Origin of the sequence: Microbacterium sp. NPDC090003 (assembly GCF_044748385.1) — a bacterium.
GTDB lineage: Bacteria > Actinomycetota > Actinomycetes > Actinomycetales > Microbacteriaceae > Microbacterium.
On record NZ_JBIVFW010000001.1, the window covers coordinates 452,207 to 508,087 of the forward strand.

Annotated in this window: 55 protein-coding genes and 2 tRNA genes (2 of these 57 only partly in view); 31 read left to right on the forward strand and 26 right to left on the reverse strand. The window is 68.2% G+C overall.

Going from position 1 to position 55,881, the window contains the following annotated elements:
- The 12 genes from hisF to ACIPVN_RS02290 all read left to right on the forward strand — a co-directional run.
- Positions 1-650 carry the 3' portion of an imidazole glycerol phosphate synthase subunit HisF gene (gene hisF / locus ACIPVN_RS02235; protein ID WP_400438880.1) on the forward strand. It extends 112 nt beyond the left edge of the window, so 650 of the gene's 762 nt are visible here — the last part of the coding sequence; the start codon falls outside the window, past its left edge; its stop codon occupies positions 648-650.
- On the forward strand, positions 647-1,006 hold the full coding sequence (hisI, locus tag ACIPVN_RS02240; protein WP_400438883.1) for a phosphoribosyl-AMP cyclohydrolase: 360 nt from the start codon (positions 647-649) through the stop codon (positions 1,004-1,006). Before hisF ends, hisI begins: the two co-directional genes overlap by 4 nt.
- Positions 1,003-1,593 (forward strand): Trp biosynthesis-associated membrane protein, encoded by a 591-nt coding sequence (locus ACIPVN_RS02245; RefSeq protein WP_400438886.1) that lies wholly within the window; start codon positions 1,003-1,005, stop codon positions 1,591-1,593. Before hisI ends, ACIPVN_RS02245 begins: the two co-directional genes overlap by 4 nt.
- Before the next feature lie 47 nt (positions 1,594-1,640).
- Entirely contained in the window at positions 1,641-1,871 is a 231-nt protein-coding gene (locus ACIPVN_RS02250; protein WP_247622464.1) for an HGxxPAAW family protein, read from the forward strand.
- Positions 1,871-2,650 carry an indole-3-glycerol phosphate synthase TrpC gene (gene trpC / locus ACIPVN_RS02255; protein ID WP_400438890.1) on the forward strand — a complete coding sequence of 260 codons (780 nt, stop codon included), beginning with the start codon at positions 1,871-1,873 and terminating at the stop codon, positions 2,648-2,650. The genes ACIPVN_RS02250 and trpC overlap by 1 nt, the downstream gene beginning before the upstream one ends.
- Complete coding sequence (trpB, locus tag ACIPVN_RS02260; RefSeq protein WP_400438892.1) at positions 2,647-3,867, forward strand: tryptophan synthase subunit beta; 1,221 nt, start codon at positions 2,647-2,649, stop codon at positions 3,865-3,867. Before trpC ends, trpB begins: the two co-directional genes overlap by 4 nt.
- On the forward strand, positions 3,864-4,667 hold the full coding sequence (gene trpA / locus ACIPVN_RS02265) for a tryptophan synthase subunit alpha (protein WP_400438895.1): 804 nt from the start codon (positions 3,864-3,866) through the stop codon (positions 4,665-4,667). Before trpB ends, trpA begins: the two co-directional genes overlap by 4 nt.
- Positions 4,668-4,677: 10 nt before the next feature.
- On the forward strand, positions 4,678-5,706 hold the full coding sequence (lgt, locus tag ACIPVN_RS02270; protein ID WP_400438897.1) for a prolipoprotein diacylglyceryl transferase: 1,029 nt from the start codon (positions 4,678-4,680) through the stop codon (positions 5,704-5,706).
- 145 nt (positions 5,707-5,851) lie between these two features.
- Positions 5,852-10,375 (forward strand): glutamate synthase large subunit, encoded by a 4,524-nt coding sequence (gltB, locus tag ACIPVN_RS02275; RefSeq protein ID WP_400443285.1) that lies wholly within the window; start codon positions 5,852-5,854, stop codon positions 10,373-10,375.
- Positions 10,368-11,834: a glutamate synthase subunit beta gene (locus ACIPVN_RS02280; protein WP_400438899.1), complete on the forward strand. Its 1,467-nt coding sequence runs from the start codon at positions 10,368-10,370 to the stop codon at positions 11,832-11,834. The genes gltB and ACIPVN_RS02280 overlap by 8 nt, the downstream gene beginning before the upstream one ends.
- Positions 11,835-11,888: 54 nt before the next feature.
- Positions 11,889-13,337, forward strand: coding sequence for a pyruvate kinase (pyk, locus tag ACIPVN_RS02285; protein ID WP_400438902.1), 1,449 nt, complete (start codon positions 11,889-11,891; stop codon positions 13,335-13,337).
- Positions 13,338-13,477: 140 nt separating this feature from the next.
- Positions 13,478-14,155 (forward strand): esterase/lipase family protein, encoded by a 678-nt coding sequence (locus ACIPVN_RS02290; protein WP_400438905.1) that lies wholly within the window; start codon positions 13,478-13,480, stop codon positions 14,153-14,155.
- Between the two features lie 40 nt (positions 14,156-14,195).
- Here the strand turns inward: ACIPVN_RS02290 and ACIPVN_RS02295 are convergent.
- Positions 14,196-14,278 (reverse strand) — tRNA-Leu (locus tag ACIPVN_RS02295).
- Positions 14,279-14,379: 101 nt separating this feature from the next.
- On the opposite strand from ACIPVN_RS02295, the gene ACIPVN_RS02300 reads away from it, so the two are divergent.
- Together ACIPVN_RS02300 and ACIPVN_RS02305 are read left to right on the forward strand one after the other, a co-directional pair.
- A complete protein-coding gene (locus ACIPVN_RS02300; RefSeq protein ID WP_247622473.1) occupies positions 14,380-14,997 on the forward strand; it encodes an ANTAR domain-containing response regulator in 618 nt (205 codons plus the stop codon).
- On the forward strand, positions 14,997-15,560 hold the full coding sequence (locus ACIPVN_RS02305; RefSeq protein WP_400438909.1) for a GNAT family N-acetyltransferase: 564 nt from the start codon (positions 14,997-14,999) through the stop codon (positions 15,558-15,560). The genes ACIPVN_RS02300 and ACIPVN_RS02305 overlap by 1 nt, the downstream gene beginning before the upstream one ends.
- On the opposite strand, the gene ACIPVN_RS02310 is transcribed toward ACIPVN_RS02305, so the two are convergent.
- On the reverse strand, positions 15,535-15,963 hold the full coding sequence (locus ACIPVN_RS02310; protein WP_400438912.1) for a hotdog fold thioesterase: 429 nt from the start codon (positions 15,961-15,963) through the stop codon (positions 15,535-15,537). The genes ACIPVN_RS02305 and ACIPVN_RS02310 overlap by 26 nt on opposite strands.
- A gap of 45 nt (positions 15,964-16,008) precedes the next feature.
- On the opposite strand from ACIPVN_RS02310, the gene polA reads away from it, so the two are divergent.
- Genes polA through ACIPVN_RS02340 form a run of 6 tightly spaced genes read left to right on the forward strand, consistent with a single transcriptional unit; the run spans position 16,009 to position 23,866 of the window.
- Positions 16,009-18,642, forward strand: coding sequence for a DNA polymerase I (polA, locus tag ACIPVN_RS02315; RefSeq protein WP_400438915.1), 2,634 nt, complete (start codon positions 16,009-16,011; stop codon positions 18,640-18,642).
- A gap of 37 nt (positions 18,643-18,679) precedes the next feature.
- A complete protein-coding gene (locus tag ACIPVN_RS02320; RefSeq protein ID WP_400438918.1) occupies positions 18,680-20,356 on the forward strand; it encodes a DUF885 domain-containing protein in 1,677 nt (558 codons plus the stop codon).
- A 54-nt stretch (positions 20,357-20,410) separates the two neighbouring features.
- The gene (locus tag ACIPVN_RS02325; RefSeq protein ID WP_400438922.1) at positions 20,411-21,445 is read left to right on the forward strand and encodes an LLM class flavin-dependent oxidoreductase; all 1,035 of its coding nucleotides are present in this window, start codon (positions 20,411-20,413) and stop codon (positions 21,443-21,445) included.
- A gap of 53 nt (positions 21,446-21,498) precedes the next feature.
- Positions 21,499-22,254 (forward strand): SGNH/GDSL hydrolase family protein, encoded by a 756-nt coding sequence (locus tag ACIPVN_RS02330; RefSeq protein ID WP_400438925.1) that lies wholly within the window; start codon positions 21,499-21,501, stop codon positions 22,252-22,254.
- A complete protein-coding gene (locus tag ACIPVN_RS02335) occupies positions 22,230-23,000 on the forward strand; it encodes a formylglycine-generating enzyme family protein (RefSeq protein ID WP_400438928.1) in 771 nt (256 codons plus the stop codon). The genes ACIPVN_RS02330 and ACIPVN_RS02335 overlap by 25 nt, the downstream gene beginning before the upstream one ends.
- A 47-nt stretch (positions 23,001-23,047) precedes the next feature.
- Positions 23,048-23,866, forward strand: coding sequence for an arginase family protein (locus tag ACIPVN_RS02340; RefSeq protein ID WP_400438931.1), 819 nt, complete (start codon positions 23,048-23,050; stop codon positions 23,864-23,866).
- On the opposite strand, the gene ACIPVN_RS02345 is transcribed toward ACIPVN_RS02340, so the two are convergent.
- The 4 genes from ACIPVN_RS02345 to ACIPVN_RS02360 all read right to left on the reverse strand — a co-directional run bounded on the left by ACIPVN_RS02345 (position 23,863) and on the right by ACIPVN_RS02360 (position 26,636).
- Positions 23,863-25,191, reverse strand: a complete 1,329-nt coding sequence (locus tag ACIPVN_RS02345) for a nitrate/nitrite transporter (protein WP_400438934.1) — start codon at positions 25,189-25,191, stop codon at positions 23,863-23,865. The two genes, ACIPVN_RS02340 and ACIPVN_RS02345, sit on opposite strands and share 4 nt — an antisense overlap.
- 46 nt (positions 25,192-25,237) lie before the next feature.
- The gene (locus ACIPVN_RS02350; protein WP_400438937.1) at positions 25,238-25,423 is read right to left on the reverse strand and encodes a hypothetical protein; all 186 of its coding nucleotides are present in this window, start codon (positions 25,421-25,423) and stop codon (positions 25,238-25,240) included.
- A 154-nt stretch (positions 25,424-25,577) separates the two neighbouring features.
- Entirely contained in the window at positions 25,578-26,060 is a 483-nt protein-coding gene (locus tag ACIPVN_RS02355; protein WP_400438939.1) for a hypothetical protein, read from the reverse strand.
- A 144-nt stretch (positions 26,061-26,204) separates the two neighbouring features.
- Positions 26,205-26,636 (reverse strand): hypothetical protein, encoded by a 432-nt coding sequence (locus ACIPVN_RS02360; protein ID WP_400438942.1) that lies wholly within the window; start codon positions 26,634-26,636, stop codon positions 26,205-26,207.
- Between the two features lie 199 nt (positions 26,637-26,835).
- On the opposite strand from ACIPVN_RS02360, the gene ACIPVN_RS02365 reads away from it, so the two are divergent.
- Positions 26,836-27,681, forward strand: a complete 846-nt coding sequence (locus ACIPVN_RS02365) for a class I SAM-dependent methyltransferase (RefSeq protein ID WP_400438945.1) — start codon at positions 26,836-26,838, stop codon at positions 27,679-27,681.
- 24 nt (positions 27,682-27,705) lie between these two features.
- On the opposite strand, the gene ACIPVN_RS02370 is transcribed toward ACIPVN_RS02365, so the two are convergent.
- From ACIPVN_RS02370 to ACIPVN_RS02380, 3 genes are read right to left on the reverse strand one after another with little or no spacing between them, the layout of a single operon-like run.
- Positions 27,706-30,063 carry an ATP-binding cassette domain-containing protein gene (locus ACIPVN_RS02370; RefSeq protein ID WP_400438948.1) on the reverse strand — a complete coding sequence of 786 codons (2,358 nt, stop codon included), beginning with the start codon at positions 30,061-30,063 and terminating at the stop codon, positions 27,706-27,708.
- A 29-nt stretch (positions 30,064-30,092) separates the two neighbouring features.
- Positions 30,093-30,503, reverse strand: coding sequence for a VOC family protein (locus tag ACIPVN_RS02375; protein ID WP_400438951.1), 411 nt, complete (start codon positions 30,501-30,503; stop codon positions 30,093-30,095).
- A gap of 5 nt (positions 30,504-30,508) precedes the next feature.
- Complete coding sequence (locus ACIPVN_RS02380) at positions 30,509-30,907, reverse strand: helix-turn-helix transcriptional regulator (protein ID WP_400443287.1); 399 nt, start codon at positions 30,905-30,907, stop codon at positions 30,509-30,511.
- A gap of 176 nt (positions 30,908-31,083) precedes the next feature.
- Between ACIPVN_RS02380 and ACIPVN_RS02385 the strand changes: the two genes are divergently transcribed.
- Entirely contained in the window at positions 31,084-31,680 is a 597-nt protein-coding gene (locus tag ACIPVN_RS02385; protein ID WP_400438954.1) for an HdeD family acid-resistance protein, read from the forward strand.
- A 69-nt stretch (positions 31,681-31,749) separates the two neighbouring features.
- Here the strand turns inward: ACIPVN_RS02385 and ACIPVN_RS02390 are convergent, their stop codons facing one another.
- On the reverse strand, positions 31,750-32,514 hold the full coding sequence (locus ACIPVN_RS02390) for an SDR family oxidoreductase (protein ID WP_400438957.1): 765 nt from the start codon (positions 32,512-32,514) through the stop codon (positions 31,750-31,752).
- Between the two features lie 120 nt (positions 32,515-32,634).
- Here ACIPVN_RS02390 and ACIPVN_RS02395 point away from each other — a divergent pair, with 120 nt between their 5' ends.
- The 4 genes from ACIPVN_RS02395 to ACIPVN_RS02410 all read left to right on the forward strand — a co-directional run bounded on the left by ACIPVN_RS02395 (position 32,635) and on the right by ACIPVN_RS02410 (position 35,305).
- The gene (locus ACIPVN_RS02395; protein ID WP_247622490.1) at positions 32,635-33,108 is read left to right on the forward strand and encodes an NfeD family protein; all 474 of its coding nucleotides are present in this window, start codon (positions 32,635-32,637) and stop codon (positions 33,106-33,108) included.
- Between the two features lie 8 nt (positions 33,109-33,116).
- Positions 33,117-34,043, forward strand: coding sequence for an SPFH domain-containing protein (locus tag ACIPVN_RS02400; RefSeq protein WP_247622491.1), 927 nt, complete (start codon positions 33,117-33,119; stop codon positions 34,041-34,043).
- On the forward strand, positions 34,040-34,816 hold the full coding sequence (locus ACIPVN_RS02405; protein WP_400438960.1) for a glycerophosphodiester phosphodiesterase family protein: 777 nt from the start codon (positions 34,040-34,042) through the stop codon (positions 34,814-34,816). Before ACIPVN_RS02400 ends, ACIPVN_RS02405 begins: the two co-directional genes overlap by 4 nt.
- A gap of 105 nt (positions 34,817-34,921) precedes the next feature.
- The gene (locus ACIPVN_RS02410) at positions 34,922-35,305 is read left to right on the forward strand and encodes an RNA polymerase-binding protein RbpA (RefSeq protein ID WP_247622493.1); all 384 of its coding nucleotides are present in this window, start codon (positions 34,922-34,924) and stop codon (positions 35,303-35,305) included.
- Here ACIPVN_RS02410 and lnt read toward each other — a convergent pair.
- From lnt to ACIPVN_RS02455, 9 genes are read right to left on the reverse strand one after another with little or no spacing between them, the layout of a single operon-like run.
- The gene (lnt, locus tag ACIPVN_RS02415; RefSeq protein ID WP_400438963.1) at positions 35,302-36,825 is read right to left on the reverse strand and encodes an apolipoprotein N-acyltransferase; all 1,524 of its coding nucleotides are present in this window, start codon (positions 36,823-36,825) and stop codon (positions 35,302-35,304) included. The two genes, ACIPVN_RS02410 and lnt, sit on opposite strands and share 4 nt — an antisense overlap.
- 11 nt (positions 36,826-36,836) lie before the next feature.
- Positions 36,837-39,311: a DEAD/DEAH box helicase gene (locus tag ACIPVN_RS02420; protein WP_400438967.1), complete on the reverse strand. Its 2,475-nt coding sequence runs from the start codon at positions 39,309-39,311 to the stop codon at positions 36,837-36,839.
- Positions 39,308-40,066, reverse strand: a complete 759-nt coding sequence (gene tatC / locus ACIPVN_RS02425; protein ID WP_247633975.1) for a twin-arginine translocase subunit TatC — start codon at positions 40,064-40,066, stop codon at positions 39,308-39,310. Before tatC ends, ACIPVN_RS02420 begins: the two co-directional genes overlap by 4 nt.
- 57 nt (positions 40,067-40,123) lie before the next feature.
- Positions 40,124-40,363, reverse strand: a complete 240-nt coding sequence (gene tatA / locus ACIPVN_RS02430) for a twin-arginine translocase TatA/TatE family subunit (RefSeq protein ID WP_400438970.1) — start codon at positions 40,361-40,363, stop codon at positions 40,124-40,126.
- Positions 40,364-40,365: 2 nt separating this feature from the next.
- Positions 40,366-41,385, reverse strand: a complete 1,020-nt coding sequence (locus ACIPVN_RS02435; RefSeq protein ID WP_400438973.1) for a helix-turn-helix transcriptional regulator — start codon at positions 41,383-41,385, stop codon at positions 40,366-40,368.
- Positions 41,382-42,374: a helix-turn-helix transcriptional regulator gene (locus ACIPVN_RS02440; RefSeq protein ID WP_400438976.1), complete on the reverse strand. Its 993-nt coding sequence runs from the start codon at positions 42,372-42,374 to the stop codon at positions 41,382-41,384. Before ACIPVN_RS02440 ends, ACIPVN_RS02435 begins: the two co-directional genes overlap by 4 nt.
- Complete coding sequence (locus ACIPVN_RS02445) at positions 42,374-43,306, reverse strand: hypothetical protein (RefSeq protein ID WP_400438979.1); 933 nt, start codon at positions 43,304-43,306, stop codon at positions 42,374-42,376. The genes ACIPVN_RS02440 and ACIPVN_RS02445 overlap by 1 nt, the downstream gene beginning before the upstream one ends.
- A gap of 10 nt (positions 43,307-43,316) precedes the next feature.
- Complete coding sequence (locus ACIPVN_RS02450) at positions 43,317-44,336, reverse strand: tRNA (adenine-N1)-methyltransferase (protein WP_400438981.1); 1,020 nt, start codon at positions 44,334-44,336, stop codon at positions 43,317-43,319.
- Entirely contained in the window at positions 44,333-45,016 is a 684-nt protein-coding gene (locus ACIPVN_RS02455) for an HAD family hydrolase (protein ID WP_400438983.1), read from the reverse strand. Before ACIPVN_RS02455 ends, ACIPVN_RS02450 begins: the two co-directional genes overlap by 4 nt.
- Before the next feature lie 91 nt (positions 45,017-45,107).
- Between ACIPVN_RS02455 and ACIPVN_RS02460 the strand changes: the two genes are divergently transcribed.
- Positions 45,108-45,956, forward strand: a complete 849-nt coding sequence (locus ACIPVN_RS02460) for a PAC2 family protein (RefSeq protein ID WP_400438985.1) — start codon at positions 45,108-45,110, stop codon at positions 45,954-45,956.
- Between the two features lie 12 nt (positions 45,957-45,968).
- On the opposite strand, the gene ACIPVN_RS02465 is transcribed toward ACIPVN_RS02460, so the two are convergent.
- Both ACIPVN_RS02465 and ACIPVN_RS02470 read right to left on the reverse strand, forming a co-directional pair.
- The gene (locus ACIPVN_RS02465; RefSeq protein WP_400438987.1) at positions 45,969-46,793 is read right to left on the reverse strand and encodes an undecaprenyl-diphosphate phosphatase; all 825 of its coding nucleotides are present in this window, start codon (positions 46,791-46,793) and stop codon (positions 45,969-45,971) included.
- A gap of 45 nt (positions 46,794-46,838) precedes the next feature.
- Positions 46,839-48,134 (reverse strand): M20/M25/M40 family metallo-hydrolase, encoded by a 1,296-nt coding sequence (locus tag ACIPVN_RS02470; RefSeq protein ID WP_400438989.1) that lies wholly within the window; start codon positions 48,132-48,134, stop codon positions 46,839-46,841.
- A 112-nt stretch (positions 48,135-48,246) separates the two neighbouring features.
- Here ACIPVN_RS02470 and ACIPVN_RS02475 point away from each other — a divergent pair.
- Positions 48,247-48,329, forward strand: a tRNA-Leu gene (locus tag ACIPVN_RS02475).
- A gap of 138 nt (positions 48,330-48,467) precedes the next feature.
- Here ACIPVN_RS02475 and ACIPVN_RS02480 read toward each other — a convergent pair.
- Entirely contained in the window at positions 48,468-49,562 is a 1,095-nt protein-coding gene (locus tag ACIPVN_RS02480; RefSeq protein WP_400438992.1) for a VIT1/CCC1 family protein, read from the reverse strand.
- A gap of 104 nt (positions 49,563-49,666) precedes the next feature.
- Complete coding sequence (locus ACIPVN_RS02485) at positions 49,667-51,409, reverse strand: DEAD/DEAH box helicase (RefSeq protein ID WP_400438995.1); 1,743 nt, start codon at positions 51,407-51,409, stop codon at positions 49,667-49,669.
- 125 nt (positions 51,410-51,534) lie between these two features.
- On the opposite strand from ACIPVN_RS02485, the gene ACIPVN_RS02490 reads away from it, so the two are divergent.
- The gene (locus ACIPVN_RS02490; RefSeq protein WP_400438998.1) at positions 51,535-52,362 is read left to right on the forward strand and encodes an SGNH/GDSL hydrolase family protein; all 828 of its coding nucleotides are present in this window, start codon (positions 51,535-51,537) and stop codon (positions 52,360-52,362) included.
- A gap of 24 nt (positions 52,363-52,386) precedes the next feature.
- Here the strand turns inward: ACIPVN_RS02490 and ACIPVN_RS02495 are convergent, their stop codons facing one another.
- A complete protein-coding gene (locus ACIPVN_RS02495) occupies positions 52,387-53,199 on the reverse strand; it encodes a TrmH family RNA methyltransferase (RefSeq protein ID WP_400439001.1) in 813 nt (270 codons plus the stop codon).
- An 83-nt stretch (positions 53,200-53,282) separates the two neighbouring features.
- On the opposite strand from ACIPVN_RS02495, the gene ACIPVN_RS02500 reads away from it, so the two are divergent.
- Together ACIPVN_RS02500 and ACIPVN_RS02505 are read left to right on the forward strand one after the other, a co-directional pair.
- A complete protein-coding gene (locus tag ACIPVN_RS02500) occupies positions 53,283-54,122 on the forward strand; it encodes a Sir2 family NAD-dependent protein deacetylase (RefSeq protein ID WP_400439004.1) in 840 nt (279 codons plus the stop codon).
- Positions 54,119-54,706 (forward strand): histidine phosphatase family protein, encoded by a 588-nt coding sequence (locus tag ACIPVN_RS02505; protein ID WP_400439007.1) that lies wholly within the window; start codon positions 54,119-54,121, stop codon positions 54,704-54,706. The genes ACIPVN_RS02500 and ACIPVN_RS02505 overlap by 4 nt, the downstream gene beginning before the upstream one ends.
- 20 nt (positions 54,707-54,726) lie before the next feature.
- On the opposite strand, the gene ACIPVN_RS02510 is transcribed toward ACIPVN_RS02505, so the two are convergent.
- Complete coding sequence (locus tag ACIPVN_RS02510; RefSeq protein WP_400439010.1) at positions 54,727-55,533, reverse strand: HpcH/HpaI aldolase/citrate lyase family protein; 807 nt, start codon at positions 55,531-55,533, stop codon at positions 54,727-54,729.
- On the reverse strand, positions 55,530-55,881 hold the 3' portion of the coding sequence (locus ACIPVN_RS02515; RefSeq protein WP_400439012.1) for a MaoC family dehydratase. It continues 134 nt past the right edge of the window; 352 of the gene's 486 nt are visible here — the last part of the coding sequence; its start codon lies off the right edge, out of view; the stop codon is at positions 55,530-55,532. Before ACIPVN_RS02515 ends, ACIPVN_RS02510 begins: the two co-directional genes overlap by 4 nt.

A 55,881-nucleotide genomic window follows, 5' to 3' on the forward strand; every position in this document is an offset into this window, starting at 1 on the left:
GTCACTATGCCGCCCAGGGAGCGGACGAGATCACCTTCCTCGATGTGACGGCCACGGTCGACGCCCGTGCGACGACGTACGACGTCGTGCAGCGCACGGCGGAGCAGGTGTTCGTGCCGCTGACCGTCGGCGGGGGAGTGCGCACCGTCGACGATGTGGCGCGCCTGCTGGCTGTGGGCGCCGACAAGGTGGGCGTCAACTCCGCGGCCATCGCGCGGCCCGACCTCATCGGCGAGATCGCCGACCGCTTCGGCGCTCAGGTGCTCGTGCTGTCGCTCGACGTCAAGCGCGGGGGTGACACCGCCTCCGGCTTCGTCGTCACCACGCACGGCGGCCGCACGCAGACGACGCTCGACGCCCTGGAGTGGGCTCGTGAAGCTGCGGAGCGCGGCGCCGGAGAGCTCCTCGTGAACTCGATCGACGCGGACGGCACGCGCGACGGCTTCGACCTCGAGCTGGTGGGCCTCATGCGTGAGGTCGCGACCGTGCCCGTGATCGCCTCGGGCGGCGCCGGTGCCGTGGAGCACTTCGCCCCGGCGATCCACGCGGGTGCAGATGCCGTGCTCGCCGCGAGCGTGTTCCACACGGGAGCGCTGACCGTCGGTGATGTGAAGAATGCGCTGCGCGCAGAAGGAGTGCTGGTCCGATGACCGATCTCGATGCCAGAGTCGCCCAGGTGGCCTGGAACTCCGACGGTCTCGCGCCGGTGATCGTGCAGCAGTACGACTCGCGCGAGGTGCTCATGCTGGCGTGGGTCGACGAGGAGGCCCTGCGGCGCACGCTCACGTCCGGACGCGCGACGTACTGGTCGCGTTCTCGGCAGGAGTACTGGCGCAAGGGCGATACCTCCGGCCACATCCAGGTCGTGCACGGAGCCCGACTCGACTGCGACGGCGACGCGATCCTGCTCTCGGTCGACCAGACCGGCCCCGCGTGCCACACCGGCACGCGCACGTGCTTCGACACCACCGATCTCGAAGCCGCGGTCGGGGGCGCGTCCGAATGAACGTGGCGCGACGCGGACGTTCGATCACCCTTCTCGGTTTCCTTCTCGCGGGCGCGATCGGGATCATCTCCTCGACGCAGACCTGGCTGACCGTGCAGCGCGCGGATGCCGGGGCGGAGATCCCCGTCCCCGGTGCATCCGCTCTGGTGCTGCTCGCCCCGCTGAGTCTCGCCGTGCTCGCGCTCGGCGCGGCGCTGTCGATCGCCGGCCCGGTGCTGCGGCTGATCTTCGCGGTCCTCGCCGCTCTCGCCGCCGCGTTCCTCGGATGGTCGACGCTCCAACTGCTCGTCGCGGTGCCCGTGTCGGCCGTCGCCCCGACGGTCACCGAGGCCACGGGCCTCGCCGGCGACTCCGCCGTGGAGACCGTCGTCGCGTCGATCATCCCCTCGGCCTGGCCGGTCATCGCGCTGGTCGGATGGGTGCTGCTCCTCGCCGCCGCGGTGTTCGCGCTGTGCACCTGGCGACGCTGGAAGAGCGGTGGACGCCGGTACCGCACGGGCGACGACGTCCCGACCCACACCGACGGCCCCGTCGACGCGATCGATTCCTGGGACGACCTGTCCCGCGGAACCGATCCGACCCGATGACCCCGATAGACTGAATCCGATCCCGCTGTCGTTCCCCGGAGGAGACCATGACCAACCCGATCGCCGACCCCGGCCACGGACACTCGCCTGCGGCCTGGACCGCTGTCGTGATCATGCTCATCGGCTTCACGGCCGCCACGGTCGCGTTCTGCTTCGAGCAGCCGACCCTTGTGTGGATCACCGCCGCGCTGATCCCGATCGGCGCTCTGGTCGGTTGGATCCTCGCCAAGGCAGGTTACGGCGTGAAGGGCCCCAAGTACTCGCCGAAGGCGCACTAGTGGTTCTCGCCGACCTGACGGCCGGCGCTGTCGCAGACGCCGAGCGTCGCGCCCTGTCGCGTCCGTCGGCGCAGGTCGAGCGGGAAGCCCTCGCGCGGCCCGCCGCGAAGGACGCGTTGTCGTTCCTCGCGCCCGCCGAGCGAGTGAAGATCATCGCCGAGGTCAAGCGCGCGAGTCCATCTCGCGGGGCACTCGCCGAGATCCCCGATCCGGCACTCCAGGCCTCACTGTACGAGACCGGCGGAGCGTCGGCGATCAGCGTGCTGACCGAGGAGCGTCGGTTCGGAGGCAGCCTGGCCGACCTCGAGGCCGTCACCGCCCGCGTGTCGCTGCCGGTGCTGCGCAAGGATTTCATCGCCACCCGCTACCAGGTGCTCGAAGCACGTGCGGCCGGTGCCGACCTCGTGCTGCTGATCGTGGCCGGCCTGGAGGCCGCCGTGCTGCAGGAGCTCTTCGGGTTCATCGGCGAGCTCGGCATGACCCCGCTCGTCGAGACGCACTCCGCCGACGAGCTGGAGGCCGCCATCGATCTCGGCGCACCGCTCATCGGGGTCAATGCGCGCGACCTCAAGACACTCGAGCTCGATCGCGATCTCTTCGGCCGACTTTCCGACCGCATTCCGGACTCCGCGATCAAGATCGCCGAGTCCGCTGTCCTCACACCCGACGACGTCGCTCATTACCGGGGTGCGGGCGCCGACGTCGTCCTCATCGGCGAGGCTCTCGTCACCGGAGACCCGGTCGCGACGCTCACCACTTTCCTGGAGGCCGGCGCATGAGCCTGCGTGAACAGCACGGACCGTACTTCGGCGGCTTCGGTGGCCGGTACATGCCGGAATCCCTCATCGCGGCGATCGACGAACTGACGGCGGCCTACGAGGCCGCCGTCGCCGACCCCGGATTCCGTGCGGACCTCGCCGGACTTCTCACGTCGTACGCCGGTCGCCCGTCGATCCTCACCGAGGTTCCGCGCTTCGCGGAGCACGCCGGGGGAGCGCGCGTCTTCCTCAAGCGCGAGGACCTCAACCACACGGGTTCTCACAAGATCAACAACGTGCTGGGGCAGGCGCTGCTGACGAAGCGTCTGGGCAAGACCCGCGTGATCGCCGAGACCGGTGCCGGGCAGCACGGTGTCGCCACCGCCACCGCGGCCGCGCTCTTCGGACTCGAGTGCACGATCTACATGGGCGAGGTCGACACCGAGCGCCAGGCGCTGAACGTCGCGCGCATGCGGCTGCTCGGCGCGGAGGTCGTCGCGGTGACCTCCGGATCGCGCACCCTCAAGGACGCGATCAACGACGCGTACCGCGACTGGGTCGCCTCGGTCGAGACCACCAACTACATCTTCGGCACCGCCGCGGGTCCGCACCCGTTCCCGGCGATGGTCCGCGACTTCCAGAAGATCATCGGCGAAGAGGCGCGCGAGCAGCTTCTCGCCGAGGTCGGACGGCTTCCGGATGCCGTCGTCGCCTGCGTCGGCGGAGGGTCCAACGCGATCGGCATGTTCGATGCGTTCCTCGACGACGAGGCGGTTCGCCTGTACGGAGTAGAGGCCGCGGGCGACGGAGTCGACACGCCGCGGCACGCCGCATCGATCGAGCGCGGGCGTCCGGGGGTGCTCCACGGTTCGCGCACCTACGTGCTGCAGGACGAGGACGGCCAGACGGTCGAGTCCCACTCGATCTCCGCCGGCCTCGACTACCCGGGAGTCGGGCCGGAGCACTCGTGGCTGGCCGACATCGGGCGCGCCGACTACATCCCCGCCACCGACGACGAGGCGATGCAGGCGCTGCGCCTGCTCAGCCGCACCGAGGGGATCATTCCTGCCATCGAGTCGGCCCACGCTCTCGCCGGCGCACTGCGCATCGGGCAGGAGCTCGGGTCGGATGCCGTCATCGCCGTGTGCCTGTCGGGACGCGGCGACAAGGACATGGCGACCGCCGCGACCTACTTCGACCTCTACGACGCCTCGACGACCGACGGGGGAGATCAGTGAGTCGCGTCGAGCGCGCCTTCGAGAAGGCGGAGTCCGAGGGGCGCAAGGTCTTCGTCGGCTACCTCCCGGTGGGATACCCCGATCTCGAGACGAGCATCCAGGCGGCGATCACCCTCGCCCGCAACGGCGTCGACATCATCGAACTCGGACCCCCGTACAGCGATCCGGTCATGGACGGTGCCGTCATCCAGGAGGCGACCACGGCCGCTCTGGCCGCCGGCTACCGTACGCCCGACCTGTTCACGGCGATCCGCGCCATCACGGAAGCGACCGACGTACCGGTGCTCGTCATGACGTACTGGAACCCGGTCGTGCAGTACGGCGTCGACCGGTACGCCGATGATCTGCTCGCCGCCGGTGGTGCGGGGCTCATCACCCCCGACATCACGCCCGAGGTCGCCGACGAGTGGATCGCCGCGAGCGAGCGCACCGGACTCGATCGGGTCTTCCTCGCCGCTCCCACGTCGTCCGACGAGCGTCTCGCCCTGGTCGCGCGTTCCTCGACCGGTTTCGTCTACACCGTCTCGACGATGGGGATCACGGGGGAGCGGGCCGAACTGGATCGCGCCGCCCGCACCTTGGTCAGCCGTCTGCGCGCACAGGGCGCCACGCGCGCCTGCGTCGGGATCGGCATCTCCACCCCCGAGCAGATCTCCGCGGTGTCCGAGTACGCCGACGGCGCGATCGTCGGCACGGCGCTCGTCCGCGCCCTCCGCGACGGGGGCCTCGACGCTCTCGCCGAGGTCACCCGAACCCTGGCCGACGGCACGTCGTCGTCGCGCCCCGTCACCGAGAAGTAGGATCGCACTCATGTCCCTCGCGCTCCACAGCACCGTCAACGGCGTGCTCACCAGCATCCCGAGCCCGCCCGTGTCGTCGTTCACGCTCGGGCCGCTCACGATCCACTACTACGCGCTGTGCATCATCGCGGGGATCATCGTCGCCACGCTGCTGACCAACCACCGCCTCACCAAGCGCGGGGCGGAGCCATGGGTCGTCATCGACATCTCGATCCTCGCGGTGCCGCTGGCCATCATCGGCGCGCGCATCTTCCACGTGGCCACGCACCCGAACGACTACTTCGGCGAGGGCATCAACACTTGGAACCCGTTCGAACCCGGATCCGTGTGGGCGATCTGGGAGGGCGGCATCGCCATCTTCGGCGCCCTGATCGGCGGAGCGGTCGGTGCGTACCTCGGCTGCAAGTGGACCGGCATCCGCTTCTGGACCTTCGCCGACGCCCTGGCGCCGGGTCTCCTCCTCGCGCAGGCGATGGGCCGCTTCGGCAACTGGTTCAACCATGAACTCTTCGGTCTCCCGACCGATCTGCCCTGGGGACTCGAGATCGAGTCGACGAACAGCGCCTTCCCGCCCGGACTCCCGGAGGGCACGCTCTTCCACCCGACCTTCCTCTACGAGGTCCTGTGGAACGGCCTGGGCGTCATCGTGCTGCTGTGGCTCGGTCGGAAGCTGTTCTTCCAGTGGGGTCGCCTCTTCGCGATCTACCTCATCTGGTACAGCGCAGGGCGCGTCGTCTGGGAGTCGATCCGCATCGACCCGAGCGAGATCATCTTCGGTCTCCGCAGCAACGTCGCTGCCGCGATCCTCGGCATCATCGTGGGGCTCGTGATCCTCGTCGTGCAGACGCGTCGCCACCCCGGACTCGAGCCGTCGCCGTACGTGCCCGGCCGGTCGCGGAAGGACCTGGACGACGCTGATGTACAATCGCAGGACAATCCCTCTGACTTCGTGGACGTGAGCGAGCCTCCGGCAGACGACGTCACCGCAGGAGCTACCGCCACAAGCACCGCTCCCACGAGCGAGAACGGCTCCCGATAGCCGCCACCTCGTGGCGCGAGAGAACCATTGCACTGAACGAGCGGGCCAACGTCGTCCCCGGTGTCACTTGAATATCTGAGGACGGTAACTGGTGTACTTCCAGCCCCCTTACGGCGCCTCCGGCGCTTACCCCCCGAAGCAGGGCATGTACAACCCGGCGTTCGAGAAGGATGCCTGCGGCCTGGCCATGGTCGCGACGCTGCGCGGTTACGCCGGGCACGACATCATCGCGCTCGCGCTCGAGGCGCTTCGCAACCTGGAGCACCGCGGTGCGATCGGCTCGGACGCCGGCACCGGTGACGGAGCGGGCATCCTGACCCAGATGCCGGATGCCTTCCTTCGCGCGGTCACCGACTTCGACCTGCCGCCGGTGGGGGAGTACGCCGCGGGGCTCGCGTTCCTGCCCCGCGATTCCAGCGATCGCCGCCAGCAGAAGGCCGGCATCGAGAAGATCGCCCGCGCCGAGGGACTGCGCGTCCTCGGGTGGCGCGTGGTGCCGACGGTCAACGAGCACCTCGGCAAACTGGCCGACGAGGCCCGTCCTGCCTTCGAGCAGCTCTTCGTGAGCGCCGGGGGAACGACCCACGCCCACGCCCCGCTCACCGACATCGCGCTCGACCGCGTCGCATACCGGCTCCGCAAGCGCGCGGGGCATGAGCTCGGCGCCTACTTCGTGTCTCTGTCGAGCCGCACACTCGGCTACAAGGGCATGGTCACCACGCTCCAGCTCGAACCGTTCTACCCGGACCTCCAGGACGAGCGCTTCGCCTCCGAGCTCGCGGTCGTCCACTCCCGGTACTCGACCAACACCTTCCCGTCGTGGCCGCTCGCGCAGCCGCTGCGGATGCTGGCCCACAACGGCGAGATCAACACCGTCGGCGGCAACCGAAACTGGATGCGCGCCCGTCAGTCGCAGCTCGAGTCCGAGCTGCTCGGCGACGTGCGCCCGCTGCTGCCGATCTGCACCGACGGCGCCAGCGACTCCGCCTCCTTCGACGAGGTCCTGGAGCTGCTCACGCTGACCGGCCGCAGCCTGCCGCACGCCATCATGATGATGGTGCCCGAGGCTTACGAGAAGCAGACCGACATCACGCCGGAGCTGCGCGCCTTCTACGAGTACCACTCGAACCAGATGGAGCCCTGGGACGGCCCGGCCGCGCTCATCTTCACCGACGGCACGCTCGTCGGCGCGACGCTCGACCGCAACGGTCTGCGCCCCGGGCGCTGGACGGAGACCACCGACGGTCTCATCGTCATCGGCTCCGAGACCGGCGTACTCACGTTCGAGCCGGAGCGCATCAAGCGCCGCGGTCGCCTGCGTCCGGGCAAGATGTTCCTCGTCGACACCGCGCAGCGCCGGATCGTCGAAGACGAGGAGATCAAGCGCGAGCTCTCCACACAGCAGCCGTGGCAGGAATGGCTCGACGCGGGTTCCGTGCGTCTGGCCGAGCTGCCCGAACGCGAGCACATCGTGCACCCGCCGGCATCCATCACGCGCCGCCAGCGCACCTTCGGGTACACCGAGGAGGAAGTCCGCATCCTCCTGACCCCGATGGGCCAGAACGGCGCAGAGCCGCTCGGTGCGATGGGCTCCGACACGCCCATCGCCGTCCTCAGCAAGCGACCGCGCCTGCTCTTCGACTACTTCACGCAGCAGTTCGCCCAGGTGACGAACCCGCCACTGGACTCGATCCGTGAAGAGGTCGTCACGAGCCTCAAGCTCGGGCTCGGGCCCGAGAGCAACCTGCTGTCGTGGGGTCCCGAGCACACCCGCACCGTGTCGCTCGACTTCCCGGTCATCGACAACGACGAACTCGCCAAGATCCGTCATATCGACAAGGCGCTGCCCGACCGCTCGAGCGTCACCATCCGCGGTCTGTACCACTTCGACGCCGGACCCCAGACGCTCACCGATCGTCTCGACGAGATGTGCGCCGAGGTCGATGCGGCGATCGAAGCGGGCGCGGAGTTCATCATCCTGTCGGACCGCGACTCGAACAAGGATCTCGTCCCGATCCCGTCGCTGCTGATGGTCGCCGCGGTGCATCACCACCTCATCCGTCGCGAGAACCGCATGAAGGTCGGCCTGATCGTCGAGGCCGGAGACGTGCGCGAGGTCCACCACGTGGCCACGCTCATCGGTTACGGCGCGTCCGCCGTCAACCCCTACCTGGCGATGGAGACGGTCGAGCACCTCGTGCGCACCGGTTACATCACCGGCATCTCGCCCGAGAAGGCCGTTCGCAACCTGATCTACGCGCTCGGCAAGGGCGTGCTCAAGATCATGTCGAAGATGGGCATCTCCACGGTGTCGTCGTACGCCGGCGCGCAGGTCTTCGAAGCCGTCGGCCTCAGCCAGGAATTCATCGACGCATACTTCACCCGCACCGAGTCGAAACTCGGCGGGATCGGCATCGAAGAGGTCTTCGCCGAGAATCAGGCGCGTCACGACTACGCCTACCCCGAAGATGCCGCGGCCCGTGCGCACGAGCGCCTGTGGACCGGCGGCGAGTACCAGTGGCGCCGCGACGGTTCGCCGCACCTCTTCAGCCCGGAGACGGTGTTCAAGCTCCAGCACTCCACGCGCACACGCCGCTACGACATCTTCCGCGAGTACACGAAGCTCGTCGATGACCAGGCGGCGGAACTCAAGACCCTCCGCGGTCTCTTCTCGTTGCGCACCGGCACCCGCAAGCCTGTGCCGATCGACGAGGTCGAGCCCGTCTCAGCCATCGTCAAGCGCTTCTCGACCGGCGCGATGAGCTACGGCTCCATCTCCCAGGAGGCGCACGAGACGCTGGCGATCGCGATGAACCGGATCGGCGGGAAGTCGAACACCGGTGAGGGCGGTGAGGACTCCGAGCGTCTGCTCGACCCGGAGCGTCGCAGCGCGATCAAGCAGGTGGCCTCCGGTCGCTTCGGCGTGACGAGTCAGTACCTCACCGAGTCCGACGACATCCAGATCAAGCTCGCACAGGGCGCCAAGCCCGGCGAGGGCGGGCAGCTGCCGCCTCAGAAGGTGTACCCCTGGGTGGCACGCACACGCGGTGGCACGCCGGGCGTCGGCCTCATCTCGCCGCCGCCGCACCACGACATCTACTCGATCGAGGACCTCAAGCAGCTCATCTTCGACCTGAAGAGGGCGAATCCCGAGGCGCGCATCCACACGAAGCTGGTCAGCCAGTCGGGCATCGGCGCGGTCTCGGCCGGTGTCGCGAAAGCGCTCAGCGACGTCATCCTCGTCTCCGGCCACGACGGAGGAACGGGTGCCAGCCCGCTCAACTCGCTCAAGCACGCCGGAACGCCATGGGAGCTCGGTCTCGCCGAGACGCAGCAGACCCTCATGCTCAACGGCATGCGCGACCGCGTGGTCGTGCAGGTCGACGGCCAGCTGAAGACCGGTCGCGACGTCATCATCGGCGCGCTGCTCGGCGCCGAGGAGTTCGGTTTCGCGACCGCGCCCCTCGTGGTCAGCGGCTGCATCATGATGCGCGTCTGCCACCTCGACACCTGCCCGGTCGGCGTCGCCACGCAGAACCCGGCGCTGCGCGAACGGTTCACCGGAAAGCCCGAGTTCGTCGTGAACTTCATGGAGTTCATCGCCGAGGAGGTGCGCGAACTGCTCGCGGAACTCGGATTCCGTTCGATCGACGAGATCGTCGGACGCGCCGAGCTGCTCGAGACCAACGCGGCCATCGAGCACTGGAAGTCCGACGGCCTCGATCTGACGCCCGTGCTCGAGGGACCGGTCTTCCCGGCCGGCGAGCCGCGTCGCAGCGGTCGGACGCAGGACCACGAACTGGAGAAGCACTTCGACGTGCAGCTCATCGATATCGCGAAGAACGCCCTCCTCAACGGAGAGCCCGTCGTCGTGGAGCTGCCCATCGCCAACACCGAGCGCGCGGTAGGCACGATGCTGGGCCACCAGGTCACCGCGCGTCACGGCGCGGCCGGTCTGCCTCGCGGCACGATCGACGTCACTCTGCGCGGCACCGCCGGGCAGTCGCTCGGTGCTTTCATGCCGCAGGGCATCGTGCTGCGGCTCGAGGGCGACGCGAACGACTACGTGGGTAAGGGCCTCTCCGGTGGCGACATCACGATCCGTCCGCCCCGAGGCTCCCGGATCGCGCCTCACGAGAACGTGATCGCCGGCAACGTCATCGGCTACGGCGCGACGGCGGGCACGATGTTCATCTCGGGTGTCGTCGGCGAGCGGTTCCTCGTCCGGAACTCCGGTGCCACCGCGGTCGTCGAGGGCGTGGGCGACCACGCGCTCGAGTACATGACCGGTGGGCTGGCCGTCATCCTCGGATCGACGGGCCGTAACTTCGGTGCCGGCATGTCCGGGGGAGTCGCGTACGTCCACGCGCTCGACACCGCGAAGATCAACGCGCAGTCTCTCGGGAGCGGGGAGCTGCTCCTCGAGCCGCTCGACCGCGCGGACCTCGAGGTGCTGCGCAGTCTCCTCGTCGAGCATGTCGAACGTACGGCGTCGCCGCTCGGCACCGAATTCCTCGACCGCTTCGCCGAGGTCTCGGCGGAGTTCGTCAAGGTCCTCCCGCGTGACTTCGCCGCCGTGCGAAGCATGCGCGAGGAGGCACTGGCCGAGGGGATCGACCCCGACGGCGACATCGTCTGGAACCGCATCCTGGAGGTGACCGGTGGCTGATCCCAAAGGCTTTCTGAAGGTAACCGAGCGCGAGCTCCCCGCCCGCCGTCCGGTTCCCGTCCGCATCATGGACTGGAAAGAGGTCTACGAGCCGGGCGACAAGGCAGTGCTGCGGCGCCAGGCGAGCCGGTGCATGGACTGCGGCGTGCCGTTCTGCCACTCGGGTTGCCCGCTGGGCAACCTGATCCCGGAGTGGAACGACCTCACGTGGCGCGGCGAGGGCCGTGCGGCGATCGACCGCCTGCACGCGACGAACAACTTCCCGGAGTTCACGGGCCGCCTGTGCCCGGCGCCCTGCGAGAGCTCGTGCGTGCTGGGGATCAACCAGCCCGCCGTGACGATCAAGCAGATCGAGGTCTCGATCATCGACGAGGCCTTCTCCAAGGGCTGGGTCGAGGCGCAGCCTCCCGAGCGCCTGACCGGCAAGACCGTCGCGGTCGTCGGCTCCGGCCCCGCCGGCCTCGCCGCCGCGCAGCAGCTCACGCGCGCCGGTCACACCGTCGCCGTCTTCGAGCGCGACGACCGAATCGGCGGACTGCTCCGCTACGGCATCCCGGACTTCAAGATGGAGAAGGGGCAGCTCGAGTCGCGTCTGCGCCAGATGCAGGAGGAGGGCACCCGCTTCCGCGCCGGCGTCGAGATCGGCAAGGACATCTCGTGGGCCGATCTGCGCGCCAGGTACGACGCGGTCGTCATCGCGACCGGTTCGACGGTTCCCCGTGACCTGTCGATCCCGGGCCGCGACCTCGACGGCGTGCACTTCGCCATGGAGTACCTCGTCGAGTCGAACCACGCCGTCGCCGGAGACACGGTCACCGACCAGATCTCGGCCGAGGGCAAGCACGTCATCGTCATCGGCGGTGGAGACACCGGAGCCGACTGCATCGGCACCGCGCACCGCCAGGGTGCGCTGAGCGTGACCAACCTCGCGATCGGCAAGCAGCCGGGCGACACGCGCCCCGACCACCAGCCGTGGCCGATGATGCCGACCGTGTTCGAGGTCTCCTCCGCCCACGAGGAGGGCGGTGAGCGCGTGTTCCTCGCGTCGACCGTCGAGTTCCTCTCGAACGAGGTCGGAGAGGTGCGCGCTCTGCGGGTCGCCGAGACCGAGTACATCGACGGGCGCCGCGTTCCCAAGAGCGGTACGGAGCGGGAGATCCCGGCGGACCTCGTACTGATTGCGATGGGTTTCACCGGTCCCGAGACCGACGGCTTCACCGAGGACACCCGCCCGCAGCTCACCGATCGCGGTGCCTTCCGGCGCGACGCGACCTACGAGTCGACCATCCCGGGCGTGTTCGTCGCCGGTGACGCCGGACGCGGACAGTCGCTCATCGTGTGGGCCATCGCCGAGGGCCGCGCCGCGGCCGCGAGCGTCGACCTGTACCTGATGGGCAGCACCGTTCTGCCGTCTCCCGTTCAGCCGCACGATGTCGCGATCGGTCTTCAGCCCGCGTAGGCTGAGGCCGGCAGTGTCGCCCGAGTTCTATCCCTTTATCCCCTGGAGAATCTGTTGAGACGCGCGAAAATCGTCGCCACCCTGGGCCCCGCAACTTCCACCTATGAGACCGTGCGTGCGCTGATCGACGCCGGTGTGGATGTCGCGCGCCTGAACCTCAGCCACGGTGACTACTCCGTGCACGAGAACAACTACGCGAACGTGCGGCGCGCCGCAGAGGATTCGGGGAAAGCGGTCGCGATCCTCGTCGACCTGCAGGGACCGAAGATCCGTCTGGGCAAGTTCGAGGCCGGCCCGTACGAGCTCGCCCAGGGCGACATCTTCAAGATCACGACCGAAGACATCATCGGCAACAAGGACATCTCCGGCACGACCTTCAAGGGCCTGCCGCAGGACGTCAAGCCGGGGGACTTCCTCCTGATCGACGACGGCAAGGTGCGCGTCGAGGTCGTCGAGACCGACGGCGTGACGGTGACCACCAAGGTGATCGTCGCCGGTGCCGTTTCGAACAACAAGGGCATCAACCTCCCGGGTGTCGCGGTCAACGTGCCGGCGCTGAGCGAAAAGGACGAGGAGGACCTCCGGTGGGGTCTGCGCATCGGCGCCGACCTGATCGCCCTTTCGTTCGTCCGTAACGCGGAAGATGTCACGCGTGTCCACGAGATCATGGCCGAGGAGGGCGTGCGCGTCCCCGTGATCGCCAAGGTCGAGAAGCCTCAGGCAGTCGAGGCGCTCGAGGGCATCGTCGACGCGTTCGACGCCATCATGGTCGCCCGCGGCGACCTCGGCGTCGAGCTGCCGCTCGAGGCCGTGCCGATCGTTCAGAAGCGCGCCGTCGAGCTCGCTCGGCGCATGGCCAAGCCGGTCATCGTCGCGACGCAGATGCTCGAGTCGATGATCAACAGCCCGGTACCCACGCGCGCCGAGACTTCCGACGTCGCCAACGCCGTGCTCGACGGTGCGGATGCCGTGATGCTCTCGGGCGAGACCAGCGTCGGCGACTACCCGGTCGTCGTGGTCGAGACGATGGCCCGCATCATCGAGTCGACCGAGGAGCACGGCCTGGAGCGCATCGCGCCGCTCACGACCAAGCCGCGCACCCAGGGCGGAGCGATCACGCTCGCAGCCCTCGAGGTCGCCGAGTTCGTCGAGGCGAAGTTCCTCTGCGTGTTCACGCAGTCGGGCGACAGCGCCCGCCGACTGTCGCGTCTGCGCTCCCGCATCCCGATGCTCGCCTTCACCCCGGAACCCGACATCCGTCGCCGCATGGCGCTGACGTGGGGCATCCAGTCGACTCTCGTCGAGATGGTGCAGCACACCGACCTCATGTATCTGCAGGTCGACGACTATCTGCTCTCCAACGGCCTCGCGGTCGAGGGTGACAAGGTCGTCGTCATCTCCGGTTCCCCTCCCGGAATCGTGGGATCCACGAACGACATCCGCGTCCACAAGGTCGGAGACGCCGTCAACGGCGCTGCTCCCATCTACAAGGAGAGCGTCTGATCCGAGGATCGGGAAGGGGCGGGGCTTCGGCTCCGCCCCTTCGTCGTCGTCTCCCGACGCCGCTCGTCAACCCCCGATCGGCGGCATCGACGGCAGCGCTACGTTGACCTCATGCTCCTCTTCGTCGAACCGGTGAAGGCATGCGGGTGATCGGGGCGCTCCGGCGCGCCGTCTGGTGGGCGCTGGACTACGCCTACGCCGGGTACTGGCAGTTCCGCGCGTTCTTCAGCAGACGCCGGGCGGATGCCTTCGCCGGCGGGTCCGCTCGGCCGATCGTGGTGCTCCCCGGTGTGTACGAGACCTGGCGCTTCCTCGATCCGCTGATCGCGCATCTGCATGCGCAGGGACACCCGGTGCACGTGCTGGACGCACTCGAACGCAGCCAGCGCCCCGTGAGCGAGATGGCTCGGGTCGTCGAATCCGCACTGCGCACCGCCGCTGTGGAAGACGTCGTCCTCGTGGCGCACAGCAAGGGCGGCCTCGCGGGCAAACTCGTCATGGTGGGGGCGGAGGGGTGGCGGATCCGCGGCATGCTGGCCGTCGCGACGCCCTTCGGAGGCTCGCGGTATGCGCGGCGCCTGCCCTCGCGCACCCTCCGAGAGTTCTCACCCGAGGATCCCGGCATCCTCGACCTCGGTCGGCAGCGCGAGGCGAACGCGCGCATCGTCTCGGTATATGCCGGATTCGATCCGCACATCCCCGAGGGCAGCGAACTCGCCGGGGCCAAGAACGTGCGTCTCGACACGGGCGGGCACTTCCGGATACTGGCCGATCCTCGGGTGATCGCCGAGGTCGCGGTGCTCGCCGACGACGAGTGAGACGATCGTCGTTCCTCGACAGGCACCACAACTCACCAGGTGCCGGCGGTGGGACTCGAACCCACACGCCCTTTCGGACAAAGCATTTTGAGTGCTCCGCGTCTGCCATTCCGCCACGCCGGCTCGTGTGTCGCGTCTTCGACTGTAGCGCAGGCTGGGGCCGTTCCTCGCGCCGCACCGGGACCGACCGCCGACCCGTGGAGCGTCTCCAGTAGGATGGAGACGTGACCGAGCAAGAACTGGCTGAACAGCCCACGTCATCCGCACCCCGACGCGTCGTCGTCGCCGAGGACGAGTCGCTGATCCGTCTCGACATCGTCGAGATCCTCCGCGACAACGGCTTCGACGTGGTGGGAGAGGCCGGCGACGGCGAGACCGCTGTCGCGCTCGCGACCGAACTGCGTCCCGACCTCGTCATCATGGACGTCAAGATGCCTCAGCTCGACGGCATCAGCGCCGCCGAGAAGCTGCACAAGGGCAACATCGCCCCGGTTGTGCTGCTCACCGCGTTCAGCCAGAAGGAGCTCGTCGAGCGGGCGAGCGAGGCCGGCGCCCTGGCCTACGTGGTGAAGCCGTTCACGCCGAACGACCTGCTGCCGGCGATCGAGATCGCACTGGCGCGTCATGAGCAGATCATCACCCTCGAGGCCGAGGTCGCCGACATGGTCGAGCGCTTCGAGACCCGCAAACTCGTCGACCGCGCCAAGGGCCTGCTGAACGAGAAGATGGGGCTCAGCGAGCCGGAAGCGTTCCGCTGGATCCAGAAGGCATCCATGGACCGCCGTCTCACGATGCAGGACGTCGCGAAGGCGATCATCGAGCAGCTCGCTCCGAAGAAGTAGTGTTCCGGCTCGACCCCGAGCACACTCTCCGTCCGATCCGCCTGGGCGACGGCGCGGCTCTCGCTCGCGCGTATGCGGCGAATCGTGCTCACCTCGCGCCCTGGGAACCTGCTCGTTCCGAGGAGTTCTTCACGGAGGAGTGGCAGGAGCGAGATGTGCGGCGCACCGTCGCCGACGCGCAGACGGGGCGCAGCAGCCGCTTCGTGGTGACGGCACCCGACGAGCGGATCCTCGGCAGGATGAACCTCAACGGCATCGTGCGCGGGCCGTTCCTGAGCGGGGATCTGGGGTATTGGATAGCCGCGGACTCGACGAAACGCGGGCTCGCGACGCGGGCGGTCGCCGCGGTGCTCCGTCACGCACGGGATTCCCTGGGACTGCACCGCGTACAGGCGGCGACCCTGCTGCACAACGCCGCGTCGCAGCGGGTGCTCGCCGCGAACGGCTTCACCCGCATCGGCACCGCTCCGCGCTATCTGCAGATCGCGGGGGAGTGGCAGGACCACGTCCTCTTCCAGCGGCTGCTGGAAGAGAAGATCACCGAGCCGTCGGGGCGTCCTTGATCATGTTCGTGATGCGAATGGTCGAGCAACGGCGCCCCTGATCGTCGGTGACCACGATCTCGTGCACGGCGATGCTGCGTCCGAGGTGGATCGGCGTGCACACGCCCGTCACGATTCCGGAGGTCGCCGAGCGCGTGTGCGTGGCGTTGATGTCGACGCCGACCGCGAGACGCCCGGGTCCCGCGTGCAGGTTGGCCGCCATCGACCCGAGCGATTCGCCGAGCACCACGTAGGCGCCGCCGTGCAGGAGGCCCACCGGCTGGGTGTTGCCCTCCACCGGCATCGTGCCGACCGATCGCTCGACACTGAACTCGGTGAACTCGATGCCCATCTTCTCGGCCAGGGCGCCCATTCCGCGGGCCGTGGCCCACTCGAGTCCCTCGCTCGTCGCGACGTCGCTCATGCATCCTCCTCAGCGGGTGTCCGTGGTCCTCGTTAGGCTGACAGGGTGACGGACTCCGCAAAGCCTACCCTCATGGTCGTCGACGGCCACTCCCTCGCCTATCGCGCGTTCTTCGCGCTGCCGGTCGAGAACTTCACGACCAAGGACAACCAGCACACGAACGCGATCTACGGGTTCCTGTCGATGCTGGTGAACCTCATCAAAGCCGAGCAGCCGACGCACATGGCGATCGCGTTCGACACCTCCCGTCACTCGTTCCGCACCGATGAATACCCCGAGTACAAGGCGACGCGCTCCGAGACGCCGCAGGAGTTCCGCGGTCAGATCCCGCTGCTGCAGGACTGCCTCGCCGCGATGTCGATCCCGGTTCTCACGAAGGAGGGCATCGAGGCCGACGACATCCTCGCCACGCTGTCTTCGCAGGGTGCGGAGCAGGGATATCAGGTGCTCGTCGTCTCCGGGGATCGCGACACCATCCAGCTCGTCAACGACGACGTCACCCTGCTGTATCCGTCGGTGCAGGGCGTGTCGCAGCTCAAGCGCTACGACCCGGTGACCGTGCAGGAGCGCTACGGCGTGCGGCCCGAGCAGTACCCTGACATCGCCGCCCTCGTGGGGGAGACCAGCGACAACCTGCCCGGCGTGCCCAAGGTGGGCGAGAAGACCGCGGTGAAGTGGTTGACGCAGTTCGGGTCGCTCGACGATCTGCTCGCACGTGCCGAAGAGATCAAGGGCGTCGTCGGCGGCAACCTGCGCGATCACATCGACGACGTGCGCCGCAACCGCAAGCTCAATCGTCTGCTCACCGACGTAGACCTCCCCGTCGCGCCCGACGATCTGGCGGTCGCGCCCATCGACGCGCAGGCCGTGCGCGACATCTTCGCGCGCCTCGAGTTCCGCACGCTGCTGCCGCGCGTGTTCGAGGCCGTCGGCGCCGGCGAGGTCGCCGATGACCCGGCCACGTCCGTGGAACTGCCCGTTCCGCAGCAGATGGCAGCCGCCGAACTCACGGCGTGGGCAGAAGCCGTGCAGGGGGAGCTCTCGCTCCGTGTGATCACGCAGAGCGGCCTTCCGGTGCGCCTGGGGGTCGCGTCCGATTCCGAGTTGCGCGAGACCGATTGGACGGATGCCGCGGCCGACGAGCTTCGCTCCTGGCTCGAGTCCGATCGCCCCAAGGTCCTCCACGACGCCAAGGGTCAGCTGAAGGCGCTGAGCCGTGCAGGGATCCGTCTCGGCGGTCTCGCCTACGACACGAGTCTCGCCGGGTGGCTCCTGCGTCCGAGCTTCCCCGACAAGACGCTCGGCGACCTCGTCGAGCGTTACCTCGGCGAGAAGCTTCCCGAGGCCGACCCGTCTCAGCTCGTACCCGAGACCGAGGGCGCGACTCCCTCGCAGGAGGCGTGGTTCGCGTTGCGCGTGGCGACCGCGCTGCGCGACGACATTCCCGAGCCGGTGGCCAGGGTGCTGACCGACATCGAGCTGCCTACGCTGCTCGCGCTGGCCGACATGGAACTCGCCGGCGTGGCTGTCTCCCACGAGGTGCTGTCGACGTTCTCCGGAGAACTCGCGAGCCGCGCCGAGCGGATCGCTCAGGATGCGTTCGGCATCGTCGGCCGTGAGTTCAACCTCGGCTCGCCCAAGCAGCTGCAGGAGGTTCTCTTCGAGGATCTCCAGCTGCCCAAGACGCGCAAGACCAAGACGGGCTACTCGACGGATGCCGCCGTGCTCGCCGACCTGCAGGAGTCTAACCCGCACCCCTTCCTCGACCTTCTGCTTCAGCACCGCGAGGCCACCAAGCTGCGGCAGATCATCGAGTCGCTCGACACGGCGATCGGCGACGACGCGCGCATCCACACGACGTATGTGCAGACCGGCAGTCAGACGGGGCGGCTCTCGAGCACCGACCCGAACCTGCAGAACATTCCGGTGCGCACCGAGGAGTCGCGGCGCATCCGCAGCGCGTTCCAGGTCGGCGACGGCTACGAGGCACTGCTCACGGCCGACTACTCACAGATCGAGATGCGGATCATGGCGCATCTGTCCGGCGACGAGGGTTTGATCGAAGCTTTCAACAGCGGAGAGGATCTCCACCGATTCGTGGGCGCGCGGGTCTTCGGGGTGGAGCCCGGCGACGTGACTCCCGCGATGCGGACCAAGGTCAAGGCGATGTCGTACGGCCTGGTCTACGGCCTCTCGGCCTTCGGCCTTTCCAAGCAGTTGCGCATCGAGCAGTCCGAGGCGAAGCAGCTCATGATCGAGTACTTCGCGCGCTTCGGTGCCGTACGCGATTACCTGCGGGCCTCCGTCCTCGCGGCGAAGGAGGTCGGGTACACCGAGACGATCTTCGGACGCCGACGCCCGTTCCCCGACCTCGCCAGCCCGAACCGGGTGCTGCGGGAGAACGCCGAGCGAGCAGCGCTGAACGCCCCGATCCAGGGCAGTGCCGCCGACATCATGAAGATCGCGCTCTTCCACATCCACGACGACATCCGCCACGAAGGGCTCCGGTCGCGGGTGCTGCTGCAGATCCACGACGAGCTCGTGCTCGAGGTCGCTCCGGGGGAGTGGGACGCTGCCGAGCGCATCGTGCGCACGCGTATGGGCGACGCCGCGGATCTGTCGGTCCCGCTCGACGTGCAGGTCGGGCGCGGGCACGACTGGAACGAGGCCGCACACTGACCACGGGCGGCGGCGTCCGACGATTAGGGTGGATCGCATGACTTCCACCCCGCGCACTCCCACCGCCATCGACAAGGTCGCCGACGACTGGGTCGACACTCTGGTCGAGCTGGCTCCGACGCTCGGCACGTACATCGGGCGCGACGAGGTCAACGACCGCTTCGGCGACCTGAGTCCGGCCGGCCTTGAGGCGATCGCCGCGGCAACACGGCAGACACTGAACGAGCTCACGGCTCTTGAGCCCGTCGACGCGATCGACGAGGTCACGAAGGCCGACCTCGGCGCCGAGCTACGTCTCGAACTCGAACTCCACGAAGCGAACTGGCATCTGCGCGACCTCAATGTCATCGCGTCGGCGGCACAGGACGTGCGTTCGGCCTTCGACCTCATGCCCACGGCATCCGCCGATGACTGGTCGGTCATCGCCACGCGCCTCGCCGCGGTGCCCGACGCGCTGCGCGGCTACACCGAGACGCTGCGCGAGGGCATCGCGCGCGGAGTGACGCCGGCCCGCCGGCAGGTCGTCGAAGTGGCGACGCAGATCGACCGGTACACGGCCGACGACGGCTTCTTCGCCGCCTTCGTCGCCGACGCGACCCCCGAGAGCGGCCAGCTTCCGGCCTCCCTCGCACGCACCCTGGCCGACAACTCGGCCGCCGCGCGCGTCGCCTACCACGAGCTGCGCCGGTTCCTCGCCGAGGAGCTCGTGCCCGAAGCGACCCAGGTCGACGCGGTCGGTCGCGAGCTCTACGCGCTCAACTCGCGCCGGTTCCTCGGAGCCACGATCGACCTCGACGAGACGTACGAGTGGGGGCGCGAAGAACTGGCGCGGATGGTCGCCGAACAGACCGCGATCGCGAACGAGATCCTTCCCGGCTCGACGGTCGAGGAAGCCGTGGCGCACCTCGAAGCCGACCGCTCCCGCAAGCTGGTCGGTACCGACGCGCTCCAGCGCTGGATGCAGGAGACGAGCGACCGCGCCGTCGCCGAGCTCGCCGCCTCGCACTTCGACATCCCCGAGGCGATCCGCACGATCGAATGCATGATCGCGCCGACGCAGGAGGGCGGGATCTACTACACCGGTCCCACCGACGACTTCTCGCGCCCCGGACGCATGTGGTGGTCCGTTCCGGAGGGCGTCACGGAGTTCGACACCTGGCGCGAGCTCACCACCGTCTACCACGAGGGTGTGCCAGGTCATCACCTGCAGATCGCGCAGGCCGTCTACAACCGCTCCGAGCTCAACTCCTGGCGTCGTCTGCTCGCCGGCACCTCGGGTCATGCCGAAGGGTGGGCCCTGTACGCCGAGCGCCTGATGGAGCAGCTCGGCTACCTCGACGACCCGGCCGACCGGCTGGGAATGCTCGACGGTCAGCGCATGCGCGCGGCCCGTGTCGTGCTCGACATCGGCGTGCACCTCGGCAAGCCGCGTCTCGACGGAACGGGCGTGTGGGATGCGGACTACGCGCTCGACTTCATGCGCGAGAACGTCAACATGTCCGATCAGTTCGTGCAGTTCGAGGTCAACAGGTACTTGGGCTGGCCGGGGCAGGCTCCGTCGTACAAGGTCGGACAGCGCATCTGGGAGCAGGTGCGTGATGCCGTTCAACAGCAGGAGGGCGCGGATTTCTCGTTCAAGGCGTTCCACAAGCGTGCACTCGACATCGGCGGGGTCGGTCTCGACACCCTGCGCGGGGTGCTGCTTCCTCGATGACGGGAATGTCGAGCGCGTCGTCGATGTTCATTCACCTGAATAGGAAGGCATGACATGAGCATCGAATTCGGGCTGGACACGTTCGGCGACATCACCCGTGACGCCGAGGGCACTCTCCTCAGCGGAGCCCAGACGATCCGCAACGTCATCGCGCAGGCGGAGATGGCGGATGCCGTCGGCGTCGACTTCTTCGGGGTGGGGGAGCACCACCGCAAGGAGTTCGCGGTGTCGGCTCCCGAGATGGTGCTCTCGGCGATCGCCGCGCGCACCGCGAACATCCGGCTCGGCACCGCCGTCACGGTTCTGTCGTCCGATGACCCCGTGCGCGTCTTCGAGCGGTTCTCGACCCTCGATGCCGTCTCGAACGGCCGCGCGGAGGTCGTCCTCGGCCGCGGCTCGTTCATCGAGTCGTTCCCGCTGTTCGGTTTCGACCTCCGCGACTACGACGCACTGTTCGAGCAGAAGCTCGAGCTCTTCGTCGAGCTGCTCAAGGAGGAGCCGGTCACCTGGTCCGGGTCCATGCGCGCGTCGCTCGAGAACGCGGATGTGTTCCCGAAAACGGAGAAGGGTCTGCGTACCTGGGTGGGCGTGGGCGGCAGCCCGGAATCCGTGGTGCGCGTCGCACGCCACGGGCTCGGTCTCATGCTCGCCATCATCGGCGGCCCGGCCGCGCGATTCCGGCCGTTCGTCGATCTGTATCACCGCTCGGTCGACTCCTTCGGAACGACGAAGCATCCGATCGCCGTCCACTCACCGGGCCACATCGCCGACACCGATGCAGAGGCGTGGGACGCCGCGTACTCGGGCTTCGAGGCGATGAACAACACGATCGGCAAGGAACGCGGCTGGCCCGCATACAGCCGTGCCCGCTTCCAGAACGACATCGGCCCGGAGGGCGCGATCTACGCCGGTTCTTCCGACCGGGTGGCCGCGAAGATCGCCGACACGATCACGACTCTCGGCCTGGGCCGGTTCGACCTGAAGTACGCGACCGGCACCCTCTCGCACGAGGCGATGATGCGCAGCATCGAGCTCTACGGCAGCGAAGTCATCCCGCGGGTGCGCGCTCTGCTCGACAAGCGCGCCTGATCGGGCCTGCGGGGCCGGTCACGATTCCGGTTCCGCAGGAATAGGCTTGTCCGATGGCAGACGTGCGTTTCGTGGCGATCGGGGACTCCTTCACCGAAGGGGTCGGCGATGTTCTTCCCGATGGTAGAGAGCGCGGGTGGGCCGACATCGCCGCGCAGGGGTGGGCCGATGCAGCAGGGCATCCGATCCAGTACGCGAATCTCGCGATCCGCGGAAAACTCGCATGGCCCATCGTCGAGCAGCAGCTGGAACCCGCTCTGGCTCTGCGTCCTACGCATCTGTCGTTCAACGGCGGGGGCAATGACATGCTGCGACCGCGCGCCGACCTCGAGCACATCGCCGACGCGTTCAGCCGCGTTCTCCGCCGATGCGACGAGGAGGGTGTGACGATGATCCTGCTCTCCGGCGCGAATCCCAGTGGGCAGCTTCCGATGGGATCACTGATCCAGCGCCGCGGAGATCAGCTCTCCGAAGCAGTACTGCGACGTGTCGTCGATCGCCCCGACGTAATCCGTGCCCTGAACTGGCCCGATCGGGAACTCGCGCAGAGCGCCTACTGGTCCGAGGACCGCCTGCACATGAACGCCGCGGGCCATCATCGGGTCGCGGCGCGTGTGCTGCACGCACTGGGATACGAACCGCCCGAGACATGGTGGGCGCCGAGCGAGCGCGGGGGAGCGGGACCGAGCGGGCTCGCCTACTACCGCCAGCACGTCGGCCCCTGGGTCCGGCGACGGGTCACGCGCACGTCTTCGGGCGACGGCCGGACCGCGAAGTACCCGGTGTGGAGCGACCGGTCTCCGGCGTGACGAGCGACATCGAATTGCGCCGAATCCCCGGCGGCTCGATCGTGCTGCAGGATGCGCGCACGAAGACGCAGCGATCGGTGGATCTCGAGCCCTTCGAGATCGGCGTCTACGCGGTGACCCAGGAGCAGATGGCGGAGGTCCTGGATGCGGCTGCTCCGCATCCGCGCCGACCGTCGACCGACATCAGCTGGCTGCGGGCCGTACACTTCTGCAACGCGCTCTCGGAGTGGGAAGGGCTCGAGCACGCCTATCTGTTCGACGGCGAGGACGTCAGCTGGGACGTCTCGTCCGAGGGGTTCCGGCTGCCCACGGAGGCGGAATGGGAGTTCGCGTGCCGCGCGGGCTCGATCGGTCCCCACTACGCGCCGCTCGCCGATGCTGCCTGGACGAGCGCCGACGGCGTGACGACCCCACAACCTGTCGGCGGCAAGATCCCGAACCTCTACGGCTTGTTCGACACCCTCGGAAACGTATGGGAATGGTGCTGGGACCTGCTCGATCCCGCCCGCTACGACAAGTACCGCACGTTCCGCGGCGGCGGCTTCGCCGACGACGCGTGGAGTGTGCGCGCCTCGGTTCGCCGCGGCGGAGCCCCTCGAATGCATCACCCGGATGTGGGGATGCGCCTGGCACGCGGCGGCTTCGATGCCGATGGAGCGGCGCAGGGGTGGTCGGACGCGGTCGACCGCGAGCGGGCCCTGCAGGACGGCACGTCGCCATCGGGATGGACACCGCGAAAGCGATGACGGGGACGGTTTTGGACCGCATCTGCGACACATGGGAGAGTGGGAGGATGCCTGCCACGTTCTCCCTCATCGTCTCCCAGGGCCGCGTGGCCGATCGCACGGACGGTGCACTCGTGGGCGCACGCCGCGTCGGCGATGCACTGTCGACACTGCTCCGGACGCCTGCGATGACCATCGGCGCGCCGAGTCCCTCACGCACCGACGACTGGAGCACAGCACTTCCGGAGGCGACCGGCACACTGCACGGCCTGCGCGACGCGGTCGCTGACGCCATCGACGCCGGAACCGTCCCGCTGCTCGCGACCAACACGTGCGCCGCGAGTCTCGGCACGCTCCCGACCGTCGCGGACCGGCATCCGGATGCCGTCGTCCTGTGGATCGATGCGCACGGCGACTTCAACACACCCGAAACGACCGATTCCGGCTATCTCGGCGGCATGGTGCTCGCCGCGGCCTGTGGACTGTGGGACAGCGGACACGGCGCGGGGATCGACCCGACTCAGGTCTTCGTCGTCGGCGGACGTGACATCGACCCGGCCGAAGCCGACCTCCTCACCGGCGCGGGAGTGCGCGTGCTCGCCCCCGCCGACAGCACACCGGAGCGTGTGCTGGAGCTCATCGACGGGCGTCCCGTCTGGATCCACGTCGATTGGGACGTGCTCGAGCCGGGCTACATCCCCGCTGCCTACCGTGTGGGGGAGGGGATGCTGCCGCACCAGATCGCCGCGATCTTCGCGGCTCTCCCGGCGGGTTCCGTATGCGGGATCGAACTCGCCGAGTTCGAAGCCGGGGACCCCGACGTACCCGAGCACGTGAGCGTCGAGCTCATCCTCGAGACCTTCCAGCACCTGCTCCGCGCCGCCTAGCGACGGTGAGGTTCCGGGTCGAGCCCCATCCGCACTCGTGTGCGTTTGCGTTCGATCACGATGAACACGCATCCGATGATCCAGAGCGGGATCGGTGCGAGGAACGCGACGCGGAAGGCATCCAGCGAATAGGTTTCCGGAGTGCCCGCGCCCTGGAGGTCGAGCAGCAACCCGATCAGGAAGATCGCGATGAGGGCCGCGATGAAACCGCCCGCATTCGTCACTCCCGTGGCGGTGCTGAGACGGTGCGAGGGATTGTGAGTACGGGCGTGGTCGAAGGCGATCATCGATGCCGGGCCGCCGGTGGCCAGGGCGATCGCGAGCAGGTAGAGCAGCCAGACCGGCGCAGCGTCGGGCAACGCGATCACGACGCACCAGGCCAGGAGCTGGACGCCGACAGCGGGTAGAACCAGCGCGAGGGAGCGGTGGTTGGGAAGCCTCCGGGAGAGCTCGCCGATGATCGGGCCGAAGATCATGCCGGCGACGACATACACGGATATGATTCCGGCGGCATGTCCCGGGGTGAGTCCCTGAGCGGCTGTAAGAAAAGGCATCCCCCAGAGGAGGATGAAGGCCGTCCCCGCGAACGGCGTCGTGAAATGCGACCAGAACGCCAGTCGCGTCCCCGGATGCGCCCACGCGGCTCGGATGCCGACGCCGGTGTCGATCGCCGAGGTGACGACGCGCACCACCCCCGTGTCGGTGTTGACGGTGACGTCCGCCTTCTGCTCGGGCGGGCGATTGCGGATGACCACGGCGACGAGGATCGTGAACAGGACTCCGAGGCCGGCGACGCTTCCGAAAGTGACGGTCCAGGTCGTGGCGTGCAGGAGCGCGGCGAGGGGAACGAGCGCCACCAGCTGTCCGGCCTGACCGATGATTCCCGTGAACTGCACCATGACCGGTCCACGCTGGGCGGGGAACCACACGGCGACCAGCCGCAGCACGGCGGGGAACACGGCCGCGTCGCCGGCGCCGAGAAGCACACGGGCGAGGATTGCCACGCCGATGCTGGGGGAGAAGGCCATGACGAGCTGACCCGCCGCCATCAAGAGCATCCCGATCGTGATGATGGGGCGTGATCCGAAGCGGTCGAGGAGCACACCGATCGGGATCTGCATGCCCCCGTACACCGCGAGCTGGACGACGGCGAAGAGCGCGAGGGTCGAGGCATCCGCCTGGAATCGATCCGCGGCGTCGACCCCGACCGCGCCGAGTGAGGTGCGGTTGGTGATCGCCAGCACATATGCTGCGACACCGACGGACCAGATCAACCAGGCTCGCCACCCGGGGTTCGAGACGGGGGAGAGGGGAGCATGCGTCACCCTTCCACGGTACTCGCTCCGCCGTCGACGAAGTCGGCCCGCGTCATCAGTGAGAGGGCGGCGTCTTCCTCCTGTTCTTCGCGTTCCAATATTGCTGGGCGGCCTCTGCACCGTCCCGCTTCTTGATCAGGTTGAATCTCACGGTCCTGACGATCGCGCGCAGGATCACCCACGCGAAGAATCCGACGATGGCGACGACGGCGACGAGCTGTCCGAGCGCGTTGGGGTCCATGTACGAGTGCCTTTCCTCCAGAAGTGAGTGCGCGCAGTCGGCACCCATATCTATGACGGGTTCACTGACGGAATCCGACGTCGGACCGACCCGGTAGACACAAAGGGGCCCGGGAGGCAATCGCTTCCCGGGCCCTGACCAGCAGCGGTGGAACTCAGCCGGCGCAGAGCGTCGAGAACGCCTGGGTCGACTCCTGGATGTCGGTGGTGAGAGTGGATGCCTCGGCGGCGGCCGAAGTGTCCTGGTCGACGAGCACGCGCTTGAGCAGATCGCGCAGCGAGGTGAAGTCCTCGTGCACGGCGGTCACGGCGTCCTTGACCTCCTGGTTGGACACGGACTCCGCGGCCGCCCCGATTGCGTCCACCGTCTCGGTGAACGTGGCGACGGTGCCCTCGGGATCTGACATCGCGGCGCTCATGTCGAGCGAGGAGAGTTCGGTGGCGACGCCCGAGATCTGGGAGCCGACAGACGCGCAGGCGTCCGCGACGGACTGATCGGTGTTCTGTTCGGCGGGAGCGGAGCTCTCGCTCGACGACGTCGAGTCGTTGTCGGTATCTGCGCTCGGCGTGCTGGAACAACCGGCGATTCCGAGGACCGCGACGACGGCGATGGTCCAAGCTGCGATCTGACGTTTCATTTTCTTCCCCCACGGAGTGAGCCGATACATCGGCATACGAATGTGAATCGCGAGCAAGTCAATCACAGAGGTATGACGCGCGTCCTTCTCAGCGCCGGGGAGAAGTCCCTATCGCCGAACGCCTTCCCGGTTCGTTCTCGTCGGTCACGGCTGCGAGATCTCGATTACCAATGGTGCCGACACGTACGGGGACCCCGGATCGTCAGCGGCGAAGTGGTTGCTCTCGTCGAAGCCGAGGGCGTCCCATGCGAGCGAGTCGAGTGTCTGGCCGTCGGGGACGAGCATGACGATGCATCCGAGCTCCGTCGTCCAGGGGTCTGGCAGTTCGGCTCGATAGCAGGCCTCGTCGAGGTCACGCCCGATCTGCATCCCGCCCGTTTCGATGCCGAAGTCGCCCTGCAGCTGGTCGGCGTACGCACCGTCGGAGAGGACCCCGTTGACCTCGCCGAGGATGAAGTCGTGACGGTCTTCGCCTTCGGGGGAGTCGACCTGATAGGCGACGACCACCGGCACGTAGTCAGCGAACTCGTCGGCATTGTCGAACTCGTCGAACAGTGCTTCGCCGGGCCAGGACACGTCGGTGACCGTCAGACCGAGCTCCGCGGGTTGCCGGTCCGATTCCTCCGGCTGCACGTGATGTCCGGGGGCCGAGATTTGACGCCCCACATCTCTGATGGGGGCGGGGGAAGAATCTGTCGCCCATCGTGACTTTCGCATGACCTGACATAATGTGCATTATCGGTCATCCCGAAACCCGCCTCATTAGGCTGGTGGCATGAACGGCGCACACGTGGAGATCGACTGGCCGGCGGCGCGAGACGCCAACCGCGAGAACTGGGATGACCGGGTGCCGCTGCACGCGGCGTCGTACGGACGCGAGTCCTTCGACGACCCGGAGTACCTCAGTGATGTCATCCGTCACGACTTGCCCGTGCTCGAACGCTTCCTGCCCGCACGATCCATCGTCGGGCTCGACGTGTGCCACCTGCAGTGCCATATCGGCACCGACACCGTCTCGCTGGCGCGCGCCGGCGCCCGAGTCACCGGCGTCGATTTCTCCGCGCCGGCCCTGGAGACGGCGCGAGCCTTCGCCGAAAAGCACGGAGTCGACGCCGAGTGGATCGAAACCGACGTGCTGGACGCCAGGGCCGCGGTCTCCGACGACTTCGATGTCGTCTACACGAGCATCGGAACGATCTGCTGGCTGTCCGATCTGGATCGTTGGGCCCGGCAGATTCAGGAGCTGCTGCACCCTGGCGGGACCTTCTACATCCGCGACGGGCATCCCGCGCTGTATGCACTCGACGAGGATGCGGAGACGCTCACCGCGCGGTATCGATACTTCGGCGACGGCACGGCGCAGGTCTGGGACGACGCGAGCACCTACTCCGGCGACGGAACCGTGTCGCACACGCGCACCTACGAATGGCCGCACTCGCTCGCGGAGATCCTGGGCGCCCTTCTCGGTGCGGGTCTGCGCATCGTGCACGTCGATGAGGGGCGCACACTCCCCTGGCGCTTCAGCCCGCGGATGGTGGAGGTGCCGGGAGGATACGCGTGGCCGGAAGATCAGCGCGATCTCCTCCCCTGCACCTACACCATCATCGCTCGACGGGACTGATATATCGGTTACGCTCGACGCCGATCAGGCTCCGACATAAGCAGCCAGATGCTCCCCGGTGAGCGTCGCTCGTTCGGCCACGAGGTCGGCGGGAGTGCCTTCGAACACCACGCGGCCGCCGTCGTGCCCGGCGCCGGGTCCGATGTCGAGGATCCAGTCCGCGTGAGCCATCACCGCTTGGTGGTGCTCGATCACGATCACGGTTTTGCCCGATTCGACGAGACGGTCGAGGAGGCCGAGGATCTTCTGCACATCAGCGAGGTGGAGACCGGTCGTCGGTTCATCGAGAACGTACACGTCGCCCTTCTCCCCCATCTGAATAGCCAGCTTGATGCGTTGACGCTCACCGCCCGACAGGGTCGAGAGCGGCTGTCCGAGCGAGAGATACCCGAGTCCGACGTCGTCCAGCCGGCCGAGAATGGCCGTCACGGCCGGAATCCTGGCGTCGCCCTCCGAGAAGAACACCCGCGCTTCGGAGACCGGCAGGTCGAGCACTTCGGTGATGTCCTTGCCCGCCAGCTTGTACTCGAGGACCGCGGCCTGGAAGCGCTTCCCTCCGCAGTCCTCGCAGGGCGTCTCGATCGTGTCCATGAAACCGAGCTCGGTGATGATGACACCGGCCCCCTTGCACGTCGGGCACGCCCCCTCGGAGTTCGCGCTGAACAGCGCCGGCTTGACACCATTGGCTTTCGCGAACGCCTTGCGGATCGGCTCGAGAAGCCCGGTGTAGGTGGCGGGATTGCTCCGACGCGACCCCTTGATCGCACCCTGGTCGATCGCGACGACTCCGTCGAGTTTCGAGACGGAGCCGTGGATCAGCGAGCTCTTCCCGGAGCCGGCGACACCCGTGACGACCGTCAGGATGCCGGTCGGGATATCGACGTCGACGTTCTGGAGGTTGTTCGCGGTCGCGCCGCGCACCTCGATCGCCCCGTGCGCCGCGCGCACGTCGTTTTTCAGCACGGCACGGTCGTCGAGGTGCTCCCCCGTGCGCGTGCCACTGCTCTTGAGCCCCTCGACCGTGCCCTCGAAGCAGATCTCGCCGCCGGCGCTGCCCGCGCCCGGGCCGAGATCGACGACGTGGTCGGCGATCAGGATCGTCTCGGGCTTGTGCTCGACCACGAGCACGGTGTTGCCTTTGTCTCGCAGTTTGAGGAGCAGGCTGTTCATCCGCTGGATGTCGTGCGGATGCAGGCCGATCGTCGGCTCGTCGAACACGTAGGTCACATCGGTCAGCGATGACCCGAGGTGGCGGAGCATCTTGATGCGCTGCGCTTCTCCCCCGGACAGCGTGCCGGACGGTCGCTCCAGGCTCAGATACCCGAGCCCGAGGGTGACGAAGGCTTCCAGGTTCGCGCTCAGGGCGTCGAGCAGCGGTCCGGCACCGTGGAGGTCCAGCCCGCGCACCCACGCCGCGAGATCCGTCACCTGCATCCGGCAGGCATCCGCGATGCTGATGCCGTCGATCTTCGACGACCGCGCACCCTCCGTCAGACGGGTTCCATCGCACTCCGGGCACACCGCGAAGGTGGCGACCCTCTCGACGAACGCACGGATGTGCGGCTGCAGGGCATCGAGGTCCTTCGACAGCATCGACTTGGTGATCTTCGGGATCAGTCCCTCGTAGGTCATGTTGATCCCGGCGATCTTGACCTTCGTCACCTCTCCGTAGAGGAACAGCTGGCGCTGCTTCTCGGAGAACTGGGCGATGGGCTTGTCACCCGGATAGAACCCCGACTGCGAGAACCCCTTCACCATCCAGCCGTCCGCCGTATACCCCGGCACCATGATGGCGCCCTCGTCGAGGGACTTCGACTCGTCGACGATCTGCGCGAGGTCGAGGTCGGACACCGCTCCCCTGCCCTCGCATCGCGGGCACATGCCACCGAGGTAGATCGCGTCCTTCACGATCTTCTTCTCACCGCCGGGGCCGGTCATCACCCCGCTCGCCCGCTGCGTGGGGATGTTGAACGAGAAGGCGGTCGGTCCGCCGATGTAGGGGGTGCCGAGCTTGCTGAAGAGGATGCGAAGCATCGCGTTCGCATCGGTCACGGTGCCGACCGTCGACCGCGGGTTCGCCCCGAGACGCTCCTGGTCGACGATGATCGCCGTCGTCAGACCCTCGAGCACATCGACGTCCGGCCGCGGAACCGAGGGCATGAACCCCTGAACGAAGGCGCTGTAGGTCTCGTCGATCATCCGGCGGGACTCCGCAGCGATCGTGTCGAAGACGAGCGAGCTCTTGCCCGACCCCGAGACACCGGTGAAGACGCTCAACCGTCTCTTCGGGATGTCGACGCTGACGTCCTTGAGGTTGTTCTCACGTGCGCCCTGAACGCGGATGAGGTCGTGGCTGTCAGCGGGGTGGTCGGCGGTGGTCATCGGCATCCTTCGGAGACGAGGCTGATCACTCAGCCGGCTTGGTTGATCCGGAGCAGGTTGCCCGCGGGATCACGGAAGGCGCAATCGCGCACGCCGTACGGCTGATCCATCGGCTCCTGCACGACGTCGGCGCCGCTTTCGACCAGCCGCTCGAAGAGAGCGTCGAGATCGTCGCTGGCGAGCGTGAGGGCCCCGTAACTGCCCTTCGCGATGAGCTCGAGCACCGTGCGTCGCTCATCGTCGGTGAGACCGGGATCGGTTGCCGGCGGGTGGAGCACGATCGACGTCTCCGGCTGATTCGCGGGACCGACGGTGAGCCAACGCATGCCGTCGTACCCGACGTCGTTGCGCACCTCGAAGCCGAGCGCGTCGCGATAGAAGCCGAGCGCCGCGTCGGCGTCGGTATGCGGGAGGAAGGCATAGTGGATGCTGATCTTCATGGTGTTCACGCTAGGTGAGCGTCGCTGGGCGGCGCTTCTCGATTCCTGATCGGGCGGGTGACCTGCTTGGCCTGGAAGACGGGGATCCCGTCGACGTGTGCGGCGCGTTCACGGTACACGCTGGGTGGGACACCCACCAGCTCTGTGAACCGACTGCTGAACGTGCCCAGCGACGAGCAGCCGACTTCGAAGCACACCTCCGTGACCGAACGGTCCCCGCGCCGGAGCAGAGCCATGGCCCGCTCGATCCGCCGCGTCATGAGGTACGAGTACGGAGACTCGCCATAGGTCTCCCGGAACCGGCGGCTGAGGTGCCCGGCAGACAGGTGTACCCCGGCAGCGAGAGCCTCCACGTCGAGGGGCATCGCGTATTCGCGGTCGATGCGGTCTCGCACCTTTCGCATCGACACCAGCTCGCGCAGGCGAGCATCCACGTCGGGAGTCACGTGTTGATCCTGCCATGACGCCCCGCATCGGCGCATGACCCTGCGCGACGCCGCGAGGGAGATGAGCCCCACAGCGGGGAAGCACGGCGCTACTCTGAGGTCATCCCCACAGGATTCTCTCAGAAAGGGTCCCCATGTCCGCACCACTCTCCGAAGCGAAGTCGCTGTTCACATCGATCCGCATCACGCTCGCCGTCTCGGGCGTCCTCGCCCTCATCGCCGGCATCGTGCTGCTGGTCTGGCCCGTGAAGTCCGCGGTCGTCGTCACCGCGGTCTTCGCCGCCTACCTCGTCGTCGCGGGCCTCGTCTACATCGGCCTCGGCATCTTCTCGGGCGCACGCGGCGGATGGTCTCGCGTCGGGCACATCCTCCTCGGCCTCCTCTACATCGTCGCCGGCGTCATCGCCTTCGCGAACCTCGGCGCGGCAGCGGCGGCTCTCGCCTTCGTCGTGGTCATCTTCATCGGCATCAGCTGGATCGTCGACGGCGTGGTGGCCTTGAGCCTGCTCGGGCAGGACGGATCGCGCGTGTGGACCCTCCTCTATGCGCTCCTCAGCATCGTGGCCGGGATCATCGTGCTGTTCTCGCCGCTCGTGGCCGGCTTCGCGTTCTGGCTGATCCTCGGCATCTCGCTCGTCGCGCTCGGCCTCGTGCAGATCGTCCGCGCGATCACGATCGGCAAGGACGCGAAGGAGTTCACCTCCGCCACGTCCGCAGACGTCGCGAGCTGATCGCCCCGACAGACGGATCGGCCCCGTCCTCCCTCTCGGAGGACGGGGCCGATCCGTCTGTACAGCTTTTTATTCGGCGACGAACGCGCTCACGTCGCCGACGAGGCGGGTGTTGTCGGCGGGGACGGGATCGACGGCCGCCTGAGCGACCTCGGCCGCGAACTCCGAGACGTTGTAGAGCTTGCCCGCGGACTCGCGGCGCTCGGCGATCGCTCCGGGGTTCGCTCGCTCGAGCAGTGTCGCGGTGATCGTGCCCTCGATCATGTCGCCGGAGATGACCGTGAAGCCGATGCCCTTCTCGGCGAGGCCGGGAATGAGCTCGCGCAGCGCATCCTCGCCGGCGCGCTTGGACAGAGCGACCGGCTCGTACTCGGGCATGGTCGGGGTGGTGCGGATGAAGTGCGCCTGGTGGCTCGTCACGAAGACCACGCGCGCGCCCTCACCCAGGAGCGGTTCGGCTGCGCGGAGCACGTTGAGCTGCGCGTCGCGGTTGAGCGTGAGGGCGTAGTCCTCGGCCATGCCGGATTCCATGCCTCCGGAGGCGTTCAGCACGAGCACGTCGAGACGACCGTATTCGTTGGTGACGGCGTCGAACATCGCCGCGACCGACTCGGGGTCGGTCAGGTCGGCACCGACGACGAGGGCGCGGCGTCCGAGCTCGCGCAGCTCACCGGCGAGCTTCTCGGCGCGCGGGGCCTTGTTGCGGAAGTTGATGACGACATCCGCCCCGGCCTCCGCCAGGTAGCGCACGGTGTCGGCGCCGATCCCCCGCGACGAGCCGGTGACAAGGGCGACCTTGCCGTCGAGAGATCCTGCGGGAAGAACAGCGGTCACGGTGACTCCTCATGGTGCGTGAAACGCCGCGATGACGCGGCAACTCAGACTATCAAGAGCGCCCCGCGCCGCCCGATACGGCGTCGGGCCCCGTGATAGGTTGACCGCGAAGGAGGCCGCATGGACACCGTCTCGACTTTCGTACAGTTCATCGACCAATGGGCCTGGATCGGCTGGCTGGTCCTGATCGCCGCGTTCCTCGTGATCGAGATGCTCACGCTCGATTTCACGTTCCTGATGCTCAGCTTTGGCAGCGCCATCGGACTGCTCACCGATCTGGTCGGCATCCCGGTCTGGGCGCAGGTGATCGTCGCTGCGGCAGCCGCGGCGCTGTTCATCCTCTTCCTGCGACCGCCGCTCCTCCGGAGGCTGCGGCGCGGCGAAGATCCGACCAAGTCGAACGTCGATGCTCTCCTCGACCTCCGTGGAACCGCGCTCCACGACATCACGCAGATCTCCGGACAGGTCAAGCTCAGCAACGGCGACACCTGGACCGCACGCTCCGCCACGCCCGTGCCGATCCCCCAGGGATCGCCGATCGCCGTGACGGCGATCAACGGCGCCACCGCCATCGTCCGTCCCGTCAACGACTAGGAGACTCCGTGAACGACGCCTCGTTCATCCCCACCGCGATCCTCTGGATCCTCGCGATCGCGGTCATCATCTTCGTGGTGGTGACCGTCGCGCGTTCCATCCGCATCATCCCGCAGGCCACGGCCGGGGTCGTGGAGCGGCTCGGCCGTTATCACAAGACCCTCACCCCCGGTCTGAACATCCTGGTGCCGTTCATCGACCGCCTGCGTCCGCTGATCGACATGCGCGAGCAGGTCGTGTCCTTCCCACCGCAGCCCGTGATCACCGAGGACAACCTGGTCGTCTCCATCGACACCGTCGTGTACTTCCAGGTGACGGATGCCCGGGCCGCGACCTACGAGATCGCGAACTACCTCGGCGCCGTCGAGCAGCTCACCACCACGACGCTCCGCAACGTCGTCGGTGGACTCAACCTCGAAGAGGCGCTCACGAGTCGCGACAACATCAACGGCCAGCTGCGCGTCGTTCTCGACGAGGCGACCGGCAAGTGGGGCATCCGCGTCGGCCGAGTCGAGCTGAAGGCCATCGATCCGCCCATCTCGATCCAGGACTCGATGGAGAAGCAGATGCGCGCCGAGCGAGACCGTCGCGCCGCGATCCTGACCGCTGAGGGAACGAAGCAGTCCGCGATCCTCGAGGCCGAAGGCGCGCGTCAGGCCGAGATCCTTCGTGCCGAGGGCGACAAGCAGGCCGCGGTTCTGCGCGCGCAGGGTGAAGCGGAGGCCATCCAGAACGTCTTCACGGCGATCCACCAAGGGGCCCCCGACGACAAGCTGCTCGCCTACCAGTACCTGCAGATGCTGCCGAAGATCAGCGAGGGTCAGTCCAACAAGCTGTGGATCATCCCGAGCGAGCTCACGGAAGCCCTCAAGGGCATCGGCAGCGCCTTCACGCCGAAGCCGGGTCAGGCGCCGACTCCCCCGCCGGGCGTGTGACACACCCGTACTTCGCGAAGGCACGACATCCTCGAGTCCTCGCCCACCGTGGTCTCGTGACCGCGACGGGCGAGGACTCGGGTGTATGGGAGAACACCGCAGCCGCCTTCGCCGCCGCCCACGCCGCCGGGGCGGAGTACGTCGAGACCGACTGCCAGGTCACGGCCGACGGAGACGTGGTGCTCTTCCACGACGCGACCCTCGAGCGGTTGACCGGCGACCGCCGAGCAGTCCGCGAGGTGCGCACCCGCGACCTCGACCGTCTCTTCGCCGATCACGGGGGCCTCCTCACGGTCGCCGAAGCCCTCGACCTTTTCCCGACCGTCCGCTTCAACATCGACGTGAAGACCGCCGCCGCGGCGGAGCCCCTCGGGCCGATCCTCGCCGATCACACGCATCGGACCCTCGTGACGAGCTTCTCGGAGGCGAACCGGCGCGCGACCGTCGCCGCCGTCCTCCGCGCGGGCGCCGCCCTGCGTCCCGCGACCTCGGGGGGAAGCCGAACCATCGCGACGGTGCGCGCGCTGTCCGCCTTGCGCCTCTCCCCCGCACGAGTGCTCCGCGACATCGACGCCCTGCAGATCCCCGAGCGGCAGGGGCCGTTGACCGTGCTCACTCCCGCGCTGCTCCGCGCCACGCATGCCCGGGGCGTCGAGGTGCACGTGTGGACCGTGAACGATGCCGCGGAGATGAACCGACTCATCGCCCTCGGCGTCGATGGGATCGTCTCGGATCGCGCCGATCTCGCCCTCGACACGCTGTCGCCCTCATAACCTCCCGCGCTGGGATTCCGCTGTGAATAACGCCGAGTTTCCAGGGACGTGGATGAAGCGCACAGGCTGGAGCGTTATACCTGACAGCGACGAGAGGACCACACAATGGCAGATCGCAGCCTGCGCGGCATCCGACTCGGCGCCCAGAGCCTACAGAGCGAAGAGGGCGTCGTTTTCATGGAGCGCCGTGAGACCACCTATACCTGTGACACCTGCGGCCACGTCACGAACCTGATGTTCGCGGCCGACGCCGAGCCGCCCCAGACCTGGGAATGCCGCTCCTGCGGTGCCGACGCCCGACTCAACGTCGACGGCCAGGCCGTGACGCTCGAGGCGACCGATGAGAAGGCCGCCCGCACCCACTGGGACATGCTGCTGGAGCGCCGCACGCGCGCCGAGCTCGAAGAACTGCTCGAGGAGCGCCTCGCCTTCATCCGCGCGCGCCGCGGAGCCGGTGAGGACCCGACGCGGGAGAAGATCGGGGCCTAAGCCCGACGAGCGCGCCACCACCCGAGAGCGAGCGCGCCCAGCCCACCCCAGAGCAGGATCTGCTGCACCCAGGGACCCAGCACCACACCCGCCGTGAGGCCGGAGCGGAGCTCGACATCTTCGAGCATCGCCCCCGCCTCATCTGCGTCCAGGCTCGTGATCGTCGACCCGTCCGGACGGATGATCTGGCTCGTACCCACCGTCGAGACGTTGACGACGCTGCGCCCGGTCTCGATCGCCCGCATCCGCGCGAACGCGAGCTGCTGCAGATTTTCGGCGGTCCCCCGGAAGTCCGCGTTGTTGGTCTGGAACACGAGGACCTCGGAGCCGCCGTTCACACTCTCGTGGATCACGTCGTCGTAGATGACATCGAAGCAGATCGCGAGGCCGACGAGGGTGCCGTCGATATCCATGAGCGGAGGGTTGATCCCCGGCGTGTACTCGCGTCCGATGAGGCCGATCAGATCGGGGGCCAGGGCGTTGTAGAAGGCGCGGTCGGGAACGTACTCTCCGAAGGGCACCGGGTGCCGCTTGTCGTGGAGCTGCTCGGCTCCCCCGGCATCCGTCCACAGCATCGACGTGTTCCAGTAGAGCCCGTTGCGCGCGGTCGCGGCGTTCGCGAGCAGCGGCGCGCCGATCCGGGTCGAGACGAGCGTCAGCTGACGCGCGAGCGTCTCGTTCTGGAAGGGATCGGTATCGAGGCCGCCCTCCGGCCAGACGAGGAGATCGACGTCTTCGCCGTAGAGGGGCTCGGTGGCTTCGGTCTGTGCGCGGACCACGGCGAAGGGCGTGCGCTCGTCGAAGTACCCGGTCGGACCGTTGCCCTGAACGGCGGCGATGCGCATCTCACCCGCGGGAGCGGTCGGGAACTGCGGCGTCGCGAGCAACACGACCGCGAGTGCTGCGGGAACGAGCAGCGGCATCGGGCGCCGCCACAGCCTCAGCCGCACCGCTTCGATCAGCATCGCCACGACGAGAACCATCAGGAACCCGAGACCGCCGACGCCGAGCCACGACGACACCGGAGCGAGCGGGCTCTCGGCCTGACTCATCCCGATCCGTGCCCACGGGAAGCCGCCATAGGGCCAGGAGCCGACGAAGACCTCCCGGCCGACCCAGAGGGCCGCGACGACGACCGGGAGCACCAGCATGCGCCCCCAGCTGCCGGGGAACGCGCGAGGGATCCACCGGTAGGCGAGGGCGATCGGGATGAGTGCGAGAGCCGTCAGGCCGCCCTCGAGGATGCTCAGAGCAGCCCAGGGAACGGGACCCAGATACCTCGATGTCCACGACACGAGGAGAGCGAAGAACAGGATGCCGTAGATCAGGCCGACCAGCACCGCCCCGCCCGCGCGGCGACCGATCAATGACAGCAGCAGGAGCGCGATCGCCGGGAACGCGAGAACCCAGATCGCCGCCGACGGGTAGGCGAGATTCATGAGCAGCGCTGCGCCGGCGGCCGCGATCGCCGCCGCCCACAGCGGCAGGAGCGGGCGCGGTCGAATCGTGCGTTCAGCCATGTCCACCCCGGTCACATCGAGGAGTAGGCGACGATGCCGCGGCGGACGCCGTCGAGCGCCGCGCGGGCCGTGCGCGCGAGCGCTGCGTCCTCGGCGACGATCGAGAGCTGGTCGAGGAGGTCGATCGTCTGCTTCGCCCAGCGGACGAAGTCGCCGGCCGCCATATCGGCGTCGACGAGCACCCGATCCAGCATCCCGCCGCGAGCCCACGAGTGCATCGCCCCGGCGAGGCCGGCGGCGAGCGGCTCGGAGCCGGGAAGATGATGATCCTGTTCGAGGTCATCGAGAACGGCCCACAGCGCCGTCGTCTTCTCGTATGCGGCACGGAACGCGCCGCGCGGAAGACCGCGCTCCCCCGAGTTCGCCTCATCGCGCCGCGGCTCGTAGACCAGACAGCACGCCATGGCAGCGAGCGAGGGTGCATCGAGACCCGACCACAGCCCCTGGCGCAACGACTCGGCGACGAGCAGATCTCGCTCGCCGTAGATGCGCCGCATCGTGCGGCCGGCCTCGGTGAGCGTCATCTCATCGCCGTCGGAGCGCAGGTAGTCGAGCGTCTCGAGCACCTCGACCACGCGGTCGAAGACACGCGCCACCGTGCCGGTGCGCGTCTCGATCTGACGGCGGATGCGGTCGGTCTGACGCTTCAGCTTCCAGTAGCGCTCCGCCCATCGGGCGTGCGCCTCACGATCGGGGCAGTTGTGGCACGGGTGCCGCTGCATCTTCGTGCGGAGGTTCTGGATGCGCTTCAGCCGCTTGTCGCGGGCCGAGCGCGGTGCTCCGGAATCCTGCCGGTTCTTCTTCTCGAGGTCGCTCAGTTCGCGTCGGATCGTGGAGTACTCCACGAAGTCACCGTGCTCGCACGACATCGACTTCTCGTAACCGGCGAGAGAGACCTCGGCTTCGCGCACCTGGCGGGCGAGGCCGACCACGGCACGATCGGCCTGGAACTGCGCGAACGACGACTCGAGAATCTGCCGCGCGCGGGGCTTGCCGAACAGATCGATGAGGTTCACGGCCATGTTGTAGGTCGGCCGGAAGCTCGAGTTGAGCGGGTAGGTGCGCCGCGACGCGAGAGCGGCCACGGCCTGCGGATCCATGCCCTCGGTCCACTGCACCACTGCGTGGCCCTCGACATCGATGCCCCGGCGTCCGGCGCGACCGGTGAGTTGTGTGTACTCCCCCGAAGTGATCGCGACGCGGGCCTCGCCGTTGAACTTCTCCATCTTCTCGAGCACGACGGTGCGCGCCGGCATGTTGATGCCCAGCGCGAGGGTCTCGGTCGCGAACACGACCTTGACGAGCTTGCGCTGGTAGAGCTCTTCGACGACCTCCTTGAACGCGGGCAGCAGGCCCGCGTGGTGCGAGGCCACGCCGCGCTCGAGGTTGTCGAGCCACTCCCAGTAGCCGAGGACGCCGAGGTCCTCCTCCTGGAGCGTCCGTGTGCGCTCCTCGACGATCGCCCGGATCTCGGCGCGCTCCTCCTGCGAGGTCAGGCGCATGCCCGACCGGCGCACCTGCGCGACGGCGGCATCGCACCCGACCCGGCTGAAGATGAAGAAGATCGCCGGCAGAAGATTCGCGCGTTCGAGGAGGTGGATGACCTCCGGGCGATCGATCCGTTCGATGCGGCGCGCATTCGACGGGCGTACCGGACGCTGGCCTCCGCGCGGAGGACGCTTCGCCTGTCGGCCGGCGTGGCGATTGCTGACGTAGGACTGCGCGCGACGGTTGTTGTCGTAGTGCGAACCCGTGAACGAGCGGATGCGCATCAGTTCCTGGTTCACCTGCGCCGTGGCGACGCCCGCCCGGTCATCGAACAGCGGCAGCAGATCATCGCGCACGAGTACGTGCTGCTCCAGCGGGACGGGGCGGATCTCCGAGACGATCACCTCCGTGTCACCACGCACCGTGTCGAGCCAATCGCCGAACTCCTCGGCGTTCGACACCGTCGCGCTGAGCGAGACCAGGCGCACCTGCGAAGGCAGGTGGATGATGACCTCTTCCCACACCGCGCCGCGGAATCGGTCGGCGAGGTAGTGGACCTCGTCCATCACGACGTAGCGAAGATCGCGCAGTGCCGCCGAGTCGGCGTAGATCATGTTGCGCAGCACCTCGGTGGTCATCACCACGATGCGCGCGTTGCCGTTGATGTTCGTGTCGCCGGTGAGGAGTCCGACCTCGTCGGCACCGTAGACGTCGACGAGTTCGCGGAACTTCTGGTTCGACAGCGCCTTCATCGGGGTTGTGTAGAACGCCTTGTCTCGCGGCGTCTGCATCGCGAGATGAATCGCGAACTCACCCACGATCGTCTTACCGGCCCCGGTCGGAGCGGCGACCAGGACGCTGTTCCCCCGCTCGAGTGCGTGACAGCCCGCGATCTGGAACGGGTCGAGATCAAAGCGCTGGCGTGCGGCGAACGCCGAGGTCTGGGGGTGCTCCGATGCTTGACGCGCGGCGGCGTATCGCTCCGCCGGCGAACTCATGCGGCGTCCGGCAGGAGGCCGGCGGCCGCATCCTGCTTGCGTTTGCGCCGGTCGAAAAGCAGCGACAGACCGGCGGCCGCGAAGTACAGGACGATGAGGATCCCCGCGAGCATCAGCATGCTCACCACGTCGGCGGCCGGCGTCGCGAGAGCGGCGAAGACGGTGGCGATGATGATCGCTACGCGCCATCCCTTCAGGATCGCGCGCCCCGACATGATGCCGGCGAAGTTCAGTGCGACGAGGAAGACGGGCAAGACGAACGAGACACCGATCACGAGCATCAGTTTGAAGATGAAGTCGTAGTAGTCCTGGGCCGCATAGAAGTTGGTGCCGCCCTCCGGTGTGAAGCTCCACATCAGCTCGATGATGTGCGGCATGATCATGACGCCGAGGTAGCACCCACCGAGGAAGAGCGGAACGGCTGCGGCGACGAAACCGACCGTGTAACGCACCTCTTTACGGGTGAGGCCGGGCATGATGAACGCCCAGATCTGCCACAGCCAGACCGGTGCGGAGGCGAAGAGACCGATCGACAGGGCGATGCGCATACGCATGTCGAACGCCGAGGTCACGGTCGAGAAGTTGAGGGCGCTGAAATCGTCGCCCCGCTTCTCGGTGATGAGGCGGATCGGCTCGGTGATGAAATGGATGATCGGATCCGCGACGATGAACGCCAGCACCATACCGACGACCAGCGCGATGGCGGCGATCATCAGACGGCGGCGCAACTCGACGAGATGCGCTCCGAGAGACATCCGCCGGTCGCGGTCCGGCTTCGCCTTCGCGGCCGGGTCCATCACTGCCACGAGCGGTCAGGCGCGCGGCGGAGTCTCAGGTTCTGAGCCCGAGTTCTTCACCGTGGTCGGGTCCGCTGCCGCGTTCTCGGCGGCCGCAGGACCGTCTTCTTCCTTCATCGCCTTCATCTCTCCCTTGAAGACGCGGGCCGACTGACCAACGCTCTTCGCGAGGGCCGGCAGCTTTGCCGCGCCGAAAAGAAGGAGGATCACGGCGAGCACGATCAGGAGGTGCCACCCCTGCAGTCCAGCAAACATCTCTAGTTCCCGTCGTCGGTGGGCGATTCGGCCAGTCTACCCGGCTGGGCTGTGGATGGGCGGTGGTAGAGCGCGAGTCCCGCAGACGCCCACTCCCGGGTCGCTGCGCGCGCGATTCCGGGCTCGAGCACCTCGAGCGCTCCCCCGAAACGCGCCGCGATGCGCTTGATGCCGCGCGGGTCGGCGAGATGCAGGTGCGCGGTGACCACGCCATCGCGGGTCTCGACCTCATCGGCGGAGAGAAGGCCGCCCAGCAGCGGCGCGAGTCGTTCGGGGACGCGCACGGTCACCTCGCGGTCATCGGCGACCTCGGCGAACGCTTCGGGGACGTGCTCACCGGCATGCGTGATCGGAATGTCGGTCAGCTGCGGGCTGCTCACCCGATCGAGGTGGAACGTGCGCATCGCCTGCCGCAGATGACACCACCCCTGCAGGTACCACTGACCGTTGGTGATCAGGATCTGCACCGGATCGACGGTGCGCGTGGTCGGCTGCGCGTCGGGCGCCTGATAGGTGAACGAGATCGCTCGCCCTTCCTGCAGGCCGCGGGACACTGCCTCACGGACCTCGTCGACCGCCGTCGGCGCGATCACCACCTCGGCCGGCGCGTCGGCCGCTCCTCGAGAGAGCTTCGAGATGAGCCCGGCGACGAGCCCCGAGTCGGAGACCGCCGGCACCGCGGCGACCATCTGGAGCCCGGCGAGCAGCGCGGCCGCTTCGCGCGCCGTGAATCGCGGCACACGGCGCAGAGCGACGTCGTTCGTGATCTCGATGATGTCGTCCTGGTCGAGCAGATCCCAGTTGATGTCGAACATCTCCTGCGGCTGCTGCCAGAACCCGGCCTCCCCGGGGAGGCCGATCACGGTCAGCTTCTCGACCATCGCGCGCATCTCACGCGGGGTCACACCGAACTCCGCGGATGCCTCGGAGAGGGAGACCGGCCCGTGCTCGAGAAGGTATGGCACGAGAGTCAGGTACAGACGCACCCGATCGCCGGCGAGCAGCGGCTTCTTCGCGCTCATCGGAGCGCCTCCCGCTCGGCGTGGACCCCGGCGACCGCGCGGAGCCGCGACACCACGGCGTCGCGGAGAACGTCGGGCTCCACCACGCGCACCTCGGGGCCGTACGAAGCGAGCTCGTCGGCGAGGATGTGGACGTCGACGAAGGGCACGCGGATGCCCTGGATCGCAGGAACGGCCCTCCGTCCGAGCCGCAGCGACGCCTCGGTCCCCGGAGTGATCTCGAGCAGGGCGGAGTTCTGGGACGCCACCTCGTCGAGGCCCGCGAGCGCGCGGTCACCCGCGCCGTCCCGCAGAGCGGGATCGAAGGTCGTCGCGGTCATCGTCACCTCCCCGACGATGCGGCTGAGCAGGAACGTCCGGTCGCCCGCGGCGTCGATGTCGATGCCGAACACGTGCCAGCGCGCTTCGTAATCCACGAGCGCGAGCGGTTGCACCCGGCGACGACGAGGTGCGTCCTCGCCCGGCTTGAGGTAGTCGAAAGCCACGACACGGCACTTCTCGATCGCCTCTTGGAGCGGACCGAACGCGGCATCGCGCGCCGTGATGCGCGGCGCGAAGCCGATGATCGGCTCGTCACCGTCGATGCCGAGCGCGCGGATCTTCCGAACACCGGACTGCGCGTCGCCGGAGGCGGATTCCGCGCTCCAAACGCTGCCGGCGAGACGCAGCACGGCGAGCTCGGCGGGCGTGAAGTCGATGTCGCTGGGCAGGTCGTACTCCGCCTGCGGAATGCGATAGCGCGCCTCGCGCAGATCGTTCGGGTCGGCGGCGTCGCCGATGGTCTCGACGGGCACACCGAGCGAGCGGAGTTCGTCCTTGTCGCGCTCGAACATCTTCTCGAGAGCATCCGACCGCGTTCCGGCATCCGCGCGCTGGCGGTAGCCGGAGACGTTGTCGAGGATCTGCTGCTTCGTGAGCCCGATCTCCGTCGCCATGAGAGCCACGACGAGATTCGTCAGGCGCTCCTCGGCGGGAATACGGGCGGCCATCACGGAGTGGGGACCGTGATCGCGCCCAGGATGTCGACGACGTAGACGACGGCGGGGGCCGAGTCGGAGGCTGGAGTGACGACGAGAACCTGCGAGCCGACGGGCTTGCCGACCAACTCCTGGGCAACGGCCGGGGCCACCTGCTGCAGGTCGGTGGAGACCGCTTCGCCCCACGTCTGCGTCATCACGGTCTTGTCGTCCCAGCCGAGAGCCGTGTACTGGACGATGGGCACCTGGTCCGCTTCGACATCATCTCCTTCGCCGAGGATGAGCGTCTGCGTGACCATGTCGGAGGGTGCGTCCGTGTCGGGGATGATCACGCCGGGCGTGCCGTCGGGAGCACGAACGACGGTCGGCATGCCTCGAGCGTCGTTGAACTGCAGGGCCCCTTCCGCCTTCGGCAGGAGCACGTCGATGATGTCGACGACGAAGACCATCGTGTCGTCGGCCTCGAGCCCGAAGCTCTGCAGCGCCTCTGCTCCGGCATCGTCGGCGGTCAGAGCGACAACCGTGCGCGAACCCTGGGTGACGCATTCCAACGCGTCTGAAAGCGCCGGGAAACGCGCGCCCTGGATGTCCAGACTCGTCAAAGGACCCTGAGCGGGGTCGTACGGAGTACCCGCGACCTCCTCGCCCGTCTCGCCGCTGAACAGCGTGAGTTCGTAGACGAATGGCTGCTGACCGTTCTGAACGGCACGACCGTCACCGACGACGATGTCCGTCGCCGTGGACTTCTCGACGTGCAGAGGGGTGTAGATGCTCACGTCCGGCTTGGCACCGAGGTCGCCGTCGACGGTGACCGCGTCCGCCAGACCGGTCGAACCGCCGGAGCGGTCGCAGGCGGCGCCGTCGAAGGTCGGCGCGGCGGTGCACCCCGTCAGAGCGAGGACGGCGAGGCTGAGAGTGGCCAGAACGGCGGACGTTTTACGCACGCCCTCCAGTCTATTCGGTCGGGTGCTCCGATTCGCGCGATGCCGTCGCGATGCGCGCGCCCTCCGCGGCGCGCGCGGCCTCTCGCGCGCGCTTGCGCAGGTTCTTATCGGTGATCTCACGGTCGCCGACGGCACCGGGGGTCCACTGCTCGACGTCATCGTCGCCGTAGCTGGACTTCGAGGCGCGACGCTTCACGGAGGGTGCGACCGTGCCCGGAGCCAGACGTCGTGCAGTCAGCAGGAAGCCGGTGTGCGCGACCATCCGGTGATCGGGGCGCACCGCGAGGCCCTCGACGTGCCAACCGCGGACCATCGTCTCGGAGGCGTCCGGATCGGTGAACAGACCGGTGTTGCGGATGTACTCGGCGACGCGCGAGAGCTGCGTGGCGGTCGCGATGTAGCAGAGCACCACTCCCCCGGGCGTGAGCGCGTCGGCGACGACGTCGATGCATTCCCAGGGGGCCAGCATGTCGAGCACGACGCGATCGACGGATCCGGCGGGAAGCTCGGACGGCAGCTGCTCGACGAGATCGCCGACGACGACGTTCCAGGTGTCGGGCTGTTCACCGAAGAACGTCGCGACGTTGCCGCGGGCGACCTCGGCGAAGTCCTCTCGCCGTTCGAACGACACGAGCTTGCCCGCCGGCCCCACCGCGCGCAGCAGCGAGAGTGACAGAGCGCCCGACCCGACACCGGCCTCGACCACCGTCGCGCCGGGGAAGACATCCGCCTGCATGACGATCTGCGCGGCGTCCTTGGGGTAGACGATCGCCGCGCCACGGGGCATCGACATCGCGAAGTCCTTCAGCAGCGGGCGCAGCGCGAGGTACTCGTGGCCCGAACTGTTCGCGGCCACGGATCCGTCGGGCAGACCGATGAGATCGCGGTGGCGCAGCACACCGTGGTGGGTGTGCAGCTCCCCGTCCTCGCGGAGAGTGACGGTGTGCAGCCGACCCTTGGGGCCCGTGAGCTGGACGCGGTCTCCCTCGCGGAAGGGGCCGCTCGGGCGGTGCGTGCCGGAGGCGGTCATCGGGTGGCTCCCGTCGTGGCGGAGTGGCGGTCGAGGAGGTCGACCAAGTCGTCGGCGGTGCGTCCCTCGAGCGTCGGCCAGAATTCGTGAGCGCCGAGGTCGTCGAGCGGCACGATGTGCGGAACCCCGAGGGTCACAGCACCGGACGCGATCCCGGCACGGACACCCGTCGGCGAGTCCTCGATCACGATCGCATCGGCGATGTCGATGTCGAGCAGAGCCGCGGCCTGCAGGTAGGGCTCGGGATGCGGCTTCGGGTTGTCGACGTCATCGCCGGCGACCACCAGATCGAACGCCGGGAAGTCGATGAGATCGACGACGCTCAACGCCATCCGGCGCAGCGACATCGTCACGAGTGCAGTCGTGACGCCCGCCTGCTTCAGGTCGAGCAGGAGTTCGCGCGCGCCGGGGCGGAAGGGCACTCCCTCGGTCCGAAGCAGGTTCTGCACCTCATCGGTCAGATGGGCGACGATCGCCTCGGCCTCCATGCGGACACCTGCGTTCTGCAGGATGATCGCGCTGTCGATCAGTCCACTGCCGACCAGCTGCAGCGCGTCTGCGTGGGTCCACGTCCCACCGAAGGACTCGACGAGCCGGGTCTCGGCGGCCATCCAGTACGGCTCGGTATCGACGACTGTTCCATCCATGTCCCAGAGGACCGCGCGGGGCTGTGTGCTCACCGAGCCATGTTATCCGGCGCGGGACCCGTCTTCCTCCGGGCGCGACTAGCCTGGGGAGACGACACCGTCACTCGATCGAAAGGGGATCACGATGGATGTTCTCGGTTCGCGCATCGTGATCGTCGCGTTCGACGGCTGGAACGACGCGGGTGAAGCGGCGAGCGGCGCCCTCGCCGCCTTGCGCGCCACGAGCGAGTACGACCTGGTGCACACCGTCGATCCCGAGCTCTACTTCGACTACCAGTACACGCGTCCGTCGACCCAGCTCGACGCCGACGGGCGTCGCCGCCTGAAGTGGCCGGAAGCGACGCTCTGGCGTCCGCGCGACGCGGGCGAGGGGCCCGAGTTCTGGCTGCTCACCGGGGTCGAGCCGGCCCGCACCTGGCAGTCGTTCGCCGCCGAGTTCATCGACGTCGCGCTGCGCGACGACGTGAGCGGGTTCATCATGCTCGGCGCGATGCTCGCCGATGTGCCGCACTCCCGCCCGATCTCGATCTTCGCGGCCAGTCAGAACGAGCAGGCCCGCGAGGAACTGGGGCTCGAGAAGTCCCTGTACGAGGGTCCCGTCGGCATCCTGAGCGTCATCGAGCACTACGCCGAATCGGCGGGCATCCCGACGGCGACGCTGTGGGCGAGCGTGCCGCACTACGTCGCGAACGCGACTCCCTCGCCGAAGGTGACCCTCGCTCTGCTCGACCGCCTCGAGGAGCTCACCGGGGTGTCGGTGCCGCGCGATGCGCTGCGCACAGAAGCCGCGGCGTGGGAGGCATCCATCGATGCCGCCGCCGCCGACGACGACGAGATGACCGAGTACATCCGCCAGCTCGAGCGCACCCGCGACACGTGGGACTCGCCCGAGGCGTCGGGCGATGCGATCGCCCAGGAGTTCGAGAAATACCTGCGTCGACGCGGTGACGGTCCGGGCGACCACAAGCGCTGAGCGCGTCGGCCCTCAGGCGGCGATCGATCCGGTGGCGAGCAGAACCAGGATCACCGTGCCCAGCAGGATGCGGTAGATCACGAACGGCAGGAAGCTGCGCTTCGAGATCCAGCTCATGAAGAACGCGATCACCCCGAGAGCGACGACGAAGGCGATACCGGTGGCCGCCAGGGTGTCGCCGAGCGAGAAGAACGCCGGCTCGTTCCAGCTCTTCGCCAGCTGGTAGAAACCGCTGCCGAAGACGGCGGGAATCGCCAGGAGGAACGCGTAGCGTGCCGCCGCGGCACGCTCGTAGCCCAGGAAGAGTCCCATCGTGATGGTCCCACCCGAACGGGATACGCCCGGGACGAGGGCGAGGGCCTGCGCGAACCCGTACGCGACGCCGTGCGGGTAGGTGAGCTGGTTCAACGTGCGCTTCTTCGCCCCGACGTGGTCGGCGATGCCGAGCAGGATGCCGAAGACGATGAGCATGATCGCGACCACCCAGAGCGAGCGGAACACGCTCTCGATCTGATCCTGGAAGAACAGACCCAGGATGACGATCGGGATGCTGCCGATGATGATCATCCACCCCATCCGGGCGTCGGGATCGGTGCGCGGGGCCTTGCCGACGAGCGACCGGAACCACTGCGTGACGATCCGGACGATGTCTCGCCAGAAGAACACCACCACGGCCGCCTCGGTACCGATCTGCGTGATCGCGGTGAACGCCGCACCCGGGTCCTCGCCCGAGGGCAGGAACGAGCCGACGATGCGCAGGTGGGCGCTGGAGGAGATCGGCAGGAACTCGGTCAGCCCCTGGACGATGCCGAGGATGAGCGCTTCGAAGAGATGCATGGAGAGCCTTCAGGGTCGACGGCGGCACGGAGCCTGCGGGAGCGCTCAGTACGTGCGCAGCAGATCGGCCAGCACCCGCTGACCGAAGACAAGCGAGTCTACGGGCACACGCTCGTCGACTCCGTGGAACATGCCTGTGAAATCGAGATCGGCAGGCAGCCGGAGCGGCGCGAACCCGTAGCCGGTGATGCCGAGGGTCGACAGCGCCTTGTTGTCGGTTCCAGCGCCCAGCAGATACGGGATGACGGGCACACCGGGGTCGTGCCGACCGATGCTTGCGACCATGGCTTCGACGAGCTCGCCCTCGAACGGGGTCTCCATACCGATGTCACGGACCACGGTCTCGATCACGATGTCGTCGCCGACGATCTGCTGGAGCTCGGCCAGCACCTCGTCTTCGGTGCCGGGGATCACCCGCACGTCGATCAGCGCTTCAGCACGCTCGGGGATCACGTTGTGCTTGTACCCCGCGGTGAGGCCCGTGGGATTCGTCGTCGTCCTGAACGACGAGCGCAGGAACGCCTCCGCGGGTCCGGCGGCCGACGCCAGGGCGTCCGGATCATCGGCGTCGCGGCCGGTGAGCGCGCTCAGTCCCTCGAGGAGCGCGGTGGTGGTCGGCGTGAGCCGGATGGGCCAGCGCGTGCGACCGATCGCCGCGACGGCCTCGGCCAGCGCCGTGATCGCGTTGTCGTCGTGCAGTCGGCTGCCGTGGCCCGCCCGCCCTTTCGCGACCAACCGGATCCAGATCAGCGCCTTCTCCCCCACCTGCAGCAAGTAGGCGCGTCGGTCGTCGACCGTGATCGAGTATCCGCCGACCTCGCTGATCGCGGTCGCCGCGCCGGCGAACCACTCGGGGCGATCGCGCACCACGAGCGCGGATCCTTCGACACCGCCGTTCTCCTCGTCGGCGAAGAACGCGAGGACGAGGTCACGGGCGGGGCGCTCACCCGCACGCAGGATGTCGGCGACCGCCGTGAGGATCATCGCGTTCATGTTCTTCATGTCGACGGCGCCGCGGCCCCACAGCATCCCGTCCTGCACGATTCCGGCGAAGGGGTCGACCGTCCAGTCCTCCGCCATGGCGGGGACCACGTCGAGGTGGCCGTGCACGACGAGCGCCGGCAGCGAGCTGTCGCGGCCCGGCACCCGCGCCATCACGTTGGTGCGACGCGGCACGGGCTCGTGATACTCGACCTCGAGCCCGAGGTCGGTCAGGTACGCACCCACGTACTCCGCAGCCTCACGCTCCCCCTTCGCGTTGCCGCCGCCGAAGTTCGAGGTGTCGAAGCGGATCAGCTCGCTCGCAATGCGCGCGACCTCGGGAAGGGAGGGTTCGGTCATGCGAACCAGGCTATCGAAACCGCGTGCCACGCCCGGGCGTCACGCCCGATTCGAGGCCGACCCCAGAAGGTGGTAATGTCATTCTTCGGTCGGCAACGATCATCCAAAACCTGCGCGGGTGGCGGAATGGTAGACGCGCTACGTTGAGGTCGTAGTGCCCGTAAGGGCGTGGGGGTTCAAGTCCCCCTCCGCGCACGGATGGCCCCGGTGGATCCCTGGATCCACCGGGGCTTTTTGCTTTCCCTCGCGCCGGCCGTGCGCGGTCACGGTCCCGTCGCGCCGACGAGGGTGCGAGCGGAAGGTCTCCGGCGAACCGAGCCGCAGCGTCCCGCCCTAGACGGCGCCCACGCCGAACAACAGACCGAGCAGATAGGTGATCGCTGCGGCACCGAACCCGATCGCCAGTTGGCGCAGGGCTCGGCGCAGCGGCGGTCCTCCCGAGAGGATGCCCACCATGGCTCCCGTGCTCAGCAGCGCGATGCCGACCAGCACGAGCGCGACGACGACGGCTGTCGTTCCCTGCAGACCGAAGATCCACGGGAGCACGGGGATGATCGCGCCGGACGAGAACAGCAGGAAGCTGGAGATCGCGGCGGTCCAGTCGCTGCCGACGATCTCGTGCTCGTGCGCGTGGGTGCGGATCGGCCCGGTCGCCGTGCGCCGCACTCCCGCCTGGGCCGCTGTCACGATGCGCCGCGCCTTCGCGAGTGCTTCCTGGGGATCGACGCCCCGGGCGCGGTAGACCAGGGCGAGCTCGTTCTCGTCGATGTCGAGATCGTGGGCGGATGCCGCGGCATCCTCGTTCGCCTCGGTCGCCGCGAGGAGTTCACGCTGGGATCGCACCGACACGAACTCGCCCGCTCCCATCGACAGTGCGCCCGCGAGGAGTCCGGCGATCCCGCTGAAGAGGACGAATCCGGAGCTGACGCCCGTCGCGCCGATGCCCAAGACCAGGGCGAGGTTGCTCACGAGCCCGTCGTTGGCGCCGAACACCGCGGCGCGGAACGACCCGGACAGCCTGCGGCGGCCGCGCGCGGCGAGACCGCGCACGACCTCGTAATGCACCTTCTCGTCGGCGCGCATGGCCGGGGTCGCATACTGCTCGGCATCGTAGGGTGACCGGGCCTCGGCACTCTGTGCGAGCGCGAGCACGAAGATCGAGCCGAATCGGCCGGCCATCCATCCCAACAATCGCGAACGCACACCGGCACGGGGCAGCCGTGTGGGTTCTCCGCCGAGGAGGTCGAGCCAGTGCTGCTCGTGGCGCCGCTCGGCGTCGGCGAGACGCAGGAGGATGTCGCGCTCCTCCCCCGTCCGGCGCGCCGCGAGACGCTGATACACCGTTCCCTCGGCGCGCTCCTCCACGAGGTAGCGCGCCCAGCGACGACGGTCGGCGGCCGTGGGCTCAGCGGCGAGTGGAGCGGTCATGTCTGACTCCTCGGATGCGTGGACAACCGTTCCACGCTATCCGCGCGGCGGAGCCGCAGTGTCCCGGATGCCGTGATTGCCAGCATTTCGGGGATCCGAAGCGCTCAGGATCGGACGCGCTTGCGCAGGACCTCGATCCGGGACTGCAACTGGGTGACGGTGGCCTGCGCGACCGCGGGCCCACCGCAGATACGGCGGAGCTCGGCATGCACCGCGCCATGCGGTTCGCCCTTCTGCCGCGCGTAGAGACCGACCAGGCTGTTGAGCAGCTGACGCTGTTCCTTGAGAGTGCGGTGCAGAGGTGGCGGAAGCGTCGTCGCCTCCGTCGGACCGGCCGAGGCTTCCCGCGCCTCGCGCAGCCGCGACTGCCGGGACTGCCGCTGCATGAGCAGCTCGTGCACGTGCTCGGGCTCGAGGAGACCGGGGAACCCGATGAACTCCTCCTCCTCGGGCGTGCCGGGCTCAGCCAACTGCCCGAACTCCTGGCCCTCGAAGACGACCCGATCGAAGTGCGCGACGGATGACAGTGCCTGGTAGCTGAACTCCTGGGTGAGCGCGTCGGAGGTCTCCTCCTCTCGGTTGGCGCTCTCGAGCAGGGAGTCCTCGAGGCCGTCGTCGTCCTTCGACTGCCGGTCGAGCGCGTGGTCGCGCTGTTTGTCCATCTCGTTCGCGAGGCCCATGAGCACAGGCACCTGCGGCAGGAAGACGCTGGCCGCCTCCCCCCGACGGCGTGCGCGCACGAAGCGGCCGATCGCCTGTGCGAAGAACAGCGGCGTCGACGACGACGTCGCATAGACACCCACCGCGAGACGCGGCACGTCGACCCCCTCCGACACCATCCGAACGGCCACCATCCAGCGCTGGTCGCCCGCACTGAACTTCTCGATGCGTTCGGAGGCGGTGGCATCGTCGGAGAGAACGACCGTCGCCTGCTGGCCGGTGATGCTGTGCAGGATCTTGGCGTAGGCGCGGGCGACCGTCTGGTCGGTGGCGAGGACGAGCCCGCCTGCATCGGGCACATGATGGCGGATCTCGGTCAAGCGGCGGTCCGCGGCGGAGAGCACCGCCGGCATCCACTCCCCCTCGGGATCGAGCGCTGTGCGCCAGGCCTGGGAGGTGACGTCCTTGGTGTTGTCCTGCCCGAGATGCGTCTCGAGTTCGTCGCCCGAGGTGGTGCGCCAGCGCATCTTGCCCGCATACATGTGGAAGAGCACGGGACGCACCACACCGTCGGCGAGAGCCCGCCCGTAGCCGTAGTTGTAATCCGTGCGCGAGATGCGCGCGCCTGATTCGTCGGGGTGGTATTCGACGAACGGAATCGGCGCGGTGTCGCTGCGGAACGGCGTACCCGACAGCAGGAGGCGTCGCTTGGCGGGGCCGTACGCGTCGCGGATCGCATCACCCCAGCTGAGGGCATCGCCGCCGTGGTGCACCTCGTCGAGGATCACCAGTGTCCTGGCGTCTTCGGTCAGGTGGCGGTGCACCGACGACTTCGCCGCGACCTGCGCGTAGGTGACGACCGCTCCGTGATAGTGCCGCGCCGGCGCCCAGTCGCTGTTGCGAAAACGGGGATCGAGGCGGATGTGCACTCGCGCAGCGGCATCGGCCCACTGGGTCTTGAGGTGCTCGGTGGGTGCGACCACGATGATGCGGTTGACCTCGCCCGTGCGCATCAGCTCGACCGCGAGCGTGAGGGCGAAGGTGGTCTTCCCTGCGCCCGGCGTGGCCGCGACGAGGAAGTCCCTCTGGTCGGCGGCGAAGTACTGTTCGAGGGCCTCCTGCTGCCAGGCGCGCAGCTTGTTGGCGGTGCCCCAGGGGGCGCGCTGTGGGAAGGACGGAGAGAGCATCGGCTCAACGATAATCGCTCCGTCTGACATCGGCGCGCGCCCCTCCCCGACGCACCCGGCGGAGTAGGCTCGGTCACTGCGCAGCCGTGATCTTCGAGCCGCGCGTGTTCGCGAAGGAGAGCTGGATGACAGACCAGGATTCGACCCGGACCCCCTACGTCCCCAACGAATCGGCGCACCCGTGGCGTCGTTTCGTCGCCATCGGGGACTCCTTCACGGAGGGCATCGGCGACCCCGATCCCGCCGCGCCCGGAGGCCACCGCGGCTGGGCCGACCGCGTGGCGGAGGTGCTCGCGGCGCAAGTCGATGACTTCGCCTACGCGAACCTCGCCGTACGCGGCAAGCTCATCGCCCAGATCGTGCACGACCAGATCGAGCCGGCCGTCGCGCTGCACCCCGACCTGGTCTCGATCTGTGCGGGCGGCAACGACGTCATCCGCCCCGGAACCGATCCCGATGCGATCGCGGCCCAGTTGGAGGATGCCGTCACTCGGCTCGCCTCCACCGGCGCAGCCGTGGTCGTCTTCACCGGAATCGACACCGCGTTCACGCCGGTGTTCCGTGGCTTCCGCGGCAAAGTGGCGATCTACAACGAGAACGTGCGCGCGATCGCCGAGCGGCACGATTGCATCGTGGCGGATCAGTGGGCGCTGAAGGTCGTGCAGGACATGCGGTTCTTCGACGACGACCGCCTGCACTACAACTCTCTCGGTCACCACGAGGTCGCTCGCATGGTGCTGCGCGCGCTGAACGTGCCGAACGATCTCGAATCATTGCAGCCGGAACCGCTGCCGATCCGCACGTGGCGTGAAGCCCGAGGCGAAGATCTCGGGTGGGCGCGCGAACACCTGGTGCCCTGGGTCCTGCGCCGGCTGCGCCACCAGTCCTCCGGGGATCACATCGCAGCGAAGCGGCCGGAACCGTCGCCGATCATCTTCCCCGACATCCGCTGACACCCGTGCGGGCTCGCCGGTCCGCTACCGTGTCGTCGCGTAGAAAGCCACGGCCGACGCGGCGGCCACGTTGAGGGAATCCACGCCCCCCATCATCGGGATCGTCACCCGGCGGTCGAGGATCGCGTCGGTGGCGGGCGTGATGCCATGGCCCTCGGTGCCGAACACCAATGCGAGCTTGTCGTGATCCTCGGCGACGAGATCGTCGAGGGTGATCGCGCCTTCGCCCAGCGTCATGCCCGCGACGACGTACCCGGCATCCTGCAGCTCGTGGATACCGGCGGGCCACTCCGTGATCCGTGTCCACGGCACCTGGAACACCGTTCCCATCGAGACGCGTACCGCGCGGCGATACAGCGGGTCCGAGCAGTCCGGGGAGATGAGGACGGCGTCGACACCGAGCGCCGCGGCCGATCGGAACAGCGCCCCGATGTTCGTGTGATCGGCGAGCCCCTCGAGGATCGCGATGCGCGACCGAGCGTTCTTCGACCCGCCCAGCGTCTCGGCGACCGAAGGCAGGGGCGGGCGGTGCATCGAGGCGATCGCCCCGCGATGGACCGCGAATCCGGTGACCGCTTCGGCGACGTCATCGGGCACCACGTACACGGGAACGTCGAACCCCTCGACGATGCTGCGGATGCCGTCGAGACGCCGCTCCTGCACGAGCACCGACCTCGGCGAATGCCCCGCACGGATCGCGCGCTCGATCACCTTCGACGATTCGGCGATGTAGAGCCCGCCCGCCGGCTCCCGGATGCTGCGGAGGGCCGTATCGGTGAGCGACCGGTACTCGTCGAGGCGCGGGTCCGTCGACGAGTCGATGTGCACGATGTCCATAGGCTCCCACCTTCCCATGCGCCGGCCGTTCCTCGACGAAGCCGGGTGTCCGTCGGCCCCGTAGAATCGCACGGGGAGGATCAGTGACCACGATCGCAGACGACGAGCTCCGGCTCCGCATCGAGAAGGCGGCCGACCTCCTGCGGGGGCGACGTGTCGCCCTCCTCACCGGAGCGGGTGTCTCGACCGACTCGGGGATCCCCGCTTATCGCGGCGAGGGTGCCACGCCGCGGAGCAACCCGATGACGATCCAGACCTACCTCGGCGACGAGGCCGCGCGTCGGCGGTACTGGGTCGGCGGTCATCTCGGCTGGCGCGCATTCGCCCGCGCCGATCCGAACCCCGGGCACCGCGCGCTCGCGGAGATGGAGTCGGCCGGCGTCGTCAGCGGTGTGATCACGCAGAACGTCGACGGTCTGCATCTGCGGGCCGGGAGCTCTCACGTGATCGAGGTGCACGGCACGATGCGCCGAGTGCTGTGCCTGCACTGCGGACAGGTCTTCGACCGCCGCGACGTCGCCGGGCAGATCGAAGAGCTCAACCCCTGGATCTCGGTGCCGGAGAACGTGCCGCTCGCCCCGGACGGCGATGTCCTCCCCGAGAGCATCGAGGGTTTCGTGATCCCCCGGTGCACCGTCTGCGACGGCATGCTCAAGCCGGACGTCGTCTTCTTCGGAGAGTACGTTCCGCAGGACCGCTTCCGCGCCGCGGAATCCCTGTTGCGGTCGAGTACGGCGATGATCGTGGCCGGGTCCTCGCTCGTCGTGAACTCCGGGGTGCGGCTCGTCGAGCGCGCGCGCCGCCGCAGCATCCCCCTGATCATCGTCAACCGCGAGCCGACCCGCGCGGATGCCTGGGCCGATGTCACCATCGCCGCCGGCACCAGCGACGTGCTCCCCGCCCTGCAGGAGCTTCTCTCGTGACTCTGCTCACCCTCGTCCGCCACGGCCAGACGGACTGGAACCTGGCCCGCCGCATCCAGGGATCGACCGATATCCCGCTCAACGACACCGGTCGTGCCGATGCCCGCTGGGCCGCCGGGCAACTGGCGGGCGGGGTGCATCACACGATCTACGCGAGTCCGCTGAAGCGAGCCCACGAGACCGCCGAGATCATCGCGGCGGAACTCGGACTCGACGCGCCGGCGCTCGACGCGGATCTGCGTGAGCGGGAGTTCGGAGAAGGCGAGGGGATGCTCGTCGCCGATTACCTCGAGACACACGGCGACTGGGACGCCGAGGTCCCCGGCGCCGAGACGCTCGAGGGCGTGGCCGCACGCGCGCTCAGGGCGCTCGATCGGATCGCTCTCGACGCGCGGCGCCGATCCGCCCCGCTCGCGGAGTCCGTCATCGTGGTCGCGCACGGTGGCGTGATCCGCTCGCTGATCGACCATGTCTCGGGAGGCACGCTCCCCCGCGTCGGCGACATCATCCGCAACGGATCCGCGACGCGGTTCGAGGCGTCCCCGGGGTCGCTGCGCCTGCTCGAAGAGACCGTTCTGCTGTAAGGGAGAGGCGAGCGCGAGCCTCAGCTCGCCCGTGCGACGATCGAGCGGGCGTGCCGCAGCACCGGCTCATCGACCATCCGACCGTCGAACCGGAAGACGCCCCGCTCCCCCTCGGCAGCCGCGAGCACTCCGCGCGCCCACTCGACGCTGGCCGGATCGGGCCGATAGGCGGCGCGGATCACCGGCACCTGCGCGGGATGGATGCACGCTGTCGCGCGGAACCCGGAGGCGACCGCATCCGAGGCTTCCTCCTCCAGGCCGTCGACGTCGTCGATGTCGACGTGCACGGCATCGATGGCGCCCTTGCCGTGCGCGCCGGCGGAGAGCAGGACCCGCGTACGCGCGTAGCGCGCGACATCGCGGTACGCTCCATCCGGTCGACGGCTCGACGTACCGCCGAGCGAGGCGACCAGGTCCTCCGCACCCCACATGATCGCGACGACGCGTTCATGCTCTGCGATGCTCGCCGCCGCCTGAACCCCTCGGGCCGTCTCGCACAGTGCGATGACGTCGTAGTCCGCGCCGAAGACGTCGAGCGCCGAAGGATCCTCCGTCTTCGCGACCATCACCGTCCGGAACGGCGAGGCGGCCACGGCCTCCAGATCGGCGGCGAACTCCGCACTCGTCGGCGCGTTCACGCGCACGATCACGCGCGCCGGGTCGAGCTCGGCCGTCCGCACGTTCTCGCGCGCGGAGGCCTTCGCCGCCGGAAGCACCGCATCCTCGAGGTCGAGGATGACGGCATCCGCTCGTTCCGCGGCTTTCGCGAAGCGTTCCGGGCGATCCGCCGGGCAGAACAGGAGTGCGGGTCCCAGGTCGAAGGTCATGAGGTCTCCTCGGGCCGACGGTGCACGAGCACCGAGCGGATGGCGGTCGCGACGATCGTGCCGTCCTGGTTGCGGCCGGTGTGGGCGATCTCCACGATCCCCTGCGTCGGTCGCGACGACGACGGCCGCAGCCCGGTCACCACGCTCTCGGTGTACAGGGTGTCGCCCGCGAAGAGCGGATGCGGGAAACGGATGTCGCCGAGTCCGAGCTGTGCGACGAGCGTGCCCTGCGTCAGCTGGGCGACCGATGCCCCGACCATCGTCGAGAGGGTCCACATGGAGTTCATGACGCGGGCGTGGAAGGGCTCCTGGGCCTCGGCGAACGCGGCGTCGAGATGCAGGGCCTGC

Bases quoted from the DNA above. Each gene is read 5' to 3' on its own strand.
- hisI (WP_400438883.1), top strand. From the start codon at position 647: ATGACCGATCTCGATGCCAGAGTCGCCCAGGTGGCCTGGAACTCCGAC.
- ACIPVN_RS02245 (WP_400438886.1), top strand. From the start codon at position 1,003: ATGAACGTGGCGCGACGCGGACGTTCGATCACCCTTCTCGGTTTCCTT.
- ACIPVN_RS02250 (WP_247622464.1), top strand. From the start codon at position 1,641: ATGACCAACCCGATCGCCGACCCCGGCCACGGACACTCGCCTGCGGCC.
- trpB (WP_400438892.1), top strand. From the start codon at position 2,647: ATGAGCCTGCGTGAACAGCACGGACCGTACTTCGGCGGCTTCGGTGGC.
- lgt (WP_400438897.1), top strand. From the start codon at position 4,678: ATGTCCCTCGCGCTCCACAGCACCGTCAACGGCGTGCTCACCAGCATC.
- gltB (WP_400443285.1), top strand. From the start codon at position 5,852: ATGTACAACCCGGCGTTCGAGAAGGATGCCTGCGGCCTGGCCATGGTC.
- ACIPVN_RS02290 (WP_400438905.1), top strand. From the start codon at position 13,478: ATGCGGGTGATCGGGGCGCTCCGGCGCGCCGTCTGGTGGGCGCTGGAC.
- ACIPVN_RS02310 (WP_400438912.1), bottom strand. From the start codon at position 15,963: ATGAGCGACGTCGCGACGAGCGAGGGACTCGAGTGGGCCACGGCCCGC.
- ACIPVN_RS02320 (WP_400438918.1), top strand. From the start codon at position 18,680: ATGACTTCCACCCCGCGCACTCCCACCGCCATCGACAAGGTCGCCGAC.
- ACIPVN_RS02325 (WP_400438922.1), top strand. From the start codon at position 20,411: ATGAGCATCGAATTCGGGCTGGACACGTTCGGCGACATCACCCGTGAC.
- ACIPVN_RS02330 (WP_400438925.1), top strand. From the start codon at position 21,499: ATGGCAGACGTGCGTTTCGTGGCGATCGGGGACTCCTTCACCGAAGGG.
- ACIPVN_RS02340 (WP_400438931.1), top strand. From the start codon at position 23,048: ATGCCTGCCACGTTCTCCCTCATCGTCTCCCAGGGCCGCGTGGCCGAT.
- ACIPVN_RS02350 (WP_400438937.1), bottom strand. From the start codon at position 25,423: ATGGACCCCAACGCGCTCGGACAGCTCGTCGCCGTCGTCGCCATCGTC.
- ACIPVN_RS02355 (WP_400438939.1), bottom strand. From the start codon at position 26,060: ATGAAACGTCAGATCGCAGCTTGGACCATCGCCGTCGTCGCGGTCCTC.
- ACIPVN_RS02365 (WP_400438945.1), top strand. From the start codon at position 26,836: ATGAACGGCGCACACGTGGAGATCGACTGGCCGGCGGCGCGAGACGCC.
- ACIPVN_RS02370 (WP_400438948.1), bottom strand. From the start codon at position 30,063: ATGACCACCGCCGACCACCCCGCTGACAGCCACGACCTCATCCGCGTT.
- ACIPVN_RS02375 (WP_400438951.1), bottom strand. From the start codon at position 30,503: ATGAAGATCAGCATCCACTATGCCTTCCTCCCGCATACCGACGCCGAC.
- ACIPVN_RS02380 (WP_400443287.1), bottom strand. From the start codon at position 30,907: ATGCGAAAGGTGCGAGACCGCATCGACCGCGAATACGCGATGCCCCTC.
- ACIPVN_RS02385 (WP_400438954.1), top strand. From the start codon at position 31,084: ATGTCCGCACCACTCTCCGAAGCGAAGTCGCTGTTCACATCGATCCGC.
- ACIPVN_RS02395 (WP_247622490.1), top strand. From the start codon at position 32,635: ATGGACACCGTCTCGACTTTCGTACAGTTCATCGACCAATGGGCCTGG.
- ACIPVN_RS02410 (WP_247622493.1), top strand. From the start codon at position 34,922: ATGGCAGATCGCAGCCTGCGCGGCATCCGACTCGGCGCCCAGAGCCTA.
- lnt (WP_400438963.1), bottom strand. From the start codon at position 36,825: ATGGCTGAACGCACGATTCGACCGCGCCCGCTCCTGCCGCTGTGGGCG.
- ACIPVN_RS02420 (WP_400438967.1), bottom strand. From the start codon at position 39,311: ATGAGTTCGCCGGCGGAGCGATACGCCGCCGCGCGTCAAGCATCGGAG.
- tatC (WP_247633975.1), bottom strand. From the start codon at position 40,066: ATGTCTCTCGGAGCGCATCTCGTCGAGTTGCGCCGCCGTCTGATGATC.
- tatA (WP_400438970.1), bottom strand. From the start codon at position 40,363: ATGTTTGCTGGACTGCAGGGGTGGCACCTCCTGATCGTGCTCGCCGTG.
- ACIPVN_RS02435 (WP_400438973.1), bottom strand. From the start codon at position 41,385: ATGAGCGCGAAGAAGCCGCTGCTCGCCGGCGATCGGGTGCGTCTGTAC.
- ACIPVN_RS02440 (WP_400438976.1), bottom strand. From the start codon at position 42,374: ATGGCCGCCCGTATTCCCGCCGAGGAGCGCCTGACGAATCTCGTCGTG.
- ACIPVN_RS02450 (WP_400438981.1), bottom strand. From the start codon at position 44,336: ATGACCGCCTCCGGCACGCACCGCCCGAGCGGCCCCTTCCGCGAGGGA.
- ACIPVN_RS02460 (WP_400438985.1), top strand. From the start codon at position 45,108: ATGGATGTTCTCGGTTCGCGCATCGTGATCGTCGCGTTCGACGGCTGG.
- ACIPVN_RS02465 (WP_400438987.1), bottom strand. From the start codon at position 46,793: ATGCATCTCTTCGAAGCGCTCATCCTCGGCATCGTCCAGGGGCTGACC.
- ACIPVN_RS02470 (WP_400438989.1), bottom strand. From the start codon at position 48,134: ATGACCGAACCCTCCCTTCCCGAGGTCGCGCGCATTGCGAGCGAGCTG.
- ACIPVN_RS02480 (WP_400438992.1), bottom strand. From the start codon at position 49,562: ATGACCGCTCCACTCGCCGCTGAGCCCACGGCCGCCGACCGTCGTCGC.
- ACIPVN_RS02485 (WP_400438995.1), bottom strand. From the start codon at position 51,409: ATGCTCTCTCCGTCCTTCCCACAGCGCGCCCCCTGGGGCACCGCCAAC.
- ACIPVN_RS02490 (WP_400438998.1), top strand. From the start codon at position 51,535: ATGACAGACCAGGATTCGACCCGGACCCCCTACGTCCCCAACGAATCG.
- ACIPVN_RS02495 (WP_400439001.1), bottom strand. From the start codon at position 53,199: ATGGACATCGTGCACATCGACTCGTCGACGGACCCGCGCCTCGACGAG.
- ACIPVN_RS02510 (WP_400439010.1), bottom strand. From the start codon at position 55,533: ATGACCTTCGACCTGGGACCCGCACTCCTGTTCTGCCCGGCGGATCGC.